The sequence below is a fragment of the Pseudoalteromonas sp. APAL1 genome (assembly GCF_021532475.1).
Taxonomy (GTDB): domain Bacteria; phylum Pseudomonadota; class Gammaproteobacteria; order Enterobacterales; family Alteromonadaceae; genus Pseudoalteromonas; species Pseudoalteromonas lipolytica_C.
Window position 1 is genome coordinate 55,785 of record NZ_JAKGAW010000004.1, and the last position, 57,671, is coordinate 113,455.

Annotated in this window: 46 protein-coding genes, 1 other RNA gene and 1 pseudogene (2 of these 48 cut by a window edge); 33 read left to right on the forward strand and 15 right to left on the reverse strand. The window is 39.6% G+C overall.

Features of this window, described 5'->3' with window-relative positions:
- The 4 genes from L1264_RS03385 to L1264_RS03400 form a co-directional block, all read left to right on the forward strand.
- Positions 1–590: the 3' portion of a cytochrome b gene (locus L1264_RS03385; protein ID WP_135923447.1), read on the forward strand. The gene continues 676 nt to the left of window position 1, outside the view; 590 of the gene's 1,266 nt are visible here — the last part of the coding sequence; its start codon lies off the left edge, out of view; the stop codon is at positions 588–590.
- Positions 587–1,324 carry a cytochrome c1 gene (locus L1264_RS03390; protein ID WP_135923448.1) on the forward strand — a complete coding sequence of 246 codons (738 nt, stop codon included), beginning with the start codon at positions 587–589 and terminating at the stop codon, positions 1,322–1,324. Before L1264_RS03385 ends, L1264_RS03390 begins: the two co-directional genes overlap by 4 nt.
- A 79-nt stretch (positions 1,325–1,403) precedes the next feature.
- Entirely contained in the window at positions 1,404–2,030 is a 627-nt protein-coding gene (gene sspA / locus L1264_RS03395) for a stringent starvation protein SspA (RefSeq protein ID WP_054554181.1), read from the forward strand.
- Positions 2,030–2,470 carry a ClpXP protease specificity-enhancing factor gene (locus L1264_RS03400; protein ID WP_135923449.1) on the forward strand — a complete coding sequence of 147 codons (441 nt, stop codon included), beginning with the start codon at positions 2,030–2,032 and terminating at the stop codon, positions 2,468–2,470. The genes sspA and L1264_RS03400 overlap by 1 nt, the downstream gene beginning before the upstream one ends.
- Before the next feature lie 63 nt (positions 2,471–2,533).
- Here the strand turns inward: L1264_RS03400 and dolP are convergent, their stop codons facing one another.
- From dolP to L1264_RS03420, 4 genes are read right to left on the reverse strand one after another with little or no spacing between them, the layout of a single operon-like run.
- A complete protein-coding gene (dolP, locus tag L1264_RS03405) occupies positions 2,534–3,100 on the reverse strand; it encodes a division/outer membrane stress-associated lipid-binding lipoprotein (RefSeq protein ID WP_135923450.1) in 567 nt (188 codons plus the stop codon).
- Positions 3,100–3,687, reverse strand: a complete 588-nt coding sequence (locus tag L1264_RS03410; protein ID WP_135923451.1) for an SIS domain-containing protein — start codon at positions 3,685–3,687, stop codon at positions 3,100–3,102. Before L1264_RS03410 ends, dolP begins: the two co-directional genes overlap by 1 nt.
- Before the next feature lie 30 nt (positions 3,688–3,717).
- Positions 3,718–4,089: a YraN family protein gene (locus L1264_RS03415; protein WP_135923452.1), complete on the reverse strand. Its 372-nt coding sequence runs from the start codon at positions 4,087–4,089 to the stop codon at positions 3,718–3,720.
- A gap of 26 nt (positions 4,090–4,115) precedes the next feature.
- A complete protein-coding gene (locus tag L1264_RS03420) occupies positions 4,116–5,993 on the reverse strand; it encodes a penicillin-binding protein activator (protein WP_199526664.1) in 1,878 nt (625 codons plus the stop codon).
- 61 nt (positions 5,994–6,054) lie between these two features.
- Between L1264_RS03420 and rsmI the strand changes: the two genes are divergently transcribed.
- From rsmI to L1264_RS03450, 6 genes are all read left to right on the forward strand, one after another.
- Positions 6,055–6,912 (forward strand): 16S rRNA (cytidine(1402)-2'-O)-methyltransferase, encoded by an 858-nt coding sequence (rsmI, locus tag L1264_RS03425; RefSeq protein WP_199526663.1) that lies wholly within the window; start codon positions 6,055–6,057, stop codon positions 6,910–6,912.
- A gap of 42 nt (positions 6,913–6,954) precedes the next feature.
- Positions 6,955–7,306, forward strand: an RNA gene (gene rnpB / locus L1264_RS03430) — RNase P RNA component class A.
- Between the two features lie 125 nt (positions 7,307–7,431).
- Positions 7,432–9,330, forward strand: a complete 1,899-nt coding sequence (locus L1264_RS03435) for a DUF3258 domain-containing protein (RefSeq protein ID WP_235403636.1) — start codon at positions 7,432–7,434, stop codon at positions 9,328–9,330.
- 118 nt (positions 9,331–9,448) lie between these two features.
- Positions 9,449–10,522 carry a hypothetical protein gene (locus L1264_RS03440; protein ID WP_235403637.1) on the forward strand — a complete coding sequence of 358 codons (1,074 nt, stop codon included), beginning with the start codon at positions 9,449–9,451 and terminating at the stop codon, positions 10,520–10,522.
- A gap of 7 nt (positions 10,523–10,529) precedes the next feature.
- Positions 10,530–10,934, forward strand: coding sequence for a hypothetical protein (locus L1264_RS03445; protein WP_235403638.1), 405 nt, complete (start codon positions 10,530–10,532; stop codon positions 10,932–10,934).
- Positions 10,931–11,602 carry a hypothetical protein gene (locus tag L1264_RS03450; RefSeq protein ID WP_235403639.1) on the forward strand — a complete coding sequence of 224 codons (672 nt, stop codon included), beginning with the start codon at positions 10,931–10,933 and terminating at the stop codon, positions 11,600–11,602. The genes L1264_RS03445 and L1264_RS03450 overlap by 4 nt, the downstream gene beginning before the upstream one ends.
- A 29-nt stretch (positions 11,603–11,631) precedes the next feature.
- Here the strand turns inward: L1264_RS03450 and L1264_RS03455 are convergent, their stop codons facing one another.
- Positions 11,632–12,735, reverse strand: coding sequence for a reverse transcriptase family protein (locus L1264_RS03455; protein ID WP_235403640.1), 1,104 nt, complete (start codon positions 12,733–12,735; stop codon positions 11,632–11,634).
- 139 nt (positions 12,736–12,874) lie between these two features.
- Complete coding sequence (locus tag L1264_RS03460) at positions 12,875–15,127, reverse strand: retron Eco8 family effector endonuclease (protein ID WP_235403641.1); 2,253 nt, start codon at positions 15,125–15,127, stop codon at positions 12,875–12,877.
- Positions 15,128–15,327: 200 nt separating this feature from the next.
- On the opposite strand from L1264_RS03460, the gene L1264_RS03465 reads away from it, so the two are divergent.
- Positions 15,328–16,221, forward strand: a complete 894-nt coding sequence (locus L1264_RS03465) for a tyrosine-type recombinase/integrase (RefSeq protein ID WP_235403642.1) — start codon at positions 15,328–15,330, stop codon at positions 16,219–16,221.
- A 10-nt stretch (positions 16,222–16,231) separates the two neighbouring features.
- Positions 16,232–18,226: an AAA family ATPase gene (locus L1264_RS03470; protein WP_235403644.1), complete on the forward strand. Its 1,995-nt coding sequence runs from the start codon at positions 16,232–16,234 to the stop codon at positions 18,224–18,226.
- On the opposite strand, the gene L1264_RS03475 is transcribed toward L1264_RS03470, so the two are convergent.
- Positions 18,223–18,795: a hypothetical protein gene (locus L1264_RS03475; protein ID WP_235403645.1), complete on the reverse strand. Its 573-nt coding sequence runs from the start codon at positions 18,793–18,795 to the stop codon at positions 18,223–18,225. The genes L1264_RS03470 and L1264_RS03475 overlap by 4 nt on opposite strands.
- A gap of 200 nt (positions 18,796–18,995) precedes the next feature.
- On the opposite strand from L1264_RS03475, the gene L1264_RS03480 reads away from it, so the two are divergent.
- Complete coding sequence (locus L1264_RS03480; protein WP_235403646.1) at positions 18,996–20,183, forward strand: hypothetical protein; 1,188 nt, start codon at positions 18,996–18,998, stop codon at positions 20,181–20,183.
- Between the two features lie 399 nt (positions 20,184–20,582).
- Here the strand turns inward: L1264_RS03480 and L1264_RS03485 are convergent, their stop codons facing one another.
- Entirely contained in the window at positions 20,583–22,229 is a 1,647-nt protein-coding gene (locus tag L1264_RS03485) for a histidine kinase (protein WP_199526662.1), read from the reverse strand.
- Positions 22,230–22,246: 17 nt separating this feature from the next.
- Positions 22,247–22,792 carry a hypothetical protein gene (locus L1264_RS03490; protein ID WP_135923456.1) on the reverse strand — a complete coding sequence of 182 codons (546 nt, stop codon included), beginning with the start codon at positions 22,790–22,792 and terminating at the stop codon, positions 22,247–22,249.
- A gap of 145 nt (positions 22,793–22,937) precedes the next feature.
- On the opposite strand from L1264_RS03490, the gene L1264_RS03495 reads away from it, so the two are divergent.
- From L1264_RS03495 to L1264_RS03525, 7 genes are all read left to right on the forward strand, one after another.
- Positions 22,938–23,576, forward strand: a complete 639-nt coding sequence (locus L1264_RS03495) for a response regulator transcription factor (protein WP_199526661.1) — start codon at positions 22,938–22,940, stop codon at positions 23,574–23,576.
- Positions 23,577–23,844: 268 nt separating this feature from the next.
- Positions 23,845–25,323 (forward strand): S41 family peptidase, encoded by a 1,479-nt coding sequence (locus L1264_RS03500; RefSeq protein ID WP_199526660.1) that lies wholly within the window; start codon positions 23,845–23,847, stop codon positions 25,321–25,323.
- A 4-nt stretch (positions 25,324–25,327) separates the two neighbouring features.
- Entirely contained in the window at positions 25,328–26,014 is a 687-nt protein-coding gene (locus tag L1264_RS03505; protein ID WP_199526659.1) for a response regulator transcription factor, read from the forward strand.
- Between the two features lie 14 nt (positions 26,015–26,028).
- On the forward strand, positions 26,029–27,327 hold the full coding sequence (locus L1264_RS03510) for a sensor histidine kinase (RefSeq protein ID WP_235403647.1): 1,299 nt from the start codon (positions 26,029–26,031) through the stop codon (positions 27,325–27,327).
- 79 nt (positions 27,328–27,406) lie between these two features.
- Entirely contained in the window at positions 27,407–28,546 is a 1,140-nt protein-coding gene (locus L1264_RS03515; RefSeq protein WP_199526657.1) for a type 1 glutamine amidotransferase domain-containing protein, read from the forward strand.
- A gap of 626 nt (positions 28,547–29,172) precedes the next feature.
- Entirely contained in the window at positions 29,173–31,293 is a 2,121-nt protein-coding gene (locus tag L1264_RS03520) for a HAMP domain-containing methyl-accepting chemotaxis protein (protein WP_199526656.1), read from the forward strand.
- A gap of 159 nt (positions 31,294–31,452) precedes the next feature.
- Positions 31,453–31,695, forward strand: coding sequence for a YdcH family protein (locus tag L1264_RS03525; protein WP_135923463.1), 243 nt, complete (start codon positions 31,453–31,455; stop codon positions 31,693–31,695).
- A gap of 63 nt (positions 31,696–31,758) precedes the next feature.
- On the opposite strand, the gene L1264_RS03530 is transcribed toward L1264_RS03525, so the two are convergent.
- From L1264_RS03530 to L1264_RS03540, 3 genes are all read right to left on the reverse strand, one after another.
- On the reverse strand, positions 31,759–33,150 hold the full coding sequence (locus tag L1264_RS03530) for a YfcC family protein (RefSeq protein WP_199526655.1): 1,392 nt from the start codon (positions 33,148–33,150) through the stop codon (positions 31,759–31,761).
- A 2-nt stretch (positions 33,151–33,152) separates the two neighbouring features.
- Positions 33,153–34,001, reverse strand: coding sequence for an N-formylglutamate amidohydrolase (locus tag L1264_RS03535; protein ID WP_199526654.1), 849 nt, complete (start codon positions 33,999–34,001; stop codon positions 33,153–33,155).
- A 62-nt stretch (positions 34,002–34,063) separates the two neighbouring features.
- Positions 34,064–36,775 carry a TonB-dependent receptor gene (locus L1264_RS03540; RefSeq protein WP_199526653.1) on the reverse strand — a complete coding sequence of 904 codons (2,712 nt, stop codon included), beginning with the start codon at positions 36,773–36,775 and terminating at the stop codon, positions 34,064–34,066.
- Between the two features lie 114 nt (positions 36,776–36,889).
- Between L1264_RS03540 and L1264_RS03545 the strand changes: the two genes are divergently transcribed.
- From L1264_RS03545 to L1264_RS03555, 3 genes are all read left to right on the forward strand, one after another.
- Positions 36,890–37,816: a LysR family transcriptional regulator gene (locus L1264_RS03545; RefSeq protein WP_199526652.1), complete on the forward strand. Its 927-nt coding sequence runs from the start codon at positions 36,890–36,892 to the stop codon at positions 37,814–37,816.
- Between the two features lie 124 nt (positions 37,817–37,940).
- Positions 37,941–40,169: a S46 family peptidase gene (locus L1264_RS03550; RefSeq protein WP_425343235.1), complete on the forward strand. Its 2,229-nt coding sequence runs from the start codon at positions 37,941–37,943 to the stop codon at positions 40,167–40,169.
- Between the two features lie 139 nt (positions 40,170–40,308).
- Entirely contained in the window at positions 40,309–42,987 is a 2,679-nt protein-coding gene (locus L1264_RS03555) for a M14 family metallopeptidase (RefSeq protein ID WP_199526651.1), read from the forward strand.
- Positions 42,988–43,136: 149 nt separating this feature from the next.
- On the opposite strand, the gene L1264_RS03560 is transcribed toward L1264_RS03555, so the two are convergent.
- Entirely contained in the window at positions 43,137–44,597 is a 1,461-nt protein-coding gene (locus L1264_RS03560; protein ID WP_199526650.1) for a Gfo/Idh/MocA family protein, read from the reverse strand.
- A gap of 277 nt (positions 44,598–44,874) precedes the next feature.
- Between L1264_RS03560 and L1264_RS03565 the strand changes: the two genes are divergently transcribed.
- From L1264_RS03565 to L1264_RS03590, 6 genes are read left to right on the forward strand one after another with little or no spacing between them, the layout of a single operon-like run.
- On the forward strand, positions 44,875–46,140 hold the full coding sequence (locus L1264_RS03565) for a D-tagatose-bisphosphate aldolase, class II, non-catalytic subunit (protein ID WP_199526649.1): 1,266 nt from the start codon (positions 44,875–44,877) through the stop codon (positions 46,138–46,140).
- A gap of 19 nt (positions 46,141–46,159) precedes the next feature.
- Positions 46,160–47,281, forward strand: coding sequence for an SIS domain-containing protein (locus tag L1264_RS03570; RefSeq protein WP_235403649.1), 1,122 nt, complete (start codon positions 46,160–46,162; stop codon positions 47,279–47,281).
- Between the two features lie 17 nt (positions 47,282–47,298).
- Complete coding sequence (locus L1264_RS03575) at positions 47,299–48,222, forward strand: ROK family protein (protein WP_235403650.1); 924 nt, start codon at positions 47,299–47,301, stop codon at positions 48,220–48,222.
- Positions 48,200–49,369 (forward strand): N-acetylglucosamine-6-phosphate deacetylase, encoded by a 1,170-nt coding sequence (gene nagA / locus L1264_RS03580; RefSeq protein WP_138556752.1) that lies wholly within the window; start codon positions 48,200–48,202, stop codon positions 49,367–49,369. The genes L1264_RS03575 and nagA overlap by 23 nt, the downstream gene beginning before the upstream one ends.
- 9 nt (positions 49,370–49,378) lie before the next feature.
- Positions 49,379–51,073 (forward strand): FAD-dependent oxidoreductase, encoded by a 1,695-nt coding sequence (locus L1264_RS03585; protein ID WP_199526648.1) that lies wholly within the window; start codon positions 49,379–49,381, stop codon positions 51,071–51,073.
- Complete coding sequence (locus L1264_RS03590; RefSeq protein ID WP_199526647.1) at positions 51,066–51,581, forward strand: hypothetical protein; 516 nt, start codon at positions 51,066–51,068, stop codon at positions 51,579–51,581. Before L1264_RS03585 ends, L1264_RS03590 begins: the two co-directional genes overlap by 8 nt.
- A gap of 20 nt (positions 51,582–51,601) precedes the next feature.
- On the opposite strand, the gene L1264_RS03595 is transcribed toward L1264_RS03590, so the two are convergent.
- Positions 51,602–52,933, reverse strand: a complete 1,332-nt coding sequence (locus tag L1264_RS03595) for a sugar MFS transporter (RefSeq protein ID WP_235403651.1) — start codon at positions 52,931–52,933, stop codon at positions 51,602–51,604.
- A gap of 156 nt (positions 52,934–53,089) precedes the next feature.
- Between L1264_RS03595 and agaR the strand changes: the two genes are divergently transcribed.
- From agaR to tatA, 4 genes and pseudogenes are all read left to right on the forward strand, one after another.
- Positions 53,090–53,854, forward strand: coding sequence for a transcriptional repressor AgaR (gene agaR / locus L1264_RS03600; protein WP_135923474.1), 765 nt, complete (start codon positions 53,090–53,092; stop codon positions 53,852–53,854).
- A 329-nt stretch (positions 53,855–54,183) separates the two neighbouring features.
- The gene (locus L1264_RS03605) at positions 54,184–54,975 is read left to right on the forward strand and encodes a TonB-dependent receptor plug domain-containing protein (RefSeq protein WP_235403653.1); all 792 of its coding nucleotides are present in this window, start codon (positions 54,184–54,186) and stop codon (positions 54,973–54,975) included.
- Between the two features lie 33 nt (positions 54,976–55,008).
- Complete coding sequence (locus L1264_RS03610) at positions 55,009–57,006, forward strand: TonB-dependent receptor (RefSeq protein ID WP_235403654.1); 1,998 nt, start codon at positions 55,009–55,011, stop codon at positions 57,004–57,006.
- 74 nt (positions 57,007–57,080) lie between these two features.
- Positions 57,081–57,230, forward strand: a pseudogene (gene tatA / locus L1264_RS03615) (twin-arginine translocase TatA/TatE family subunit); the annotation flags it as partial.
- A 19-nt stretch (positions 57,231–57,249) separates the two neighbouring features.
- On the opposite strand, the gene L1264_RS03620 reads toward tatA, so the two are convergent.
- On the reverse strand, positions 57,250–57,671 hold the final stretch of the coding sequence (locus L1264_RS03620; RefSeq protein ID WP_199526645.1) for a mechanosensitive ion channel family protein. The gene runs 652 nt beyond the window's last position; only the last 422 of its 1,074 coding nucleotides appear in the window; its start codon lies beyond the right edge, outside the window; the stop codon is at positions 57,250–57,252.

A 57,671-nucleotide genomic window follows, 5' to 3' on the forward strand; every position in this document is an offset into this window, starting at 1 on the left:
GCACTGTAGCTGAAGAAGACAAGCCTAAATTTAAATTCCACGAGTATTACACCAACAAGAAAGACATTGTTGATGCAATCCCGTTCCACCCTTACTACACAGTGAAAGATATTGTGGGTGTGGTTGGTTTCTTAATATTATTCTGTTGGGTTGTATTCTTTATGCCTGCGATGAATGGTTTCTTCTTAGAAGCGCCAAACTTCGAAGCAGCTAACCCACTGAAAACACCTGAGCACATTTTCCCTGTTTGGTACTTCACGCCATTCTATGCGATTCTGCGCGCTATCCCAGATAAACTAATCGGTGTTATCGCGATGGGTGCATCTATCGTAGTGCTTGCGTTACTACCTTGGATTGACCGTGGTTCGGTTCGTTCTATTCGTTATCGTTGTGGCTTACACAAGTTAAACATTGCTCAATTCGTGGTAACGTTCGTTATCTTAGGTTGGGTTGGTGCAACTCCACAAACTGATTTCAAAACGCTGTTATCACAAATCACGACTGTGACATACTTCATGTTCTTCGTATTGTTATTTGTTTACAGTAAGAATGAGAAAACTAAGCCATTACCAACGAGGTTGACGAAATGATGAAAAAGCTAATTATCGGTTTATTCGCATTGTTGCCATCGTTGACAATGGCAGCGGGTCCTTCGGTTCCTTTAATGGATGCCAACATTGACCTTAAAGACAATGCGTCTTTACAGCGCGGTGCTAAATTGTTCATGAACTACTGTCTTGGTTGTCACCAAATGCAGTATCAACGTTATGAGCGTACGTTCCGCGACATCGGTATTCCTACTGAGATTGGTCAAGAGCAACTGATTTTTGATGGCTCAAAAGTAGGTAGCCACATCAAAAACGCGATTGATAAAGATGACGCAGCTAAATGGTTTGGCGCAGCGCCACCAGATCTTACGCTTGTAGCGCGAGTTCGTGGTACTGACTGGATCTACACTTACCTGAAGTCATTCTACAAAGATGAATCTCGTCCGTTTGGCGTAAACAACGTTGTTTTCCCATCGGTAGGTATGCCGCACGTTCTTCAAGAACTACAAGGCTTACCAACACCAATCACTGAAGAAGTGGAAGAACACGGTCACACTGTGACTAAAGTTGTTGGCACTGAAACAGATGGTTCAGGTGAAATGAGTGTTGACGAGTATGACCAAGCTGCTCGTGATTTAACTAACTTCTTAGCTTACGTTGGCGAGCCGTCACGTTTAGAGTCAGAAGCGTTAGGTCTTAAGGTAATTGGTTTCTTAGTGATTCTATTTATCTTGGCATTCATGCTGAAGAAAGAATACTGGAGAGATGTTCACTAATTCTGGACGTTTTGAAAGGTAATTTTGTGATAGGGGCTTAAGCCCCTATTGCTGTTTTTGTAATATAATGGAGGTAGGCATGGCCGTAGCTGCCAATAAGCGCCCTGTAATGACCCTGTTTTCTGGTGCTAACTGTATGTATAGCCACCAAGTACGTATTGTACTTGCTGAAAAAGGTGTAAGTGTTGACATTCACCTGGCTGAAAAGGATAACCTGCCAGAGGCACTTCATGAAATTAACCCTTACGGTACAGTACCAACACTGATCGATCGTGAGCTTGGTTTATATCAGGCAAACATCATCATGGAATACCTTGATGAACGTTTTCCTCATCCTCCACTAATGCCAGTATATCCGGTTATGCGTGGCCGTAGTCGTCTGATGATGCACCGTATTGATACGGATTGGTATAGTCTAGCGAATAAGATCACTAGCGGTAGCAGCGAAGCAGCACAAGCACGCAAAGAGCTTACTGAAGCGTTACTTGCAATCGCACCTATCTTCTCTGAAGCTCCTTACTTTATGAGCGAAGAGTTCAGCTTAGTTGATTGTTACTTAGCGCCGTTATTATGGCGTTTACCTGAGCTTGGCATTGAACTTAATGGTGCTGGTGCTAAAGAGCTTAAAGAATACATGCTGCGTTTATTTGAGCGTGAATCATTCCAAGCTTCATTAACTGAAGCAGAGCGTGAGATCCGTTTATAATGACGCCTAATCGTCCTTATTTACTACGCGCTTTCTTTGATTGGATTGTTGATAATCAATGTACACCACACTTAGTGGTGAATGCTGATTTTCCTGCTGTACAAGTACCAACACAGTTTGTTCAAGACGGCCAGATCGTTTTAAACATCAGCCCATCAGCGGTCACGCAATTTGCTATGGATAACCAACAACTGAGCTTTAATGCTCGGTTTGGTGGTCAACCTATGCAAGTGTATGTACCTATGGGTGCTGTGCTCGCAATTTATGCACGTGAGAATGGTGAAGGGACTGTATTTACTGCAGAAGAATTCATCGAGGACGAAGACGATTTTGCTCCGGTATTAGAAAGTGTAGACACGCCTGACGATGTAACGCCAGATGATGAGCCACCAACTAAACCAGAGAAGAAAAAAGGTGCTCACTTACGAGTGATCAAATAGCCTTATTAAAATCGAAAAACCCGCTTATAAAGCGGGTTTTTTATTATCAACTTACAGTTCGTATTATAGATATTCAAACACTTTAATTACACGCTCAACACCTGATACGTTTCGTGCCACATCAACCGCTAAGTTGGCTTCTGTATCACTCACTAAGCCCATTAAGAACACCTCTCCATTCTCTGTTATGACTTTAATGTTGTTACTGCTGATATTCTCAGTGGTGAGTAATTGGGTTTTCACTTTTGAGGTTAACCATGAATCGTGTGTTTGTGTGCTCATACCAATATTAGAGCTGATGCGAATTTGGTTATGAATTTTACGAATACCATCAACGCCTTCAATTGCACGTTGTGCTTGCTCTTTCATTTCTTGGTTAGGCACTTGACCAATCATTAATACAATACCGTTAACGCTAATAACGTTCACGTTAGCAAATTTGTGTAAACGTTCAATTTCACTGATAGCGATTGAACTTTTAATTTCGATGTTGTTATCGTCAATTTGTGAGCCAATTGTGCGACGATCATTTGCTGCTGTGACTGCGCCTGCAGTGCCTGCAACAACTGCTGCAGCACACCCTTGTAGTAATAATACGGTACTAATTACAAGTAGAGACTGTTTTAACATTAATTTTCTTCCTGTGGGAATAAGGTTAAATCAATAAGCTCACTTAAACAGTGTAAGTTCACTAAATGTGATTCAACAATACGACTAGGGCGCTTTGATGGCACGCGAATTTCAACATCATTGGGGCCCAATAATCCAACTAATTCACCGCCGTCATCACCGACTAATACTATGACTTTCATATCGCGAGTAAGTGCCGCCTCAACCGCAGAAATAATGTGTTTTTCATTGCCATTAATCGCGATAGCTAAAAGCAGGTCACCTTGCTGGGCAAACGCACGAATTTGCCTTGCAAAGGTTTCGTGCTCATCTGTTTGGTTTGTCGAGCCTAAATTAACCTGTTCTTGAGCGAGCGCAACAGCTGGTAGGCATGGACGCTCAGTTTCATAAAAGTTAATTAATAGCCCAGCCATATGTTGAGCCAGCATGTGGCAGCTTGGCGTGCCGCAACAAAGCAATTTATTACCATTAATTAGACTTTGCGCAATGGTAAATGCGGCTGATTCGAGGGCGCTTGGCAGTACTTCACCTGCGGCAATTTGAACTTGAATATTTTCGGTAAAGATCTTTTTTATTGTTTCTTGCATAACCTACCAATTAAGCTGACGCCATAAGCGTTAGTAAACATTTTTAAACCAGTTGATTGCACTGTTAGTCTCGCCGGTAATGGCCAGATAATCTAATCGCATAGCCTGGTTTGATATTTTTTTCTCTGCAAGATAATGGGCAATTGTTCGCCTTAATCGTTGCTGCTTTTGTTTGCTGAGTGCAACGTTAGCACCCCCTCGAAGGGTGTTTTTTCTAAACTTCACTTCAACAAACACTAAAGTTTGTCCATCACGCATAATGAGATCAAGCTCACCATACTTACACAGATAGTTACGCTCAATAGCAACTAATCCATGCTGTATTAAATACTGTTCGGCCTGCTTTTCATAATACAGGCCTTTTTCGCGGCTATTTTGCCACAATTGCTTAAACCACGACATAGCTTCATCCTTGAGCATGCGTTAATTTAATCAGCTGAGTTATACCTCGATGCTGATTGCATAAATAAAGGAATAGGTTGTTCTGTTGGTAAATCAACAGCAATTATTTGCTTATTTTTGTATTGAGCCCAATCTAGGCTACGGGTTACATAGCCATTACTGGCAATGCTAAGGTCGCCGCTGATTCCTGTAAAGCGTTTGCCTTGTACCATACTAAGTTGTTTTACTTCACCCAGCATACTGGTTGCATCGAACGCCATAGCAAAAAGGCGCTGGTTGATGTCTGCATGTTCAGGCCACAAGCTATCATATTGTTGGCGCAAATTATGTTGTTGAATTTGACCTTCGAGCATCCAAGGAAGCTCAGTAAAATAAAGGCCATCTAAATCGCCTTTATCGGTTCTATCAATTTGTTTACTGTGACTTTTTGAGCTGGCGTAAAGCGGAATGCGGTCAGCAAAAGTACTTACGTTAACGTCTAAATAGGGTTTAATTAAACGTGTTTCGGTGGCATCACCTAAAATATAAATTACATCTATATCGCTACGAGAACGGGTTTCACTTTCAACTTCTTGCTTAAATAACGATTTAACAACATTAATGCGCTCTTTACTTTGGTCTACCTCAAGCAAGCCGGTAATTGTTTTAGGCATATCTGCTTTATCAGAGTAAAAGCCAATTTGCGGTTTTACTTCGCTGTAACGCTGCCATTGAGTGTTAAAGTATTCAACCAAGCGCTGACCATTATTATTATTAGGTGCAAGTAACATGGGCTTTTGGTAGCCCGCAGTTAAAAAGCGTTCTAAAGCTTGTTGAACTTCATGTTCAGGGTTAAGAGCAAAGAAAAAGTGCTGCTGTGAGATCCGTTCGCCATCAAAGCTGTTTAAGTGCATCACCGGGTAATCAACCAGCGTTTGTGCCGTATTCAATTTTTCAATATTACTTTTAAGCAATGGGCCAATAACAAAGTCAGCTTTAAACTCGCTTAACTTAAGTGCTATCTCTTCTGCCGGTAATGATTCATCAATAAATAGGGTTTCTGTTATTGCTCTGTTATCAAGTGCCGCAAGCACGCCTGCTTTTAAGGCGTCGCCCAAACGTTCATTGGCACCCGATTGCGGAATAAGTACCACTAAACGATTTACTTCTAATGGTTCGATTTGTACAAGCTCAGTGACCTTTTTTGGCAAAACTTCTGCCGCAGGGTGGCCAGGGTAACGGCGTAACCAGTTATTCATTGCTTGATGAAGTTCTACCGGTGCACCTAAATAAACTTGATGATAAAGCGCTAAGTTAACCCAACCTTGTTGTACAACAGAACCTCGGTTAAAGCGCTCAAGAGCATAGGATGAAAGCTGAGTAAGGCTTTGCCACAAATCTTTATTTAAATTAGCGACAGTAAAATTGTTTTCACTGCTTAATGTTGATGCTGCAAAGTAAAATGGCATAGCTAGTTTAGGCATACCTTGAGAAGCATATACCCGTGCTGTTAAGTATTTGTGCCATGCTTGATGCTCAGGCTGTGTTAACTGAGGCTCAAGCTGTTGTAGTTGTGCTAGCGCTAAGTCGCTCTTACCTTGTTGCTCTAGGGCAAGGGCGATATAAAGTTTGTTTTGAATTTGATCGACACTTGGCGTGCTTTCAAGTTCAAGGCAGATCTTTTCTAGCAGTTCCCAGCGCTCTTCGTTAATTGCAGCATCGCGAGCAGTATAAAGAAGTTGGATTTTATCGGCACCTTGGCGGAGCAGTGCCGTTTGATACATTGATTGTGCGTCGGTTAGTTGTGATAGTCCAAGCTCAGCTTGGCCTGACTGATTTTCTGCAGTATTTAGTTGTTTTTCGGTTGTGCTACAAGCCGATAACCCCGACAATACAATTAATAGACTAACAAGTTTAAGTCGCACAATGATTTCCCAATACGTTAACGCGATTTGCTTATATTACTGACTGACGCAGGAGACCTCAATGTTAAATGAGGACAATTCAGATAAAATCGGCACTCTTTACATTGTTGCCACGCCTATTGGTAACTTTGATGACATCAGCCAGCGTGCCATCCAAACCCTATCTGAGGTTGACTTAATAGCCGCTGAAGATACTCGTCACACAGGAAAGTTGTTAAGCCACTTTAATATCAAAGCAAAAACCTTTGCTTTACATGACCACAACGAGAAACAAAAAGCGCAACAAATTGTCGACTGGCTAGAGCAAGGAATGAATATTGCGCTGGTATCTGATGCCGGCACGCCACTGATTAGCGATCCAGGTTATGCGGTGGTCAATTTATGCCGTGAACAAGGCGCGCATGTTACGCCAGTACCGGGAGCATGTGCTGCAATTACCGCTGTATGTAGTTCTGGTTTACCGACAGACCGTTTTCAGTTTATTGGTTTTACACCTGCAAAGAGTAAAGCAAGGCAGAGCTTTTTTATCGAAGCGGTTAACTCAGGTATTACTAGCATCATGTATGAAAGTACCCACCGCATTATGGCGAGCCTTGATGATTTAGAAGCAGCGCTCGGTGCAGAGCAGCCAGTGGTATTTGCTAAAGAGCTTACCAAAACCTTCGAAACTTTTTTCAATGGCACGGTTGCCGAGTTAAAACAGTTTTTAACGGATGATCCAACTAAGCAGCGCGGTGAAATCGTATTGATGTTACCGGGCAAGGCAAAGCAAAGTGACGACATTCCAGAAGATGCGCGCCGCATGCTCGGTTTACTCGAAGCCGAAATGCCACTGAAAAAAGCCTGTGGTGTTGTGGCTGAGTATTTTGGTTTGAAGAAAAACGCACTTTATAAAGCAATTATTGACGAAAAAGACTAATTCTTTACTGCATAGACGTGCGCGCTCAGGTATACTGCGCGCCGAGTCAGCCGAGATAATCGCTGCCTGCAACGAAAATGCGCAGGGGGAGGAAAGTCCGGGCTCCACAGGGCAGGGTGCCAGCTAACGGCTGGGGGGCGCGAGCCTACGACAAGTGCAGCAGAGAGGAGACCGCCAACTTCGGTTGGTAAGGGTGAAAGGGTGCGGTAAGAGCGCACCGGGCCACTGGTAACAGTTGGTTGCAAGGTAAACTCCACCCGGAGCAAGACCAAATAGGGTTCCTTATGGCGTGGCCCACGTTGGAACCGGGTAGGTTGCTTGAGCCATAGAGCGATTTATGGCCTAGACGAATGATTATCCACGACAGAACCCGGCTTATTGGCTGACTCAAATTCAAGCGTAAGCATTTGAACTATCAGGTGCTTACGCTTGAACCACTAATTTCATGGCACAAAAAATTAAAACTGTGCCAAATAGTGTGCCATTTGATGCAATACGTTATCTAACCTAGGTAACGAAATGAGACACATAAAACTCCCTGAAAACCTCATCTTACGTAACGAACGTTTTTATTTTCGCTATGTCTTTCCTTGTAAGTTTATCGGCTCCGATATACGAATCTCACTCAAAACTAAAAACCTCCAATGCGCACTTCAGCGATTAGATTTAATATCCCCACATGTAAATAGACTCAAAGAACTTGCTAGTTCTCGTAACGATATAGATACTAAACAACTAGTATTTAAAGCAAAAAGTATTACGGACGATATGAAGCAAGCCCTAACCTTTAAACTTAGTAAAAAAATAATTGCAGAAGAACAGCAAGGTTATTCTTCTAAAGTCCATGCTATTAGTGGCTTTAAGACAAAAGGAATCCATAACCACTCACCTGAACATTTAAGAATTGCCGCAGAAATCATGTTAGCTATTGCTGATGGTAGTTCTGATGAATTACTAATCGATGCATTAAACAGTAATGACTTTGAAGTGTTAAATATTTTTGTTTTAGTAACTCAATATATGTCACTAAAAAACTCAGGCGTTAGTAACCAACAAATTTGTGCAAATACACAAGTACAAAAAAGTATTCGCCAGTTCGCGAAAATGGTTGATGTACTTTCTTTAGTTAGTATGCCTATTCCTGACGAGAGTGAACCAGATTTTGATTTCTTTGATGATTTTGAAGTTGATGATTTCAGTGCTGAAGATCAGGATGCTATTGAAGTGCTAAAAAAGCATGATGTTCAGTTTGACACAAATTCGCTTGAGTTTATTAAGTTTAAGAGTTTGTTGGAAAACTCACGGAATCTGCAAACGAAATTCTTAGCTTCATGCTTGTTAAAAGACCAAGAAAGCCAGCAAGTATTTGAATCATTGATTACGCCTAAATTCAGTGTAGGAAATAACACTAATCCAGTTCCAAAAAGTGAACCTTCAGGCCCGTTATTTTCCAAGGTGCACCAAGAGTTTTTAGAATTCAAAATTAAAGAAGGCTTGTCTGAGCGCCTACAAAATGAATATGCTCGTTTTTATGAGATTTGGTGCTTGCTTGTTGAAGACAAACCAATCGAGGCTTATAAAGCGAGTGATATAGGTCGCTTTATTGATCGCTGCTATCAATTACCCAAAAAAAACCTCGCACCTTATAACAAAATGAGCTTCAAAGAGTGCCTAGACTACGATGTACCACCAGAGGTCTGCATACAACCTAAAACAGTTCAAGGTTACTACAAATGGTTACAGGGCGTATTTTCCTATGCCAAAAGAGATACTGTTGAATATATCCAACACTCGCCTTGTACAATCAAACGCGAATTTAAACAACGTATACGTGGTGCTTTCAATAGTGAAGAGCTTAATAAGTTTGAAGCATTCGCTATGCAAACAAAAAGTATGTGGCAAAAGTGGTCGCTCTTATTAGCTATGTATACTGGTGCAAGACGAACAGAAATTTATCAACTAAGAAAGTCTGATATTCGAAGAGAAGGTGCTATTGATTATATTCTCGTAACTGATGAACATGAATCACAGCGCCTTAAAACTGAAAATGCCAAGCGTAGAATTCCAATCCATAAACGTTTAATTGAATTAGGCTTTCTTGATTATGTTGAGAATACAGACGAGCGGATCTTGTATGAGATCACGTCGGCGGAAAGTATAACCAGCTGGTTTGCACGCTTAATTACAAAGCTTGATATACCAAGTGTTAACGAACTAGATGAAATGCGTAGTTTTCACAGTTTTAGACATACGTTCATTAGTAACATACGAAATAATCACTCTTTTGATTTAGCGTTGCTACAACAGGTCGTTGGGCATGAACTTTCTAATGGCGGGATTACAGATAAGTACACTCATAAGAGTGCGAGCTTGATAAGATTGGCTGGTGTGGTTAATTCATTTGAAATCAATCAATAGTATTATTTGACTTGAGCTGGCTTCACAAATTAACGATAAAAATCTATTATTACTGTTTTATTAGCTAACTATAAAAATCAAGAGCAGCTCTAAAAGCTAAAGTTAAAAGGATTAAATATTGTCTTACTCATCGTCATTAGAAACAAAGTATTCTCAATTATGCGAATCAATTGGCTTTAACCATGTGAGAAACTTAGTCGGTAGATCTATAGGTATTACAGGGACTTCAAAAAAGAATCTATTAGAAAATTTTGTTTCTAATGAAAGTTCAGAGCTACATACAGCAATGGAGCATGTTCGCTTAGAGTCTGTTCTTGGTGGGGATCGTCAATTCACGATTTTCGAGCTAGATGATCATAATTCAAATTTATATCAAAAGTTTTTTGAAAACTTACTTCCCAATACGGCTCATCCTCTTTCTAAAGCTTACCCATTCCTTTTGAGTGATGAGGATTTATGTGGATTAGATGATAAGCTACATGTTCTAGATAAAATAGTGAAAAAGGTCGGTAATACCGAATACCAAGTTATTGTTTTTGGAACAGTTTTAAAGGTGCCAATAACTAAGAGAGCGGATACATTTTTAAATGAAGATGGTGATGCTTTAGCTGATTCTGGTGCTAAGTTCTACTATAAAATTGAGAAAGCTTATCAATTTTTACATACCGTCATTTTTGAACCAAACTCGAGAAGGTTAACAATCACTTGTGATAGAACAGCCGACAACATTAAGCAAACAAAAGCAAGAGATGAACTGTTTCGGTTAAAAATGCGTTTGACTGACTTAAGTTGTTGCGATCTTGGTAATCGAGTTAATTTATTTGATTTTATCAAACCGTTATATAATGCTGGCGATGGAAATGTAACTAAACTTGGTATAGTAACTACTGATAATAATCCTGTTAATTTAACATTAAATGTTGGTGAAAAGTGCCTTCGAGAAGATCGATACCATAAAAATGGTGAAGGTTTGATTTCTGGTTTCTATGCTGTTGGTAAGTCATGGGAGCGAATTATCCTAGAACTTAAAACAGAGAAGAGTACTATTGAAGCGAAAGCAAAATTGCATTTACATTTAAAGAGTAATTCTTCAGCGCTTCTTAGTGGAGGATTTTTGTTTGATGGATATATATCAAACTGTCCTAGGTTCTCAGATTTTTTATTTGTTTTAGATAAATCACTAAATCACTAAGCTAATCATGTTATCTGAAAAAGAACTTAAATATTACTTGTCCTTAAACTTTGATGATCAAAGAAATGAGCGCTTTGTTGTTGATATTTTTAAGTACCTTAATGAAGGGGAAGGTAAGCACTTAAATAATGTGACTGTTATTGGTTTAAGGCAATTACTTAACCTTAGTTCTAATGAAGATAGAAATATATGGGAAGCTATGATCACCTTATCTAAAGAAAGGTATGGTTCATTTTTAACTGTAGCTTATCATTTTATTCCAGACACTGAAGTTTTAGCTATTGTAGATGAAAGTGAAATAGCGGACAGTCTTAGAGCAGGTCTCTATGTTGATCCTGATGGAAACGAGCATCTAAACTTTTTGCCTAAAATGTTTCCAAATTTCAAAGTCAATAGGGGCTTTTCTAATTGAAACAGGGGCCTAGTCTAGAAGAACTTCTCACGCCTGCTGCAAAAGAAGATCTAAAAAGAAGAAATCCTTCTAGTTATGAGGAGTTCATTGATAACTTATATCAAGACCTGAGGTTTGCAATATCTACTTTAAAGTCAGGTCGTCAGCATCACCAGAGAAAAAGTGAAGATGAAATATCGGATCACCTTATATCTCAATTAAGCTCATCTTATAAAGTTCCTCTACCTAGAGATAATCAAGATGGTGGACACTGTGATTTGTCTTTTCAAATAGTTACTCCAAAGTATGAAATTTATAAATGGAAAGCTGAGGCAAAGCTATGGAAGGGAAAAAGTTGGGCTGAAGATGGAATGTCTCAACTAATAGACTCATATGCCCATGCTGATTTGAATAATGATCAAGGCTCTTTGTTATTGTATTGTGTAAAACCTAATCCATTAGACAAGCTTAAAGAGTGGAAAGATATGGTCAATAAAATGGATTGCTTTTTATCATTAGAAGAAACCAAAGATCCCTATGAGTTTACGTCTGTTCATATGAGTCCTTCTCAGATTGAATACTCTGTTAGACACTTTTTTATACACCTCCACCACCCTCCATATGATGCAATTAGAGCAAAGGCGTTGCACAAAGATAAGGCGTTAAGGAAAAAGCTGCCTTTTCATTAAATTTAAAGTAGCGTTAATACACATTAACGCTACTTTATTTCTAACGCTAATTTTTCTAGGCGTTTGACTAATTTTAAATACTTTAAAATTGACTTATCATCGATGCATTTATAGTCTTGATTGAATTTTATTAAAGAAATTAAATATGACCTGTAACCGAGGGTTTTATTATGTACTTGATCTTTGGCGTACTTATCAATGAATTCAGGTTTTGGCTTGTATTTGAATTTCTTTTTCTCGACGTTAATTTTGAAAACTTTCCTTAATATTTTTATATTTGAGCTTCCTTTATCAAATTCATATAGTAGCTTCTCTATAATCTTTATTTTTTTATTTGAAATTCGGATAGTTCCTAATCGTTTTTCATCCTCTGTTCCATCAATAGTATAGCCCTTTATGGATAATATTTTCTTTGCAGATAATAACTTTTTTTGATTTATTTTGAATCTTCCTAGCGAGAGTATGAAGCTGATTTCATTATAGAAAAAAGTTGAGTGAATAGTGTTGGAATGTTTAGGGGATGAAAAAAGTAAGTCATCAGCGTACCTGGTATATTCGATGTTATGCATTGAGCATAGGCTTTGGATCAAAATGTCAAATTTTCTAAAAATTATGTTTGAAATGATAGGTGATGTTTTATAGCCAATAGGTAATATTATTTTGTTTGAAAAAACTTCGTTCTTAGAGTTTTCAGACAATCTTAGTGTTACTAAGTTTATAAAGCTATCAACCAATAAGCTGCGTGATTTGGTATTCACGATTTGTTTTTCAAAATATGAGCTAAAACAGTCTTTTAAAATATCTTCAGAAATTGAATGAAAGAAGTTTTTGATGTCTATTCTTATAAAGTGATAATTCTTTCTATGGGGCTCTATAAAATTTAAATAGGATTGATTTGATCTAAATGCTTTCGCAGAATTATTGATAGGAATTTTATTAAGGAATCTGGTAGTCAGTACTTTAAGGCACTTATTTAAATCTGAATCTTCTTTAAGCTTATAAAAAAACTTTTTTCCAGATTGGATTTCAGTTACATCACCGAAATCTGTTTGAGGGACTCCCTGATTAATTAGTGTGGAGTAATCTCCAACAAGAAGCTCAGAAAAAAAAGTATCTTTATCTATTTTGTCCATAAGTTATTGTTTCCGCTTTGATACAAGAACATCTTTTCACTTTGTGGGCTAAAAGGCTGCCTAGTCGACAAGTAGCCTTGATTAACCATTAATGGGCTAGGAATGACAAGCAATCACTTACCTGTAGTAGCATAAGTCCCTACTCTATCGAAGCGGAAACTTTATTTATAATATCAGATAGTTCTGAAAATGTATTTTTAAAATCCATTTGTAGGCTAAGTTTTTTATTTTTAGTTGTATCATCTTTAAGGTAATCGATACTAAAATTTAAAAAACTAGTAACCCAACCACCCGTTTTGCCAATTTCATGTGGGAAAGTTAGCTTTAGTTCATCAGCTATTTGCTGAGTAGCATTAGTTAGTCTATCTGAGATTAGCTCGTAGTTTTTATTGTCTCGTCCTTCAAGTAGATTAGTTTTACCATTAAACACAAGTCTAAAAACTAGGATTAATTCATGTTCTTCTAATCCCAAGTTGTCTAATTTTGATATCAAGTCTCGAATATATTTTATTCTAACAATTTTGGCACTTCTATTATTTTTAATAGTTAAACGCCCTCTAAATAAGGGGGCTTTGAATATCGCATGGAAAACTTGTTTGATACTCATATAGATTCCGAGCTTAGGGTAAGTGCTTTCAATGGTTTTGTTTAAATCACCTTTTCCACCAACATTTTTACTATTTAAGTACTCGTTTATTAACCATTTGTAGAAAATTTCAATAGTTTTTTCATTTATTAAAGAACCTTCAATTGTTGTAGAAAAGAAATAAGTTTTTACAGTGTTTTGTGTACTTAAGTTCAGCTTTCTTATGAAATCTTGATATTTAAATATTTCATAATCAGTTTTATCTTCATTAATATCTTTTTCTTTATTGTCATGGCTTAATAAAAATTTAAGATTCTTTCTTTTTTTAAACTTTTCACTACCATACATAGAGAATCTATACTTTTTCTCTAGTTTATAAAGGTCAATAACCTCTCTTGTAAAAGTTAATTGATTTTTTGAAAAGTCATATTTAAGTATTTTATCAGCATCATAAGCAACTAAATATGGAATGGCCACATTTGCAGAGGAAGGGTTGATCGCATTTAGCATCACGCTATTTGTTTTGTATGTATCAACTTGTCTTAACGCAGGAAAAAGCTCCATAAGTTTGTGGTTACCAAAAAGTTCCAGCTCTGTTTCACCTTCTACAAATAGAATGAAGTTACTAAAAAAAAGTCGAGCTTCGTTGTCAGAAAATATATTAATGAATCTTTTGTCTTTAAAATGAGTGTTTAATTTAGTTGCTTTAGTTGATGAGGTTTTAGCTTTTGAAAAGTGGATTATTTGATGTTCGTCTTCACCTTCGAATAATTTAATCAATTGTTTTATTATGTTGGGTGAGTGGGTTGAAAGAATTATTCTCGGGTAGGGAGTTGAATACCTTTTGCTTTCTTTAATGTTGCTTGTTTTTTTATACGAAAAGTAAATGTTATGAAGTTTATAAATCAGTTCTTCATTTCTTTTTGGATGTAAGCCAATTTCTGGTTCGTCTATGAAAACTGTTGGTGTTATATATTCTCTACGAGTTAAAGATATGATTAAGCTTAGGAATAATTCAAGATATTTATGTGAGTTTGTGCCATCTGATTGCATCTCTAAACCCATTCCATCAATATTAAAGTTTTGCCCCTCTAAGCCAACTTTAACATAGTTAAGAACTTTTTCTTGGTAGCTGTAATCACTTCTTTCTGTAATTTCATCGATTTTTTCTATGTAATCTTTATATGAATTGCTTTTTGAAGAGATTTTTTTGTTAAAAAAGTCGACTACATCCTCTTTATTAATAGATTTTGTATTTAAAAACTTAACCTTACTAATTAATGACCAAAGTTTCTTCCAGTCGTAAAGCTCTATTCTTCGAGTGTCTATTGAAAAAAAAGGGTAAATCCTGCTTATTATTTTAAGAATTTCTTTGTTTTTAACTGACCAGTAAATTGACTCATCTTTTCTTATATACAATGTGATTTCAATTATTGGTGATTTGTTTTTGAATTCTTTTATATTTAAAGGAGGGAAAATAATAGAACCATTCGGCTCACCTAGAAATAAAGTATTGTAAACATGCTTTTGATAAATGCTTTTCTTTCTATTTGAGGTAACTACCTTTTTTAACCTAGTAAGATCAAACTCTAATGTAATAGAGCCAATAGGTGAGTAATTTGAATTTAAACTTGGAGGGACTGCTAGCTCCCCATCCATTTTTTTATAAAAATAATCAATTAATTTAAGTAGGTTTGATTTTCCTGAGTTGTTTTTACCAATGATACAATTTATATCCTTAAAATCATTAATAAAGAAGCTGTCAAATGAAAGTAGGTTTTTAATTTTAACAGACTTAAGACCCATTTTTATTCCTTTAAAATCTATTTTTACTTTATGTTAGATATAGCTGCATGTAGCTTGATTTTACTATATTTAATAGCTTTCGTCACTGAATAGAGTATCAATGTAAGGTTTTTTGTAGTCAATAACAGTCAAAAATAATACTGGTTTTAACTAGTTATTCATATATACCGAGCTTGAACTCATTTCAAAGGTATAGCTCAATGACTACATTAACCCCTACCGAGTGTTATTTAAGTAACCTTGTACCTTCAGGCCGTAGGTCTGTCAAATCAGTGCTTAATGCTGCGGTTAAGATTTTATCTGCTGATGCTGCTTTAGAAACATATCAAATACATGCTCTCGGCTACGAACAGCTTTCTTTCATAAGGCAAGTACTAGTTGAACAAGATAAATCAGCTCGCACTATTCATCTAACATTTCAAGCAATCAGAGCTGTGACTAAAACAGCACTATTAATGGGACAAGTTGATCAGCATGCCCTCGATAAATTTAGTGCTTTAAAGCTTCCTCACATTGAGCCAAGCGTAAAAGGTAAAGCACTGTCTATGTCAGAGCTAAAACATTGTCTGACTAAACAAAATTGCTCTGCTCATGAGGTTCGAAATATCGCATTAATAGCGACAATGTCGGGAGCTGGGTTGAGACGGTCTGAAATACATAAATTGAGACTATCAGACCTTTCATTGCAAGATGCTCAACTAGTAATTCAAAAAGGTAAAGGCAATAGAACCAGAACTCAATATTTACCTCTATGGGTTGTAAGCCACCTTTCTGAGTGGGTTTCATTACGAGGCAATAAATCTGGCTTTTTATTTTGTAAACAGATTAACAGCCAGTCCTTAATTCAAAAGCCGCTCTCAGTTGCCAGTATCTACGATATTGTGACAACCAGAGCAGTCCAGACATTAGGTAAAAATATAACACCCCATGATCTCAGAAGAACTTATATAACATCTCTATTAGATAATGGAGTTGATATTTCTACTGTGAGTAAGCTTGCTGGTCACAAGAGTATAACGACTACGCAGATCTACGATAAGCGTGGCGTTGAAAGCCTAAAAAAAGCTGTTAATACATTAAGCCATGATGTGTGAGGAATTTAATATGAAAATTGATACAAAAAGCCTCACTTGTCGTTATGTGCTTAAACTTATTGAACACGGCTTCTTTGATGAAGAAGTATTCGATATGTTTTCACCAAGAGAAATCCAGCAATTATCTTACACGACGAAGAAAAATGCACCCTTAGATATAGATGAACTACATGATTTACTGAGCGATCTTTCTTGCGTCGAAAATTACCCAAGGTTTGGCTTAAATTGTAGCTACTTCTTAAGGAGTATTGGCTTAAATAAAAAGATTAAGCGTCTGTTTGAGCTGACTATCATGAGTTCAATTAAGCCGAAATTCTTTGATTTTATTGAAGATTTCATAGTTAAGTCTTCATACAATTATCATGAAGTGTTGGCAGCTCTATGTGATTTAGATGAAGCCGATTTTCATGAGTGTATTGATGAATTAAACTCTCTTGGCTTAGGAAATAGCGATGACTTAGACTATGAGTTGCCTGCAATCCCATTAGGCTTAGCTAGTTACCTGCTTACAAGTGATAACTATGATTCAAAAAAAGCAATTAGCTTATTTTTAAATTCAATGGAGCCAGCTAGCTATAGACTATCTAACTTTGAACATATAGAAACCGAGCACTTAAAAAAGTTATTAAGTGGATGGAAAGCTTCTAATGGAACACCAGTGAATATTCTTTTGCATGGAGCAGTAGGCACCGGTAAAACAGAGTTGGCCAAAGCACTTTGTGAAAGCTTAAACCTTGTGCTTATGGGGGTAAGCTCCAGTTGCAGCACTAATGATAAAGCTAGACCAAAGTTTCTTGCTGATAAATCCAGCCCATCAACCCGTATTCAAAACCTTCTTATTGGCAGAAAGCTTATGGGCAATCGCAAAGATGGTGTTCTACTCATTGATGAATGTGAAGACTTATTTGAAGTTGATATCATGGGGTTTACTGAGTCTAAAGAGTTACTCAACTCATTAATAGATAACAGTAATTCAGCAACTATATGGATTACAAACCACGTTGATACGCTCCCCCTTAGCTGCATAAGACGCTACGACTATGTTTTAGAAGTGCCAGCAATGTCAGCAGATAAACGTACCAAGCACGTTTCTGAATCCTTTAGTCCTTTGAGTGTATCAAAAGATTTTTTAGCTAGAGCAATTTCAAATAAGCATTTGAGTCTTGCAAATATAAGCAAAGCTGCTCATGGTGCTAAATTATGTAATTACTCAAAAAATAAAGCAGAAGAGTTTATAAGCGCTTATTTTGATGGTGTGCTATCTGCATCAGGAATAGATACAAACGAGCTACGTTATAAGTCTGAGCTTAAATTTGAGCATGCCAATATAAACCTTAAGGGTTCATTTTCAACAATGAACGATATTGTAAATGCTATAGAAAGCCATCATGGCGCAAGAACTTTACTTTTTGGCCCAGCAGGAACTGGCAAAACTGCGTTCGTAAATCATGTATGTGAAGAAGCTGGGTTTGATCTAATTAGTGTTCAAGCCTCAGATATCTTGAGTAAGTGGGTTGGTGAAAGCGAGCAAAATATTAAAGAGTTATTTGTAAAAGCGACCGAGCAAGAAGCAGCCATTTTTATAGATGAAGCTGATAGTTTGTTTGCAAGTCGAGAGGGCGCTAAAAGCAACTGGGAAATTCAATCAGTTAACCAGCTTTTATGTAATCTTGAGATGTTTGAACTTCCATTTTTTGCTGCCACTAACTTCAAAGATAAGTTAGATAAAGCTTTGCTAAGGCGCTGTGATTTCAAGCTTGAACTGGATTACTTAACTGAGCAGCAAGTGAAGCAAATGCTTTTAAAACTAACAGGTGAAAAGTTACTCCCGCCTAGTAGCACAAAAATGCTTATAGAGTTAAATCGTTTAACACCTGGTGACTTTAGTGTGATCGCCAGAAAAATGCGTTTTAGCAAAAAATCACTCTCAATACCTGATGCATTAAACTATCTATTTGAAGAACAAAAGATGAAAGGCAGTGTATCTAGAAGGATTGGATTTTAGTTGTCTTTTCTTGACTCCTTATTTGAAGGGATCGTTTTCACAACGCTTACCTTTCCATTTTCTGACTTGTATAGTTCTACATAAGTCGGCTTATTACTTTTTTTTATTTTATTAATTAATATGTTGAATATTTCATCATGACTTTTTGAGTTTTCTTCATCTTTATTAAACTCTAGAAGTTCTATTAATGTATTATATCTTTCTCTATCTATTGTTATGGTTACTCTTTTTTTATTGAATTTTATTTTTCTTATCCTTGAAAGGAAGTTATTCCAAACTTTATCCTCGATTTTGTTTGTATATTTTGTACAGTTTTCCATTACCTTTATTAATGTTGATGCTTCTTTTTCTAGCTCTTTTTTTATTTCTTTAAATTCTTTTGAGTATTCTTTGGTGTGGATTATTTTGTTGGTTAGGTTGTTTATTGTTTCCTTTTTGTTTTTTCTTTGAGTTGATTTTTGCTCTATAAATGTAATTAGTTTTAATTTTAATTCTTCAGGTATTTCTTTTTTTAATAGCTCTTCAGCTGCTAAATACCACTCCCAAATTTCTATTTTTCTTCTGTTCAAAATTAAACTCTTTTTATTATTATAAATTACTGTTCCGGAACGATGATTTTCTTTTTCGTTCTGGAACGGTTTCTTTTATGTTAGTTCCGGAACGGTTGTGTGTCAAATTGAAGTAAAAAATAAATTTCTTTCGATGCATTTAAGCTTACTAATTTGAAACTGTAAACGAGTAGTCCACGAAATTTAATAGGACTGTTGGGATGAAAAAATCATTAAATTCAGAGTGTAATAACATCAGCATAGATGGACATGATCAATTACAGACTCACTCTCTAGCTTTAAAACTAGTAAATAAGGTAGTTAAAGATGATGTAGTAATTTGTATTAAATCTTTGCAAGATACGGAAATAGAAGAGCTTCCACTCGATTCTTTTATTTCTAAATACGGCTATTCATATTCAAATTTAGATCTTTTGGTTATGGGATTTGATAGCTATAAGTTACTTAAAAATGAAAATTCATTTAAAAGTTCAAAAGTATTACTGGTTGCAAAAAATGGTTTTAATGAATTAAGTAATGAAAAATGTAGATTAAAAGAAAGTGATGGTCACTTAGATAAATTTTCTTTAACTTTAGATGTTGAGAGAAATGTTCGTAAGAAATTTACCAAAATTGTTACTTCAAAAGGATTGTTGAAAAGGGTAAGTAAAAATAATGTTAGATGTCGTTATTATAGAAAGAGGCTTATAAATAAAGAGCAAAGTTTTAAAGTTCAGTATTCACCATTTAACAGAAAAAATAACTGTTTTAAATTTACTTGGAACCCGAGTGTCACAAGTGATAGTTTTGTTAATTCTATTTTTTATGAATTAAAAAAGGCTGTTGGGTCTAATTATTCTGAGGTTGTTGGTGAGTCTTTAATATCACGTGTTGATTTTGCTGTGGATAAAAGAGGGTGGGAAATTGCAGAATTAATTATTAATGTTAGTGGCTCTTCTAGATTTACTAGTTACTTTGATTGTTTTGGTAATGTAGAAACTAAAATTGTAGGAGGAAGCGACTTTAGATTTCAAGCCTATAATAAGTCATTAGAGCAATCAATTATTACTAATGATCCAATGACAAGATTTGAAGTTCAATTTAAGAGGCCAACACTAGATGAAGAAAGAGTTCAATTAAAAAATTTATGTACAACTGTTGATAAAATCAACAAGCTAAAAATTTATGATTTTTGTAAGAACTCTTATATTAGAACATCTGAAATGAATACTCTAAAAGAGTTTGGTGTAATAGGTTTAAGATCAACATTAGGTAATGATACTGATAAAAGAAGGCTTGCCAGAAATCTAGCTAAAATTGAAATTCAAGATTTTTGGGATGAGTTAGTTGCTAATGCACTGAAAGAGTTAAAGGAGCTTAAAAAGCTTCTAATGAAGCCTAGTGCCTAACTGGAATTGTGCCAAAAGGTGTGCCAAAGTGGCACTTAATGTAAAAGCAGCAACTCTTAACGTATTGTTTTATTTTGTAATTATGTTTTCAGCCTTGAAACTTATTGGCTGACTCACCAAATCATATTAAAGCCCGTAGTGAATCTACGGGCTTTTTGCTTTTTGGGCCGGAGAAAATCCACTCCGCGCATACAAAACAGCGGCTTACTGGCTGACTCACCAAATTAAAGAAAGCCCACAGTGAAAACTGTGGGCTTTTTGTTTTCTAAAAGAAAATCCACTCCGCGCATACAAAACAGCGGCTTATTGGCTGACTCACCAAATCATATTAAAGCCCGTAGTGAATCTACGGGCTTTTTGCTTTTTAGAGCTGATTGCTATTGTGGCCTAACCATTATGCTAAATAGTGAAATTTATCATTATTGTTAAACCACCACATTCACCATTTTTAAACTGAGTTTTACCTTTGAGTACTGAGACACGCTCGACGATCCCTAATACACCAAACCCGCCTTTAGAATTTGAGTTTTTATGTTCAGGCAGGCCTATGCCGTTATCACAAATAATTATCTCAAGTTCATTTTCTTGGTAAGTAATATCGATTGAAAACTCAGTGGCTAGAGAGTGTTTAACAGCATTGGTTGATGCCTCTTGGCAAATGCGAAAGATGGCGATTTTAAAATCATCATTTAAGCTATCTATCGGCCCATTTACTTTGCATTGATAAGCGATTCCAGCTTCATTCAGGTGCTCAGAGAATAACTCGCTTTTTAATGCTGCTTCTAAACCTAATTCGTCTAATAAGCGAGGTCTCAGCCAGTGCATTAACCTGTATACCGAGTCATACATATGGCTTGAAACGTTTTGGAGTCTTGTAATTGTCGATGCTAACTCGTTATGGTTGGCTGTTTTCTTTTCTAATATTGCAATATTTGTTTTTAAAGCTGTCAGGTTTTGACCTATATCATCATGTAATTCTTGTGAAAGCTGGCTTCGCTCAGATTCTTGAACATTAACAACTTTAGTCGCTAAGTTTTGAGTTAGCGTACTAAGTTCAATTAATTCTTTATTTTGCTCTAATAATGCGGATTTAGACTTATTTAATTCAGTAACAAATGCACTGAGCAAAAGAGCCAGAACGCTGTAACTTATTATGTAAAGTTGCGTAGTCAGGAGTAATTCGGTTTCATTCACACCATAGACGTTAATTAGTAGGGATATAACAGTGACACTTGCATAGCTCAGAGCCCCTAAGGCCCCGTATCGATAGCTAAACCATATCAACGGAAATATAGCGAGCATTCGCAAAAGATAGAGTGATTTAGGTTCAAACAGGTAAACCCCAATGAAAACAGTGAGGCAAAAACACAGCTGCACTAAAAGCGTACTAACCTCTTTAGTTATGAGTTTATTTAATTGCTGGTAAATTGTTTTAGCATGAAACGCGAAAAGCAACATGATAAGTGTTGTTATGATACCGCCAAGTTGATGGGCTAACATCATTTCAAAACGATCTTCATCAGCAATAAGCCGGTACTTATTTTGGCTATCACTCGGTAAGATAATGAGCATTGATCGTATAAAGCGATATGAAATTGCAATAAATAATACTGTAACAGCACTTTTAACAGTTTGAATATCTAATCGAACTTTGAAAAGCTTTGCCAGCACAAGAGGAGTAAGAATCAAAAACTCTCGGCATGCAGAGCTAACAAGTCTATAGGGGATATCATCAAGAGGAACATCATAAAAATACCAAACATAACTGATTTGCCCTAATGTAAAGCCTACTGTCAGTGCAGGCCAATATCGTAGAGGAAAAAACAGATAACAAACTACTCTGAAGCCAACCGGAAAGTACCAACTAACAAAGTCCTCGTACACAACATAGTTAAAGGAAAATAAATAAAGACTATTTTCGATAACTGGTGCTATTAAAACTATTAAGCACGAAAACAGTACAAACTTTACTATGTCACTGCGCTGTGTGCTCTTCAACTTGAGGGCTAGCGGAACAAAGTAACTTTTGTTGAAAACTCTATCCATGAGTAAGCATAACCTTTTTATAATATGTAAACTTGCGTCGTATCAAACTGTTGTTTGGCGCTAGGGTTACACAAAGTATAACGTTGTGTAACTTGAATTTCAGCTTTATTTCCAATAAGTTGTAATAAATGCCCTTTTGCAATATCTGACATATTACGCTTATGCTTTACAATTACTTCACGACCTAAAGCTCCTTGCAAGCGTGGTTTCGGGAAAGCTGTTTTGGTTACCGGCTTGATATGCTCGCACTGAGTAAAATAATCTAAACATTGCTGTTTTGCTTTATTGATGGTCTCATCGTTGCTTTTGATTATGTCTACATTTTTAATGAAATGAACAAACGCGGCATTTCGTGAAGTAAAGTTAGCCGTAACATTAGCTAAGGCTTTTGATTCTGGCCATTTACGCATGACTACATATTTATTTTTACCTGTTTTGACTAGGTTAGTAGACCCTTTTGTCATTTTACTTGTCCACTCAATACGATAATTTGACTCACCAATGTAATGTAGTAATACGGTGATGTTGTGAAAGTGGCTTGTTTCCCCTGCGATCTTTTTCATGGCTATTTCCTTGTCATTTTGGGTAAGCTTACAAGGAGATAAACAATAAAATTATTTCCACTTTTCTTAGGCTTATAAGAATTTTTCTTACCTGAGTGCGTTTTTACCGCGTTATAATGGGGATTAATCAATACATGGAGTTGTTATGAAATTTGCACTTATTGACGATCATCAAATGGTAAGAGAGGGTTTTAGGGCTCTAATTGAAGAGGAAGATCCTGATTGGCAAGTTAGTTTTGAAGCAAGTAGCTACAATGAGTGTCTACAAAACTTAGGTGATATTGATATAGATTGCTGCGTTATTGATATTTCGCTGCCAGATAGAAATGGGTTAGAAGTAGCTGAGTTAATAGGCGAGAAGCTACCAAATGCTAGGCGTATAATTTTGAGTATGTACGAGGAAAAATCTTACATTCAAAGAGCGTTAGACATAGGTGTTGATGCTTATCTATCGAAACGAGATGCAGCTGAAGAGTTAATAACAGCAATACATTCTATCTTTAAAAACCAACTATTTTTAAGCCCTTCAATTAACACGCATTTCTTAAAAACCCAAAAAACTGACAGTGTATTAAAAAAATTAACGCCAAGAGAATTAGAAGTTTTTAAGCTACTTGCACAGGGCTTTAATGCGAAACAAGTTTCACAACTGATTGATATAATGCCTAAAACGGCTCATGTTCACCGTGCCAGTATTATGAGTAAACTGAACTTAACTTCGCAAATTCAAATTACTAAACTAGCTCTTGAAAAAGGGGTAATTCTTATTGATGAAATAGGCTAGTTTTAAGACGCTATTAAATCTCAAAAACCATACTGTTTTTAACTAGTTAGTCATATATACCAAGCTTAAACTCATTCCAAAGCGATGGAGCAATGACACATTAGCCTTACAGTTGAGCTCGAAGGACTGTCATATCAGTGCTAAGAGCTGCACTTGCCAGAGTCTTCCTAAATAAAATCTTCTGCTGAACAATCCGCTTAAATACTACGACAAAGTCTTCACACTAAATTTGATAACTTGATTGTATATCTATAAAACAGGTTATTTCATGAAGACGTTAATATTATTTATTTTGACATTAATTTTTCTTAGTGGCTGTAAACAAAGTCATTTAGATATTTTCCCTGAGCTCTCAGATGAGCGGTTGCTGTTGCAAGAGCTTTCGGTCGCACAAATGAAGGCTGATATAGATGCTTTGTTAGAGGGGGTTATCCAGCGCCATCCTTACATAGAGGAATATGCAAACCTAGCTGTGCTAAGAGCCAAAGCTGAACAGCTTAAAGCAAGCCTAAACAAGCCACTTAATCGCGTGGAGTTTTATCGAGTGGTCGGTAGCTTAACGTCCTATTTTCAAGATGGACATTCATTTCTCATATGGCCTTATCAAGAATTAAATAAGCTGCGTGAAGCAGGGCATAATACGTTTCCACTTGCTGTAAGTGTTAATGAGAAAGGCAAGCTGCAGCTCAAACACGCGTATAGCTTAGGTGAACAGCGTATTCCTATCCTGTCAGAAATAATCTCAATTAATGGTGTAAATGCAGACCTTCTTTTATCACAGTTGGCGCTCTATGCTGGTGGCGAAACCGCTTTATTGCGTGAGCACGCTGTGGCGATGAGGTTTGGAATCGCTTTATGGGCGCGCTACGGTTGGTTAGATAACTTTGAGGTTCAAGTTTCCACTCCTGAGGGGATTAAAGCCTTTCATTTTGAATCTCAAAAAAAGTGGCCTAAAGTAGATGAAAAAGCACAAGGCTTTGTTGCCAGTTACTCAGATAAAGCACATTATTATAAGCAGTTGTCTAATGATGTTGGGTTTATTTATTTAGGCCATTTCGATATCGAGCCACGTGAGTTTGAGCGCTTTATTGATCAAACATTTAGTAAGATTAAACAGCAAAACGTGAAGCAACTGATTATCGATATTCGCGATAATCCCGGGGGCAATACAGATACTGTTACTTATTTATCACGGTATTTAGCTGACAAACCTTTTAGGTTAATTTCAAAGCTTAAAGAAAAGTTAAATGAAGAGAATAGAGGTTGGTTCAACAACAAAGGAGAAGTTGGTGATATTGTGGTAACTGATTGGGATAATTGGGAATCACCAATAAATAAAGCGCAGCGCTTTGATGGCGACACCTTTTTATTAATTGGGCCTGTGACTTATTCAGCATCAATAGTGCTAGCCACCACTTTAAAAGACAATGGATTTGCAACTTTGGTAGGTGAGACAACCGGCGGGTATGCTAATCAGTCTGCTCAAGGGAATCTGTTTAACTTACCTAACTCAGAGTTACGTGCTTATGTAACAACAAGAATGCTAGTTAGACCCAATGGCGAATTGGCACGTCGTGGTGTTACACCACATTACAGTTTAAGCGACTACAATTTAAATGCCTGCAAACATGTGCAAGCAGATAATGCCTATGCATTTACTAACGCTAATCAACAAGATAAAGCACTTAGATTAATCGGCTTGCTACTAAGCGGAGAGCTTCAACAATGCGAACAAGAAGTTGAGTAACACGATGACACATCGCACTAGTTCAGTATTAGTCGTAGAAGATACACATGATATCGCTATTCAGCTTTGTGACTTTTTAGAGCAAAAAGGTTTTTTGGTTGATTATGCCGCAACAGGAAAGCATGCGATTAGGCTTGCAGCAGAACATAATTATGATGTGATTGTGCTAGATTTAATGTTGCCAGATATGGATGGTATACAGGTTTGCAAAGAAATTAAGCAAACCTGCGATACTCTAGTGCCTATTTTGATGTTAACTGCTCGAGACAGTATAGAGCATAAAATTGAAGGGTTCGGGTCGGGAGCTGATGACTACTTAACAAAGCCTTATGTTCTTGAAGAAGTTTTTTTACATTGCCTCGCTCTTACCCGTCGCAATAAGCTTCATCAAACAAAAGTGATGGAAATAGGTGGGTTAAAAATAAATATCAGTACCAAAGAGGTTGAACGTCAGGGGCAGGAAATCAAACTATCAAGTAAAGACTTTGAAATATTATGTCTTATTGCTGAAGCCTATCCTAATGCGGTTAGTAAACGCCATATCGTTGAAAAAGTGTGGGGTTCTGATGCACCAGAAACGGATGCGGTTAGAAGCCATATGTATACCTTAAGAAACGCCATAGATAAGCCATTTGATACCCCGATAATAAAGACGGTCCATGGTATTGGCTTCAGACTTATCGCTAAATAACCAAAAGAAATGCAATGAAGCACAAAGCAAACACTCATATTTCTAATGCAATTACTAAACTGGTGTTTGCGATCACGCTGACATTAACACTTCTTTACAGCATCTTCGTACTAGGTTACTCCTGGGTGATTGAAGATAATATCTTCAATCGTCTTGTCGCGCAGCAGGCCAGTAGCATTAAGCACAATTATCACATGACTGGAAAAATCGATGTATCAGATAAACAAATATATCAATTGTTTAAAGGTTGGCAGCAAGTACCCACAGAGATAAGAGAAATAGTGAAGAGTGAGCCAAATCGTGTTGAGTATCGTCTTGCTGATGGAAAAACTTACCACCTGACACGATTTTATTTAGGTGACAATGAGTATGTGCTGCTTGCTGATGTAGCAAGGTTTGAAGTAAGCCGAGATTATTTTAAAGGCGTGCTTGTGTGGTTGGTTGGGTTTAGTGTTATTGCTTGTTGTTTGGTTGCCTTGCTAGGCTGGAGAATGGGACGGAAAATAGCAAAGCCGCTCGAATTGTTAGCGTACACAGTGAAAAAATTAGAAAAAGGAGGTGAAGCAGCGTTTCAGCAGTCTATTAAGCATATGCCAAATAATGAAGTTGGCCAGTTGGCTGATGCGATTGAACATAGCTTTAAGCAACTTAATGATGCACTCGCCAGAGAGCGCGACTTTACTAAAGATATAAGTCATGAAATTAGGACACCAATCAGTGTGTTGCAAAATGCCCTTAGTCTAGGCTCTGATAGTGCCACACTAGCAGAGCAGCAAAGCGATGAAATATACTTTTCTGAGCAGGCTGTAAAACAAATGCGCAGTGCAACCCAAAAGCTAACCCAAACAACAGATGTGTTGTTAGCGCTTGCACGAAATGAATCTTCTATCGCGCAATCAGTGTCACTCAACCGGCTTATCGAAGACTGTGTACTGAATCATTTTGCATTGAACCATTCGCAAAAGGGTCTATCGCTTGAGCTTGAAATTGATATGCCTAATGACGAGGTGATTATTGCCAACCGTAATTTGCTTGAAATCTTAGTGAACAATTTGCTGTCGAATGTCGTTGATCATGCAAGTGAAAAAGATGTTCAACTGCGCATTAGCAAATCAAGTATTCGAATGACCAATTACTTTGCACACCCCTTACCGCTAAACCTTACATCAAGTGGTAGTAAAGCCGCTAATAGTACAGGTATTGGCCAAGGTTTAAGTTTGATTGAGCGTATTTGCACGGCATGCGGATGGACTATGCATGTTGAAATAGACACTGAGCAGCAACGTTTTTCGGTAGTTATCAATCTTAAATAGTAAAAAATAAATCAACTTTCTTCACAAAAGCGCGACACACCAGAACGTAAAATTTATCTCATCAACTAGGAGATATATTATGAAAAACGTTCTGATAATCATAGCTTGCAGCATCATCATGCTTACGAGTGTGTTGTTACCTTCTCAGTCAAAAGCAGCCACATCAGTTGAGGTGCAAAAGCCAAGTAAAAAAATAGCGATGTTAATTTCTGGCCACGGACATAGTGACCCTGCTTTATCTTACGACCTAGAGGAGTTGGTGCAAAGTTATCTTATTTTTCACCGCAATAATGTCGAAATAGACATTGTTTCACCCAAGGGCGGTGCAGTTTTGGTCAAAAATAATAAGGATAAGCTTACTCATGTTAGCGAGTTCAAAACCAAAACGTCAGGACTTGAAAAGTTAGCTAATACCTTATCTGCAGAGCGTGCAAGTGATAATGACTACGATGCGCTGTTTATTGTTGGTGGGGATGGCGCTGTATTTGACTTGCCTTTCGATGTAAATACTCAACGCTGGATCACCAAGTTCGCTAAGACTAATACGCCGATTGCCGCTGTATGCCATGGTCCAGCTGCGCTCGTAAATATACAACTGGATGATGGTCGGTATTTTGTTGCTGATAAATACGTAAATAGCTTTACATATTTAGAAGATCACGCCTTTAAAAAAGAGAACATAGATAAGTACCCAATGATCGTTCAAACCGAGCTTGAAGCGCGTGGTGCTCACTTTATTGCAAATAGCCCTATGCTGCCTTTTGTATCGCGTGACGGTAATTTGATCACCGCGCAAAACCCAACCTCAGTGGCGAAAGCGGCGGAAGCGCTTTTAATTACCATCGGTATCACCCCCGTTGCTCGTGAAGCGTTTAAAGATGAAGCGACCATGGAGTTAATCGCAATGGCGCGTAGCATGGGGGGGTCGCAATTAGATATCGCGATGAGTAAAAACCCCGCTCGCTACGACACCATGTATTTAGCACTGTATGGATTATATGGGTATAAGTTGGCACAAACGGCTCAAGATAAAGCACTTGAACTACAGTTAATGGAAAAGATTGCCGAGTATTTTAAACATCCACAGTATGCAACTCACATGATCAGTACCTATCTAGAAATAGGGAATAAGCAGCAAGCAAAACGACACTTTAACATTGCTAAACAACAGTTTACTGACTTTGAGTTACCTGTAAGTTTAGCCGATAAGTTAGACTGATAGCACAAAGACTCAAAGTTATGAGTATAAAAATCGAGTAAATAATATAAAACTTCTCGAATGAACGAAGCCAAAATCAGTCTACGGCTAGGTTGAGTAGAGATCTCTTAAACCTGCTTGAGTATTCAAAAGAGCGTTATTAATGTTAAGAATAGGCTTAAAGGCCTATTCTGCCTTACATACGGCTACGATAGTCGAGCTGGCAAACACAAACATACTGGCAAAAATCCTTTTGTATTCAGTATTCTTTATGAGAAATATGACTATTTAAGTAGAGCAAACTCTGATTTCTATCTCACTATTGCGTTTAAAAACAGCATAATCTATCACCCACTGAATTAAGTTAATGCTTTGTTACATATTTTCGATTTTGTACTAAGCTTAATCTCACAACTTAATTTAGTATTTTATTCTTAATATGATGGCAATTTATTAGTGGCTGCACAGTTCTTATTACTGTAGGTGCATGCTGCAACAGTGTTTAAGTCTGTAAAAAACTACCTAATGCCCACCTGTGAAGTGTTGGTTCTGTCTGAAGATTATTGACTGAGTAATATGTCGCTATTACGGCGCGAACGATAGAAATATGTATTTACCTGTAAGGTCTTAATATAGGGGTTAAGATTATGATTCAGTCCATGCTAGGAACCATAAAAGGTAGGCTAAGCGCAGGGTTATCATTGATGTGTATGCTGATCGTGTTATCAGGAATACTCTCTTTGTATTACGTTAATCAGCTTGAAAATCAGCTTAATCAACTCAGTGATGAAGTTGTGCCAGTGATGGAAACTACGGATGATTTGATTGCAAATTTGTGGGAGTCCGCAAAAGTCGCTAACGAGATCTTAGCAAGTGAAGAAATCCCCGAATTAAAAGCCCGAACCGCTGAAATTAAAGAGCTAGCAAAGCTATTTGATGACACAGAGCAAGAGCTACTCACTTTAATTAGTAAACCTGAGCAAGTAGCGTTAATAAAAAAAGCGTCTACCGAGCAAGATGAGTTTTTATCTCATGCGCTAAAAATGTCTGAACAGAAGCTAATTGAACTTGAAAAAGAAATCATCTCTGAGAAATTACTCGATGAGTTTGATAGTTCAGGTGCAAAGCTGATCAGTATGCTCGATGAATTTGCAGTTGAAAATGAAGAAGAAATGCAAAAAGCTGAAGATGAAGGCGATGCGCTTGTCGCTCGAGGCGGCTCTGCGAGTGCCGTGAATGATGTGCTTGGTTCTTTATTTGAAAGTGACTACCCAGTTGTTGAAGCCGCTTTAAAGTTACAGCGTTTGGTTATTGAAATGCAGGATACCTCGGGTGAGTATTTAGCTGAGGAAGACCCAGCTAACCTTCCTAATATTCAAAAAGAATTTGAAGCCCTAGCTAAACAAGCTGATGAATATTTTACTGTGCTTACTAATTTAGCTGAGTCAGACGAAGATAAGGAAGATGCAAAAGTACTGATCGCTTCATTTAATAATTGGGTAACTAGCGCAAATAATGAAGATGCTTTATTTGATTCTTATCGAGATCAGTTATCAGCAGAAGCGCTTGCCGATCAATTAACAGAAGAATTAGAAGTTGATGTTGATAATGCCGATGCTTATTTTGAAGAGATAGCCGAAGAGGCTGATACTTTTTCAGACAACGCAGATGAAAAAGCGGCAGAAGTTCTTAATCAAGCTTTTTTTGGCATTCTGTCTTTAACAGCCATTGCTATTGTCATCGGTGCTCTTGTCTTGATCGTTTCTTATAAAACGGTATTAGCACCAATAGACACTCTATTAAATAGTATGGAGAGTATCGCTGAAGGGGAAGGAGATTTAACTCAGCGAGTTGACGCATCATCGCAAGATGAACTCGGGCAGTTAGCTAGAGCATTTAATCAGTTTGTTTATAAGGTGCAAGTTCTGGTACAAGAAATTTCGACTGCTACCAACGAAATTGTTGATTCAACAGATAGGCAAAGAGATATAAGTATCCGTTCAAAAGAGGCGATATTACAACAAGGTACAGAGACTGATTCAGTTGCTACGGCAATGAATGAAATTACAGTGACTGCGCAAGAAGTTGCGCGTAGTGCAGCAAATGCGGCGCAGTCAACCGATGAAGCAAGTAATGAAACGAAAGCGGCTAAAAGTGTGGTACAGCAATCTATTTCTTCTGTTCAACAGCTAGCCAGTGAAGTAGAGAAGTCTTCTCAAGTAATTGGGGCGTTAGCCACTGATGTGGTTGAAATTAGTAAAGTACTCGATGTAATAGGCGGCATTGCGGAGCAAACAAATTTACTTGCGCTAAATGCGGCAATTGAGGCTGCTCGAGCAGGAGAGCAAGGCCGGGGATTTGCCGTTGTAGCAGATGAGGTTCGCTCGCTTGCAGCGCGAACACAGCAAAGCACAGCAGAAATAAACGCGATGATTGAGCGTTTACAAAAAGGCTCTCAAGGAGCAGTAGACGCAATGAAACAAAGCAAAGAATTTGGTAACTCCTCAGTAGCAAGTTCACAAGAAGCTGGTCAGTCGCTTGATGTTGTTTTTTCGTCAATGGATACGATTAACGATATGAATACGCAAATTGCGACAGCTGCTGAAGAGCAAACCACAACCATGGAAGATATCAATAGAAACATCAATTCTATTGTGCAAATTTCCCAGCAAACAATGGAAGCATCTGAAGAAAGTATGGAAGTGAGTCAAAGTCTCGCTCGATTAGGAGAGCAATTAAGAAGCTTGGTTAATCAATTTAAGTATTAGCGAAGTTAATACGAGAAATCAGCCTTGCTCAAGGTAAATGTTTAGGCCGTTTTTCTGAATTGATTGCATTATTGATCTTGAACAAGGTTGCTGCATTGACTCTATTTTAGGCCGTGATACAGTGAAGTTGAACCTTATTTTTAGTCAAAGGAGTTGCCCATGCTAGGTGAAAAACACTCGTTGTTAAATGAGTTTCCAGAGTTTAATGAATTAATCCACAGTCTTGTGAAAACTGACGCTCATTTTAAAAAAACGATGCAGCGTTACGATGATATGGATAAAGAAATCCGTGAGCTTGAATTGCAAAACTCACCCATTGAAGATGCTGACATGCATGAAAAGAAGCATCAACGTGCCGTGCTAAAAGATGAGCTTTATGACTTTTTAAAAGCAAATGCTTAATAAATCATATTAATAATGATACCCCTTGCACTCAGACTCTCAGCAAGGGGTATTTCTTGATGTTTAAAACCCTATAAATACTGAAACCTGCAAAAGCACCACAGCCAGAACAATATATGTAAGCCACAACGGAAAAATAAATTTAGCCCACTCACCCCAACCAACGCGAGCTGTTGCTAGGTAGGCTAGCAGTGTGCCCGAAGTGGGTGTGAGAATATTCGTGATGCCATTACCAAATAAAAACGCCACTATTGTGGTTTGCTCAGAGACTCCCGCTAAACTACCCACAGGGCCTAAAATAGGCATACTAACTGCAGCTTGGCCTGACGTTGAGGGGATCAAAAAGTCCAACAACAATTGTGATACAAACATACCTGTAGCAGCAACATACGCATTGCCTTCGCCAATAAATGACATTAAAAAGTGCACAATGGAATCAAGTATCATACCTTGCTTTAAAACAACAGCAACCGCAGTTGCTACGCCAATCAGTATGCTTGCAAGCAGTACTTTTTTCATGCCATCAACAAATGCTTGAGCCGCTTGGTTTGCCGTTAATTCAGACATGGCGGCAAGCACCATACTAAGGGCAATATAATAAGCACTTAAGGCATGATGTTTCCAATGCCAATGGGTTGATGCATAAACTAATAATGCAATGCCCCCAGCTAGTGTGAGAAGCATAGAAACGTGGCGTGTTGATAATTTTTCGGCATGAAAATGCACTTGCTCGTTATTAAAGCCATGGCGCTTAATCATCAAGAGTACAAAGCTAATACCAACTGCTAAAAAAGCCAGGTAAAAGAAAAATCGCACACTTGCACCACTAAATATTTGTAAGCCAAGCAGTGGTTGCGCAATTGTGAGTGGTAAAGGGTTAGTTACTGATGATAAATAACCAGCTTTCACGGCAACACAGACAATAGCAAAACCAATGATATTCGGTAGCCCTAAGCGATTGGCCATGCCAACCATTAAAGGAATAATCAAAAGGTATTCAGACGCTAAGCCCAAAAAGGTGCTACCTGCTGAAAAGGCGATCATAAGAATAATCACCAGAACATAAATATTGCCTTGCACTAAGCTTAATAGCCGCTCAAGGCCTGCATCTACCGTGCCTGCTTTGGTCAATATACCAAACATACCGCCAATAATAAGCACCATAAATATTAAGCCAGCGCCTTGCTCTAACCCAGTAGGGATCGCTAAAAATGTTCCTATGAGGCTCACTGGCTCAGCTTTTATTTGATCAGCCTGTTGGTAGTTAAATAAATTGCTAAAAGAGCTATCTTTCCCAATTACTTGGTAGCTATTAGGAACAACGATATTACCATCTCTTTGATACGAACCTGAATCAACGAAATAGGTAAGTAGCATGGCTAGGAACAAAATACTTAGTAGTATGATGATCGGATTCATACCCTTTTTACTATTATTCGGTGGGGGCATATTCATTGTTACCTTCCTATCTGCATCGACACATAACTCGCTAATTGTTGAGCTACATAGGCAGTATCACTCTTAAAATGTTGATAATTATCGTTCATTTCAAATCGTTGTTCATGCATGTATAAAGCGCGATTAACCTCTATTTGCACAGAGTGGCGGTTAGCAGCTATATCAGCATAATGACTAACTAAGTAACCACCTTTATAAGGCTTGTTTTTAACTACTTTATAACCTTTATCGGCAAAGGCTTTAGCAATAACGTCTACAAACTCCCCGCTTGCTGAGGTGCCATCGAGATCACCTAGAATAATATCAGGACGACTCATCCCTGCATCTATATTCATCCCATTTCCAATCGACTTCATCGAATGACAGTCAACATGCCAAACACCGTTAAACTGACTATGCAAGGAATCCAACAGTGTCTGTAGTTGTTGATGATAGGGCGTGTAATAGTGCTGAATACGGTGTAATACTTCTGCTTGTGTTAGCTTGCGGTCATACATCGGCTTATTGGGTAACGCAAAACGGCGAATTAAGCCCATACCACGCTCACTGTACTTTGTTGGCTGACAAATTTCCCAAGGCTTATCTAGTAGCTCGGGATCAATATCAGTTGGTGCGCGGTTGGGATCAATATACATACGCGAGAAGTGTGCATGTAATAAGTACCCACCTTGCTCTACAACGGGTTGCCAAATATCATCGATAAATGCATCCCAACCGGTTTTTATAAATTCAACAGGCACTAGTGTATTAAAATCCGCAGGACAATGAATACCGCTGTGTGGTGAATCAAATACTAAAGGTAAGGCTGCTGTTTGGCTTGGGATTAATAAACTGAAAGCCGGCTCCATAGATTCTTCTCCTAACTACTTCATAAAGTTGCCTGCCACTTTGGCAGGCATCGCGACTTTCATTACAGTGAGTAAGTCAGCTGTAAATACATATAACGCCCCGTTGGGTTATAAGTGTTTTGATCAAAGTTAATGTTTAAATTAGTCAATGAGGCTGGTGGCTGTTTATCGGCTAAATTATTAATCCCTAATTTCACCGCTAAGTTATTTTCAAACTGATAGCCAGCAGAAATATTGTGATAGGTGACAGAGCCAATATCGCGTGGTTCACCAGATACTTGCTCGGTCGTCGAACCGAAATAACGCAAGTTATAGTTGGCTGACCATGCATCATGTTTCCAAGTGCTAGAAAAGGTGCTGCGCCACTCAGGATAAGATTCCCTTGAAGCAGCTGTACTTGCTAAATCTTCACGTTCAACAGAGCCATCAGACAAGGTCGTGTATTCGGTTAATTCATTTAGTTTAGAAACATTGGCGTTAAACGACCAATCACCATAATCTGTTTGGAAGCTGTAGTAAGTTACAAAGTCGACTCCAGAAACGCGGGTTGCGTTTAGGTTTACTGGGCCGTCTAAAATATCAAGGATTTCACCACTGCTGTCACGGGTAATGGTGTCGCAGTTTTTATTTTGGTAGGCACATAAATCAAGGTTGTTTTGTGCACCAAACTCACTAATGGTGTCGTTTATTTTTATTTCGTACCAATCTAAGCTAAAGCTAAGGTTTTCGATTAAATTAGATTCGTAAACCAAACCAACGGTTTTATTTATAGAGGTTTCAGGCACTAACTGACGGTTGCCGCCCGTGGTTACTTGAACGTTAGTAAACTGTTGAGTATAGCCACTGGGTACACCACTACAGCCGGGTAAGCTGGCATCTGTTGAACACGGGTCCGATACAGCACTGTAAGTCAAACGCTCACCTTCAAACAGCTCTAAAATAGATGGTGCTCTAAAGCCTTCAGCCCAGTTTGCGCGTAGTGTCAGTTGCTCAAATGGGGTGTACAGTAAGCCCACTTTGCTATTGGTTGTTGAGCCAAAGGTGCTGTAATCAGAGTAACGTGCCGCTAAACTCAGTTCTAGGTAGTCTGCAAGTGGTAGATCTGCGAGTAATGGGATACTAAATTCAGCGTAGGCTTCTTTTAAATCGTACTCACCAATTGTCCCTTCACGTGGCGAAGAGGTGGTTGTTCTGTAGGTATTAATACGAGGAGCGGCGTTGATAGTGCTATCTGGCGTGTCTTTACCTTTTTCTTTTCGGTATTCAATACCAAAGGCTGCACCAATATAACCCGCTGGTAGCTCGTAAAGGGCGCCGGTAATGTTGGCCGTAAAGTCGACTTGGCTTGCTTCGTTTTTGTCGTAACCGGTAAAGTTTACGTAATCGACCATCTCATCGGTCAGTGGGTTAAAAATATTTACTGGCACACAACCCACTGCAATATCAGACACATCACCAGCAATTCCGCTGGTATCGCAGGCACGTAAACCTAGCGCTAGTTTGTCTAAATCCATTTGATTATTAGAGGTGAATTCGCCTTTATTTTTCGCCCAAGATACAAATGTATCCCAGCTCCAATCATCAAATACTTCGCCTTCAAGTCCCATTGCAAAGCGTGTCGTTTCGACCTTTTGGTCATTAACGCGATAGCCATTATTCATAAAAAACGAGCTGTGCTTAAAATCTTTGCCTGAGAATTCAACGCCAAATGGATTAACACGCGGATCATCTGCGATTGTAAAACCGCGGCTGCCACGAATAGATGAAAGAGCAGGCGAAAATTGCTGATCTGACTCACGTAAGTTATAAAGTGCTTCAGCTTTAAAATTCACAGAGCCAAACGGCATGACAAGCTGCGTATATAAAGATGAGCGCTCACTCGGACCCGTGACATAGTTATTGTAATAGCGGTTAAAGGTGTCATCGCTGTTGACTGCTCGCCAGCTATCTATACTACTGCCATCACTATTTGGATCGCGGGTGATGCCTGCCGATGGAATTGTAAAATCAACAACATCGGCTAAGTTATCTTCAGCAAAATAACCTTCAGGTGTCGATGCCGTTAAGCCATTAAGTGGCACTGCAGTTAACTTACGGTCTTGGGTATAAATTGGTTTTTGATCAACATAGCTTGCGGCAAACATCAGGTTGGCTTCGCCAATATTAGTGCCTGACAACAAATCAAGGCTAAAGGTTTCTTTATCACCTTCAGATGTTTCACCGTAGCTGGTTTTGACCTCTAGGCCTTCGTAATCGTTATAGGTATATAAGTTCACAACCCCAGCAATCGCATCCGCGCCATAAATCGCAGTTGCGCCGTCTTGCAATACTTCTACACGTTTAACAATGTTTTGAGGAATGGTATTCATGTCAACAAAATCACGGAAACCACGGGTACCAGCGCCATTCACCCAGCGATGGCCATTCACTAACACTAATGAGCGATTAGCCCCTAAGTTTCTTAGATTTAAGCTTGATGCGCCGTGACTTGTTCCGGCCGACCCATTGCCATTTAGGCTTGAGCCTACCGAAGGAAGCTCTTGTAATGCCTCTCCGAGTGATAATGAGCCATTTGCCTGCAGGGCTTCTAAATCAATGTTTTGTACTGGGCTCGCTGTTGCTTCTTGGCGTTTAATACGAGAGCCAGTAACCGCAATTACTTCGACGTTTTTTTCTGCTGATGTTTCTTCTGCGAGTACGTATTGTGATGTGCTCATACAAGCCGTAGCAACAGCAAGCGATATCATTGATTGCTTAAATCTTGAATATTCCATTTGTTACACTCCGAGAGGTTATAGTTATTTTGTTGTTGTCAGCTAAGCACTTTACTCGCTCCTAAAAGCTATGCAATATTATGAAATATCATCATTAAGCTATAACAAATTGTTATGAATGTATCGACGCAAAACACCCAAAAAATAACCTTAAATAGTATGGAAGCCTTTGATGCAGTTATGAAAACTGGCTCAGCAACGGGGGCTGCAAAGCAGCTCGGACTCACGCAACCCGGAGTTAGCCGTTTGATTGCTCAGCTTGAAAATAACGTTGGCTTTTCATTGTTTTACAGAGAAAAAGCGCGATTATTTCCGACCGATGAAGCGATTGCATTACATAAACAAATCGAAATTTCGTTAGCCAGTGTGTATCGTGTTGAGCAACTTGCTAAGAACATTCATCAATCACATGTTGGTGAGCTTAATGTCGTTGCCCCGAGTAGCTTTGTAGCAGGCCCGTTAGCAGAGGCGGTGGCGTCATTTGTTAAATTACATCCGAATGTAAAAATTAGTTTAGATAGTCATAGCCCAGCCAGAGCATGTGAGCTTGTCGCAAATAAAGCCTTCGATTGTGGCTTTATACAGTTTCCTGAAAATCACGAAGGGTTATGGTGTGAACCCATTGTCACCAGCCATTTAGTGTGTGCGGTATCAAGCAGTCATCCATTTGCAAATGCAAAACAGCTTACAGCGCAAGATTTGCGTGATGAAAGCTTGGTGTTATTAGGCCGAGGCCGTCATTCTCGCAAGCAAATAGAGCATGCTTTTTTACAAAACAATATCCGCATTAATGTACGTGTTGAAACGCATACCGTGACAACAGCCTGCACCTTGGTAAAACATAATGTGGGTATATCGATAGTGAATGAGTTGCTTGCTAAGCAGTACCAAGATGATGCACTTAAATTAGTACCATTTATACCAAAAATAGACTTAACCTATGGGTTCATTACGTCGGCATCAACCCCCATGAATCGGTTAACCAACGCGTTTTACAATCATTGCAAAGCTCATTTCGATGAATTCGCGGCTACTAACTAAGCTGTTGTTAATCGCAATATCCCTTTACTCAATCAAGGTTATGGTAGTCTTAGCGCGATTTTTTCAGGTAACAATGGAATAGTGCTTTGCACTGACTAGGATTAACATGATTAAAAAAAATATGATTACAACTTCATTAGCACTTATGGGTGTTGTCGCTGTCGGTAGCGCGCACGCTGATGAAGGGCAGTGGCAACCGCATCAATTAAAACAATTACAAAGCGAGTTTGACCGCGTTGGTATCGAATTACCAGCTTCACAAGTGGCAGATCTTAACCAATATCCACTCAATGCAGTGGTTGGTTTAGGCTATTGCTCTGCGTCATTTGTGTCACCAAAAGGCTTAGCGGTAACTAATCATCACTGTGCTTATGGCGCGATTCAAAATAACAGCACACCAGAAAACAACTTAATTGAAAAAGGCTTTTTAGCAGCTGATTTATCAAAAGAGCTACCAGCAGGCCCGCAAGAGCGTTTGTATGTAACCGAACAAGTGGATGATGTCACTGAGCGCGTATTGGGTAACTTACCCGCAGATCTACATGGCAAAGACCGTTATGAGGCGATTCAAGCAAACCGCAAAGCCTTGATCAGTGAGTGTGAGTCAGATCCTAACTACCGTTGTACGGTACGTGATTTCCACCATGGCTTAGAGTACTTCATGATCAAGCAACTCATGATCAAAGATGTGCGCTTAGTGTATGCCCCGGCAGAAGCGCTGGGTAACTTTGGTGGTGACATCGATAACTTTGAATACCCACGTCATACGGCCGATTTTACCTTTGTACGTGGTTATGTTGGTAAAGATGGAAAACCTGCTGATTACAGCGAAGATAACGTACCTTATGAGCCAAAATCTTTCTTAAAAGTGAATACCAGCGGCGTAAGCTTAGGTGATGGCGTGCTGGTGGCAGGTTATCCGGGGCGTACTAGCCGCTATAAGCTTGCAGACGAAGTAAACTATTCAGCGAGTTGGTATTACCCAACATTGCTTAATACTTACAACATGACCCTTGATGTGATTGCCAAGCAAAGCAAAGGCGATGAGCAAGCACAAGTAAAATACGCCTCTCGTGTAAAAAGCACTAACAACCGTTTAAAGAAACTGGAAGGCTTACAAGATGGCTTTAAAGTAACGGATATTCCGGGTATTAAAGCCGCACAAGAGCAAGAGTACCTAGCTTGGTTTGCACAAAGTGCTGAACGTAAAGCTTACGCAGATTCATATCATGCATTGAAAGCATTGTTAGTTGAAGCACATGCTCAGCAACAAAGTCACTTTTACTTTGATTATGCAAAACGCGCAGACTTACTAAGCACGGCGATTCGTTTATACCGCTTAGCAAAAGAGAGCGAAAAGCCTAATGCAGAGCGCGAAATGGGTTACCAAGAGCGCGACCTTCCTATGCTTAAAGCCCGTTTAGAGCGCTTGCAAAAGCAATTTACGCCTGAGGTCGATAAAGCCTTATGGTTAAGCTACTTAGGTAACTATTTAGCGCAAGATAAAGCAGCCCAAGTTGCGGCATTAAACGACGGCTTAGGCATCACAGATACCACTACCCAAGCCGAGCTTGAAGCGATTATTGCGTCTTTCTATGCTAAAACTGAGCTTACAGATGTAGCAGTACGCGTTAACTGGATTGGTAAATCTGTCGCAGAGTTTGAAGCATCAAACGACCCATTCATAAAGCTTGCTGTTGCCCTATACGATACCAACATGGCACAAGAAGCTGATGAAAAAGAAATGGCCGGTCGTTTAGCTGAAATTCGTCCGCAATATATGCAAGCAGTTATCGCCTTCAACAACGCTAAAGGTAAGCCTGTTTACCCAGATGCAAATGGCACTTTACGCGTAAGCTATGCACAAGTTGATGGTTACCCAGCAGCAGATGCTGTGTATAAAACACCTTTTACATCACTACGTGGTTTAGTAGCTAAACACACAGGTGAAAAACCATTTGTTGTTACAGATAAAGTACTTGAAGCATATAAAAAGCAAGCGTTTGGTGCGTACTACCGCGGTGACTTAGGTTTACCAGGTGTCAGCTGTAGTTTATTCAGCTTTGGTTGTGAGCCACAAGCGGCTAAACCACTTGAAGTAAACTCAGTTCCTGTAAACTTTTTAAGTAGCGCTGATACCACTGGGGGTAACTCAGGTTCGCCAGTAATGAATGGTAAAGGTGAATTAGTGGGCCTTAATTTTGACTCGACTTATGAATCAATCACCAAAGATTGGTACTTTAACGCCAAGATCACCCGTGCAATTCACGTTGATATTCGATACATGCTTTGGTTAATGGAAGAAGTTGATAACGCAGGTTACCTACTAGATGAAATGACCTTAGTTAAATAACTAAGCTATGTGAATAATAACCGCAGCAATCGCTGCGGTTTTTTTATGTCTCTATTTTATGCCAGTCTAACGTTTTTAATTTGTTTATTTTCAATACTTTTGTAATGTACAAAGCAGATACTTTTACTTGGGAAAAATAATGAGCGCCAAACAAATAATAAACGCCATTTCAGTCAGTGTTGTGGCAATAACGGCAAGCTTTAATGCCAGTGCAACGAATACCGAAGCAATGTGGCCGGGCACCGCTTACAATCAGCAAATTCCAACATTTAAACAAGTGCTTGGGTACGATGTAGGTGAGCGCATTACCAATTACAGCGATATGCGTCGTTATCTTAGCGCCCTAGAACAAGCTGCGCCTGATCGTATTAAAGTGTTTAAGTACGCAAACAGCTGGGAAGGTCGTGAACTGGTTTATGCAGTGGTTGGCACTGCGGATCATATTCGCTCATTAGAAACCCTCGCCAATAACACCCAAGCCTTGGCTGATCCGCGTATTACCTCTGAAAAAGAAGCTAAGTCGCTAATTAAAAATTTACCGACGTCTGTGTGGCTTCAGTATGCCGTGCACGGTAATGAAATTAGCTCAACCGATGCTGCATTATTTACTGCATATCACTTACTCGCAGCCCCGAATGATACCGTTAACAGCAAAATTTTAGATAACACAGTGGTGTTTATCGACCCATTACAAAACCCTGATGGCCGTGAGCGCTTTGTTACTCGTTATTATGCAACTGTGGGTCTTGAGCACAGCGCAGACAGGTTAAGTGCAGAGCATAATGAGCCATGGCCAAGAGGCCGAACAAACCATTATTTGTTTGATATGAACCGTGATTGGTTAGCGCTTACTCAGCCTGAAAGTAAAGGCAGAGTGGCTGCAATCAATAAATATAAACCGCAAGTGGTGGTTGATATTCATGAAATGGGCGGCGACCAATCTTACTACTTTGCACCGGCTGCTCAGCCATTTAATCCGCATATGACGAAAACTCAAATCGCTAACATTGATGCGATTGGGCAAAATCACGCGAAGTATTTTGATGAGTTTGGCTTTGATTATTTTACCCGTGAAATTTTTGATGCCTTTTACCCAGGCTACGGTGATAGCTGGCCTGTTTTTTATGGTGCGTCTGCATCAACTTACGAAGTAGGCTCAGCTCGTGGTCATGTATTTGAGAAAAATACCGGCGAGCTACTCACTTATTTTAATACTGTAAAACGTCAGTTTGTGGCCTCAATTTCGACTGCCGAAGGAGCTGCTAATCAACGTGAAAAACTACTAGGTGATTTTTATCAATATCAAATTGATGCGATTGACAGTGGTAAGAAAAGCAAAGAGCGTGTTTATATCTTACCTAAGCAAAGTAATCGTGAAGGCGCTCATAGACTCGCAACCTTAATGGCTGAGCATGGTGTTGAAGTTAAGCAAGCAACCGAAGACTTCAAAGCCTGTGGCGTTAAGTACGAAGCGGGTAGCTATTTTATTGATACCGCGCAGCCGCGTGGGGTATTTGTGCGTACCACCTTTACCGACCAAGTAGATATGGCAGAGGCATTTGTAAAAGAGCAAGAAAGACGCCGAGCTCGTAATCTGGATGATGAAATTTACGATGTAACAGGTTGGTCACTGCCAATGATGTTTAATGTTGATAGCGATAGCTGTGGTCGTGCTGTTAGCGCAGATAGTAAAGCGGTTAAGGCCGACGACACATTGCTTGGCAAAGTGAATAACCCAGAAGCCTCAGTAGCTTATATTGTTGCTTGGGGTGATACGGCCGCAGCACGCTTTTTAACCTCAGCACTGCAAGCTGGCATTAAACTGAAAAGTGCTGACCAAGCATTTGTATTAGGTGATAAAACTAACTACCCAGCGGGTAGCTTAGTAATCGAAAAGCGCCTAAACGATAAAGACCTACTCAGCAAAATTAGCCAAATTGCTGAGCAAACAGGTGCAATAGTAAATGGTGTTGACTCAAGCTGGGTGATCGAAGGCCCAAGCTTTGGTAGTAACAAAACAGTGCCAATGGTCGCACCAAAAGTGGCGATTGCATGGGATGCACCGACCAGTGAGCTAAGCGCCGGTAACACCCGTTTTGTTATTGAAAGACAGCTTGGTTACCCCGTCACAGCGGTTCGTACGCCAATGCTTGCATGGGCTGATTTAAGTGATTACCAAGTGCTTATTTTACCAGAAGGTAATTACGAGCAAGCACTCGGTAAATCGGGCGCGGCTAATTTAAAAAGCTGGGTTGATGCAGGCGGCGTGTTGATTGCCCTCGGTAATGCTAACCGCTTTACCACCAACGCTGATTACGGTTTATTGGATGTTAAGCGCGAGCAAGCTTACCGAGAAGATAAAGCCGACAGCAGCGATGATAAAAGCAGCAAAGTGGCAGGGCAGTTATTCACTTCTCGCGATGATTTAAAAGCAGCGAGCATTGAGCCACATACATCGCCAGACTATGTAGCCGGTGTACTTGCGAATGTTGAAGTAGACCAAGAGCATTGGTTAACCGCTGGGGTCGATAAAAGCTTAGTTGCAGTGGCTTACGGTAATGACATTTACACGCCTATAAAACTGAACTCAGGTAAAAACTTAGCCTGGTTTACAGGTAAAGATGATGTGCTAGCAAGTGGTTATCTGTGGCAGCAAAATAAAGCACAGCTTGCGTATAAGCCATTGCTTGTTCACCAACCGCAAGGCAAAGGCATGGTGATTGGTTTTACACAATCACCAACTTATCGTGCTTACCTTGAAGGTATGAATGTAATGTTAGCTAACACGATTTTCCGCGCTGCAGCACATGCTCAGTAAGGTTAAAGTTTAAACGAAGAGCCCGCCGATGTTGCGGGTTTTTTTGTGGGCAAAGTTTTAAAGAGTAATGCTCTAAAGGGAGTGAGCAATAAAATAAAAAAGCCCGCAGGGCAAAGTGCGGGCTTTTGAGTTATCCAAAAAAGAAAGTGTTAAGACACAATCCCTAATGGCTTACCTGTTTGCCAAGCGCCACGGGTAAAGTCTGGAATCGTTTTGCTGTTACTTCTATCTGCAACCGATGCCATGCTTTGCGGGAAGATGGATGACCATGCTGCGGCATCGTATACATCTTGATCGAGTGGCTCATTATTGCGTAAGCAGTAGATCATGCGCCATAGCATAATGAAGTCCATACCGCCGTGGCCGCCGTTCTTAACCGCTTCTTCACCCATGCGTCTCCACAGAGGATGATCAAATTCGGCACGCCATTTTTCCATATCTTGATCCCAGCTATGGAAGTTTTGCATATATGGCTTACGGCCTTGCGAACCCGCTTTTTCCCATGCAGCTAACTCAGCTTCATATTGTTTTTGATACACTTTTGCAATCGCTGGTGGTACATCTTCAAGGGCAATACGATTCGGGAAACCAGCAAAAGTACCATTAGTCCCTTGAATTAGATTATGACGGCTGTAAGGGCGAGGGCTGGTGGTATCGTGCTGTACCATAATGCTACGACCTTTCACTGTTTTAATAATACTGGTGTTCATATCGCCAGCAACAAACTTAAGCGAACGTCGTTCGTGGCCTGCTGGAAATTCACGTTCAGCATAGGCTGCGCGGCCAAGTGCTGGTGAACTCACTGATGTCACAAAGTCAAAACGGTCACCACGGTTGATGTTCATATACTGGGCAACCGGGCCTAAACCATGGGTTGGGTATAAGTTACCGTTTACTTTGGTATGCCAATAAGTACGCCATGAGCCGGTGCTACGGTCAATCTCTTTCATTTGCCAGCGTAGATCATGAATATAAGCCGCTTCACCATGCAGTAATTCACCAAATATACCTTTGCGAACCATGTTTAAAACCATTAACTCATCGCGACCATAGTTAACGTTTTCCATCATCATGCAGTTCTTTTGTGTGCGCTCTGCGGTATTAACTAACTGCCAGCACTCTTCCATGGTGGTTGCTGCAGGTACTTCTACAAAGGCATGTTTACCGCTTTCCATGGTTTCAACACTCATCGGTGTATGCCATTGCCACGGTGTTGAAATGATCACAATATCAATATCTTGTCGAGCCAGCATGTCTAAATAAGCTTTATCAGAACCAGTATAAGCCGTTGGTTTAGGCAAGCCTTTTTCAACAACATAGTTAACTGACTTATCTAACATCACCTGATCGGTGTCACAAATAGCTTTAATTTCAACACCGTCTATATGGCAAAGGTGTTTAACATGGCCGCTACCACGTTGACCAACACCAATAAAACCAACACGTACTACATCCATCGCTGGCACAGCTAAGCCCATTACGCTTTTACCTTGTGCGGCCAGCGTTGGTTGTTGATTGTCACCTTGTTGGCTTTTCGCACAGCCAGTCACGACTGTCGCAGCAGTGATTGCTGCGGCAGATTTTAAGAAACTACGTCTATCAATTGTCATAACGATACCTAATTCACTGAGATTATTTTTTAATATGGGTTTCAGTTCTTTCTGTTATATCTCAACTTAAAGCTAATTACAATGAATTAGGTTTCACAAACTTTCGATTTTAATCTTTTTAGCGAATTCATCAGGGTTTTATTGATTTTTAGCCATCCATAATGTTTGTTTTGTTTCTTTCGTTGTCTTTCGTTTTGTTGCGAAGTGTTTCGTTGTGTGATACCGTAATTTCAAATCACGTATTTAACATTAGTGCAAGCTGCTTGGAGAAAACACCATGAATGCATTGAAAACAATTATTAACAATAACCGAGCAGGTCAAGCGCAGGGGATTTATTCTGTGTGCTGTGCGCACCCGCTCGTAATTGAAGCTGCGATGCTGCAAGCAATAAAAGATGATTCTGAGTTATTGATTGAAGCAACTGCGAATCAGGTTAATCAATTTGGTGGCTACACGGGCATGCAGCCAAAAGACTTTGTTGAATTTGTTCATGAAATTGCAGACAAAGTAGGACTAGATAAACACCGTATTATTTTGGGTGGTGACCATCTAGGGCCTGTTTGCTGGGTTAATGAGCCTGCAGAACAAGCAATGCAAAAAGCCGTTGATTTAGTTAAAGCTTACGCAAGTGCGGGTTTTAAGAAGATTCATCTTGATGCCAGTATGCCATGTAGCGATGATGAAGTGTGTTTAGCCGATGCTGAAATCGCTAAGCGTGCAGCACTAATGTGCCAAGCAGCTGAGTCTGTATGCCAAGAGCAAGATATTTTATATGTGGTGGGAACTGAAGTTCCTCCACCCGGTGGTGCAAAAGAAGATCTTGAAGTGATCGAAGTAACGCATGTTGAGGGTGTACAACAAACGATAAAGTTACATCAAGATGCTTTTCATGAATTAAATATTGCTGATGTTTGGTCTCGCGTAATTGCGGTTGTTGTTCAACCGGGTGTTGAATTTGATAATCATCAGGTTTTTGATTACCAACGAAGTGAAGCACAACAGCTTAAAGAGTTTATCACCCGTGTTGATAATCTTGTTTATGAAGCTCACTCGACAGATTATCAACCAGATCATTGTTACCACGAGTTGGTTCAAGATCATTTTGCTATTTTGAAAGTAGGGCCACAGCTAACCTACGCATTACGTGAAGGGTTATTCGCATTATCGTACATTGAAGATCAACTTATTGAACCGTCGCGCCGTTCTAATATTCGCGCAGTTTGCGAGCGAGTTATGCTCGAAAAGCCAGGTTATTGGAATAAGTTTTATCCGACTGACGAGCCAGAAGCGGCAATTTATCGTGCATATAGCTATAGTGATCGTATTCGTTATTACTGGCCTGAAGATGAAATTAAGTACGCTGTAGAAACCTTATTTGCGAACCTAGAAGCGCAGATCATTCCACAAACGTTACTCAGTCAATTTATGCCAATGCAATATAAAGCATTAATCAAAAGAGAAATTACCTCGTTACCGCGAGAGTTAGTGATCAATAAAATAATGGAAGTAACGAATACTTATTCGCTTGCTTGTAATCAATAAGTTATGTGAGAGAGAATGAATGATGACGCAATTTTTATCATTAGATGTAGCCGATCTTAAGCAACAAAATGCTTATTGGACAGCAAAAGAAATAAGCCAGCAACCAGAATCATGGTGTAATACAGCTGCTATTGTTGAAAACCACCGTACAGAAATTAAAAACTTTTTAGCCCCGATCCTTGCACTGAAGAAACTGCAAATTGTATTAACAGGTGCAGGAACATCGGCGTATGTGGGTGAAGCGCTTGCTCCTCACTTAACTGCAAAAACAGACCTTGATGTACGTGCAATAAGTACCACTGATATTGTTTCTAATCCTTTGGGTTATTTGCAAAAAACCACGCCTACTTTGTTGGTATCTTATGCGCGCTCGGGTAACAGCCCTGAAAGTGTCGCTGCGGTTGATTTGGCCGATGAAGTGCTTGATCAATGTTATCACTTAGTGATTACCTGTAATGAACAAGGAGAGCTGGCAAAACGAGCTAATAATCAAGAGAATAGTTTTTGCCTATTAATGCCTAAAGAAACGCTTGATGAAAGTTTTGCAATGACTAGCAGCTTCTCTTCAATGCTAATTTCTACCTTGTGTATTTTTACACCCGATGTGAATCAATTGGCGCATTTAGCAACACAAACTGAGCAGCTTATTGAAACGCAATTGCAGAGTATAAAAGCATTTGCAGATTCAGATATGGAACGACTGGTTATTTTAGGGGCTGGCTCGTTATTAGGCTATGCAAAAGAAGCTGCATTGAAATGTTTAGAGCTAACTAATGGCGACTTAATCAGCTATTTTGAAACACCACTTGGCTTTCGTCATGGCCCTAAAACAATTATTAATGACAAAACAGCCGTGTTGTTAATGTCATCAAGTGATAAGTACAGCAGCCTTTATGATACGGACCTATACAATGAGCTAGTCAATGACCAGCAATGTTCAGCGGTAAAAAAATTAACGGTCGATAGTGAACTGGTCGAGCTAGATGATGTTTGGCAAGGCTTGTATTATATTGTCTATTGTCAGATTTTTGCATTTTTCAAATCAATTTCACTCGGTTTAACACCTGACAACCCTTGTCCTACGGGCGAAGTTAACCGTGTTGTAAAAGGGGTAACTATTTACCCATTAACTTCTCGCTAAGCGACGTTGGGTAGAATATGGCTGTTTATGGACTCGATATTGGCGGAACGAAGATAGAAACCGCTATTTTTAATGATATTTTAGAGCAACAGCAGAGTTGGCGAATTTCGACGCCAACTCAAAATTATCAGGAGTTTTTAGAAGCAATTCATCAGCAAGTGTTAAAGGCTGATCAACTCAGTGGTTGCAAAGGGGCAGTTGGCATTGGTATGCCAGGAATCGTAAATGATGATGGTAAAGTTTTATCGGCAAACGTGCCTTGTGCATCTGGTCGAGTTATTGCTAATGACTTGCAAGCATTATTACAACGACCTGTCGCCATACTGAATGACACTCGCTGTTTTGCTTTATCTGAAGCCAATGGCGGAGCCGGCGAAGGGTATAGCCGTGTTTTTGGTGCTATTGTTGGCACTGGCGCTGCAGGTGGCATGTGTATTAATGGCGAGCTGTTCAATCAAGGGTTAGGTATGTCGGGTGAATATGGTCATTTACCACTTTCTGCCTATCTACAACAAAAATACCAACTGCCGGTTTTAAAATGTGGCTGTGGTTTGAATGGCTGTGTTGAGAGTTATATCGCAGGGCCGGGTGTGCAGACGCTTTATAAGCATATTACTCAAGCTCCTAAGTCAGCGATTGAGTGGGCTAACGATATTAAGCATGGCGATGAGCAAGCACTGGCCGTGCTCGGGTGTTATTTAGATATTCTTGGCGAGACCTTTGCGGCCGTCAGTAAAAGTCTTCATCCCGAAGTTATAGTATTAGGGGGTGGCTTATCTTTAATTGATGCTATCGTTGAAAAACTCCCTGATGCGATTCAGTCGCACCTGTTTTCTGGTTTTACAGTTCCAGAGGTAAAACGGGCAAAATTTGGTGATTCTAGCGGCGTAAGAGGCGCTGCAATAATAGGAAGTGTTCATGCTATTTCCTCAACATCTTGATTGTTATTACTTAAAAGCTGCTAAGGTGATCACCGCCGAGGCAGTGTTAAATCATCATGCTGTGCTTGTAAAACACGGTAAAATTATGGCTATTACTGAAGATTGCGAGCCAGGTATTGAGATTATTGATTTAGGGGATCAGAGTATATTTCCGGGCTTTATCGATTTGCATATTCATGGTCGGGAAGGCTGCGATATTATGGACGGCACCCCAGAATCTCTAGAGACCATTTCTCGCTCTTTAGCTAAGCACGGTGTTACCGGTTTTGTCGGCACAACAGTGACCGCAGATTGGGACGTATCAATACAAGCTTATAAAAATATGGCGAGTGCCTACCAAAAAGGCCTGACTGGTGCACAGCTACTTGGTGCTTATAACGAAGGATTATTCTTCGCTGAAGCGCATAAGGGAGCACACAATGAGTCATTCTTTTTAGAGCTTACAAAGCAGCGTTTTGATGAGATTTATGCAGCCTGCGATGGCTGTTTAACCTCTTTTGCATTGGCGCCAGAGTTACTTGAATCGCCCGACATGATCCGCTATATCACCGACAAGGGAGTGCGGGTAATGCTAGGCCATACTGATGCCAGTTTTGATCAAACGACACAAGCATTAGAGCATGGTGCATGTGGCGGGGTACATATTTTTAATGGTATGCGCGGTATTCATCATCGTGATCCCGGTTGTACCGGCGCACTGTTGATGGACAACGATGCAATGGTTGAGCTTATTCCGGATGGAATTCATTTGCATCCGAGCATAATGAACATGGTTTATCGTTTAAAAGGGGCAGATAAAATAGCTCTTATTACAGACTGTGTCAGCGCGGGTGGCTTACAAGATGGTCGTTATCGATTAGGTGAGCTTCCTATTTTGGTTGAGCAAGGTGTTGCGCGAACCGAAAGTGGCTCTTTAGCAGGCAGTACATTAACGATGGAAGTGGGCGTTGAACGTTTCTATAACTTAACCGACGCAAGCTTAGTTGAAGCGACTAATATGGCCAGTTTAGTCCCGGCTGAATTTTTAAATAAAGCCGACTCTATCGGAAGTATTGCTGTAGGAAAAGTGGCAAATTTTGCTGTGCTCGACAACAGCTTTACTGTTCGTGCAACCATCTGTGCTGGTAAGCAAATATACGAGAACTAACATACACGAATGCAGGCAAAAGTGTTTGATGCCATTGTTATTGGCAGTGGTATTACTGGCGGCTGGGCTGCTAAAGAACTGACCGAAAAAGGCCTTAACGTGCTGTTACTTGAGCGCGGCAGGCAGGTTGTGCATGGAAGCGATTATACAACGGCTTTTAAAGAAGACTGGCAACTGCCATTTCGTGACAGACCCAGCCTGCTAGAAAAGCGGAATCAAGCTAAACAAGCGCGCACTGGCTATGCTACTAAGCAATCAATAAAACATTGGTTTGTAAATGATTTGCAGCATCCTTACCGAGAAACGCAGCGCTTTGATTGGATCAGAGGCTATCATTTAGGCGGCCGTTCATTAACTTGGGGACGTCAGTGTTTACGCCTCAGCGATCTTGATTTTGCTGCTAACAAACAAGATGGCCACGGCATTGATTGGCCTGTTCGCTATCAAGATATTGCGCCTTGGTACGATAAAGTCGAAGCTTACATCGGGGTTATTGGTGAAGCACTCAATTTACCGCAATTACCCGATGGCCACTTTTTACCGCCTTTCCAACTCAATGCCGTAGAGCAGCATCTAAAACGCAGTTTACTAAATCATTATAAAAACCGTCATGTAACGATAGGGCGTGTCGCCCATTTAACACAGGCAAAACCTGAGCAAGGTCGTGCCCCATGCACCAAGCGCAACCGCTGTATGCGAGGTTGCCCAACCGGTAGTTATTTTAGTAGTTTAGCCTCGACCTTGCCTGCTGCAATGCGTACAGGGCGACTGACCATTCAGACTCACTCCATTGCCAAAGAGATTATTTACAACCCAGAAACTAGGCAAGCCACAGGTGTGAAAGTGATTGATGCTGAATCTAAAAAAGAGCGTATCGAACGGGCTAATATTATTTTTTGCTGTGCATCAACTGTGGCAACAACAGCCTTGTTATTAAATTCAACTTCTGCACGTTTTCCTAATGGCTTAGGGAATGATAGTGGAGAGCTTGGTCATAACCTAATGGATCATCATTTTCGGGTTGGCGCCACGGGTGAGCCGAAAGGCTTTGCTGATGATTATAATGATGGCGATAGACCCGTTGGCTTTCATATCCCACGTTTTCGAAACCTTGATGATAAAGAGCAACATAACTTTATTCGTGGCTATGGTTATCAAGGGTACGCGACACGTAAAGACTGGCGACGCGGTTTTAAAGAGCTCAGTTTTGGCAAGGCCTTTCGTGAAGAGCTTGCCAAACCAGGGCCTTGGCAAGTTGCTTTGATAGGTTTTGGGGAATGTCTGCCTTATCATCACAATAAAATGAGCTTAGACCCTGTATTAAAAGATGAGTGGGGGCTGCCATTAGTTAATTTTGATTGTCAGTTTGGTGAAAACGAGCTGCGTATGCGAGAAGATATGAAAGCACAGGCAGTTGAGATGCTAACAAAGGCTGGTTACCAGAACGTGCAACCCTATGATAAGGGATCTGCACCGGGACAAGCGATCCATGAAATGGGCACTGCCCGTATGGGGCAAGATGCTAAAAGCTCTGTTCTTAATCGCTATAACCAAATTCATAGTGTGCGTAATGTCTATGTTACTGATGGCTCATTTATGTGCTCATCAGCTTATCAAAACCCCTCTCTAACCTATATGGCATTTACTGCTAGAGCGGCGGATCATGCCGTTAAGCATTATCACAATGGAGTGTTTAATGGCTGATCTACAGAGGCGACAGGCTATTAAATATTTATCGGCATTATTAGGTGTTGCTATTACGCCAGTGGCCGCTACTCAGTTGTTTGATAACATGGATGACAGCCATTTTGAAGTGCTAAAAGAAGCGGCGCATCGGGATGTCGTCAGGCAGATGCAAGCGGTTATTTTAGAGTTAGACCCCGCCGAACAGCTATATTTTGATTTAGTGGCTTTTACAGATTTGATGTTGGCTAACACCGTCACAGCTACTGAACGGATGCAGTGTTTACAAGGCGCTGAATTAATTGCGCAGGGTAATTCCTGTGCACCACAGCTGGCTAACAAATTAAAACGCTTGTTCACTATCAGTGAACAGCAGTATCAGCAAGTAATTGAGCTGCAAGGGGTACCGATTTCACAGGTAACTCCAGCTAAGCATGACGAATACTTAATGTATAAGTGTATCTTCACCGTACGCGAGTTTTTATTATTAGGGTATTTTGCATCAGAGAAAATAGCAGGCTCTGCTTAGTGACATCGCCTGCGAACGATTTATTTACGCCAACTTGTTAGCTTGTGACCAATCAATGCGTAATAAAGAATAAATCCATAGCAAGGTAATAATAATAAGTATGCTTGCTGAGCATTCCCTGTAAATTCTGCAAACACACCATATACAAGCGGCAGTAATGCTCCACCAGAAATCCCCATGATTAACAGTGCGGCACCCGTTTGGGTTTTACTCCCCAAGTTTGCCAGCGCCATAGGCCAAATAGTGGGCCAAACCAGCGCATTTGATAAGCCAAGCAGGGCTACAAATAATACCGTATCAGGGAAACTGTTATCAGCGAGCCAAAATAGTAAAATATTGGAGAGTGCTGTTTGTTGTGTGTCTACAAAAATAATACCGAGTGAAAATACGCAGCCACTCAATGCTGAGAATAGCAGGGCTTGTTGCTGAGTAAAAAAGCGCGGAATAAGCAAAATCCCTAATACATAGCCTAGCACCATAAAACCCATGGTGTAAGAGGTGAGTTCAGCAAACTGTAGAATGCCTTGCTCCTTACCATATAGACCTATGGTATCACCGGCGATAACTTCAGCACCGATATAAAAAAATAAAGCAATCACACCTAAAATTAAGTTTGGAAATTGCAAAATAGATTGCTCTTCGCTGCTACTAATTGCTTGAGGTTGTTCAATATCAGGTAATGGAGCAAACATAATTAACGCAGCTAAAATTGCCAGTGAAATCGCCATAGCCATGTAAGGGCTAATTAAGCGGTTTGCTAATTCTTGTAATTGAAGTTGTTTTTGAAGGTCACTGAGTTGTGCCAAGACTTCAGGGCTAAAGTTGGCAATATCACTGAACACGATGGCAGAGAAAAGTAATGGAGCAACTACACCTGCACTTTTGTTCAAAATACCCATGATACTAATGCGCACCGCCGCTGTATCTTTTGACCCCAGCAACACAATATACGGGTTAGCAGCTGTTTGTAGTAAGGTCAGACCGCTCCCTAATGTAAACAAGGCGACTAAAAATAACCAATAGGCTTGTGTTTGTGCTGCTGGTATAAATAATAAGGCGCCCAAAGCCATGATAGCCAAGCCAAATGACATACCATGCTTATAGCTGAATGCCTGTAAAATTTTCGCACTGGGTAATGCCATTACCGTATAGGCAATATAAAATACCAGTGTGACCATATAGGCTTCGATGTGATTGAGATCACAGACCATTTGCAAAAATGGGATCAAAGAGCCATTAAGCCAAGTAATAAAGCCGAATAAAAAGAACAGTCCGCCAATAATCACCATTGGAAGAAGCTGGCTGCGAGCGATATATTGTTGCTGAGCTATGAGTGAACTTTTTGTTGTCATTTTTTTCACCAAGGTGGTTTTTTTATTCACTATAAAACAAAGTTCGTAAGTTTTGAAAGTTTTATTTTATTTCGAAACTAATTTTAGCTTTACAACCGTAAAGTGTGTAGTATTGATGTATTACTTTGAAAGCAGTTTTAAACCAACAGGGCAGTTATGCTAACCACAATCGAAAGAAGACAAAAAATCGTCCTTATGACTGAAGAAAAGGGCAAAGTTAGTGTGAAAGATCTGGCTAAAACCTTTGATATTTCAGAGGTTAGTATACGCCATGATCTTAATGAACTAGGTAAGCGCGGCTTAGTCGTGCGTTCGCGTGGTGGGGCAATCGCTTGCGATAAGCTTGCCAAAGAGCTTTCGGTAAAAGATAAACATAACGAAAACTACGCAATTAAAGTTCAGCTGGCGAAAGCTGTTGCAAATTTAGTTGAAGATGGCGATTCATTAATTATTGACTCAGGTACTACCACTGAAGAAGTTGCCAAAGCACTCACAAGCAAAAAAGCGCTAACGGTGATGACTAATGGATTGAATATTGCGCACGTATTAGCCGATATCGACGATGCAAATGTATTTATGCTCGGTGGCCAATTACGCAAGAAATCCTTGTCTTTCTACTCCAATGAGGTTGAGCAAGCACTAAGTAAATATAACTTCAAAAAGGTTATTTTAGGTGTTGATGGCATCGATTCTGAAGCGGGGATCACCACTCATTACGAGCCTGAGGCAATGTTAAATAGAACCATGTGTACTCGCGCAGACAAAGTCATTGCAGTGACTGATTCGAGTAAATTTGGTAAACGTGCCTTGTATAATGTCCTGCCGCTTAAATCAATAGATGTTCTGGTTACTGACAAAAATATGCCAACTGAATTTGTTGAATCTTTAACAAACCTAGGCATAGAAGTGATCATCGTTTAATACAAAAACAATAGAATACTGTAAACATATTTCTAAAAGGCAACCTTAGGTTGCCTTTTTTGTTGCCTAGTTAATACGATTTTCTTGTTCCTTTCAAAATAATTAAAAAAAATCCTTCCTGTAGCTTTCGAAATTAAACGTACGCCATTAAAGGCTTTTGAAGCGATTGATGACTATTTTAACGCTTTTTTCGTAACTATCGAAAGTTTCACTAGGTAATTATTTGTTGATAGGTTGTTTCATTTTGTTATAAATTAAGTGTGAGGCCTTACTTAAGTACTATTTTTTATAGTCAACAAATCAGAATATTAAAAAAACAGGAAATCACCATGGCAACAACAGCTAGAAAAACATACCTGAGCGTATTGATAAGCTCGATACTGGCTTCGTCAGTCAGTTTCGCAGCCTCTGCACAACAGCAAGAGAATAATAACAATAACCAAGTCGAAGAGGATGTTGAGGTTATTGAGGTTACAGGGATACGTAGCAGCATTAAAGAATCAAACTTTCGTAAAAGAGAAGCAACAACGGTTGTTGATGTTGTAGTTGCGGACGACATTGGTAAGTTTCCCGATGAAAACTTAGCTGAAGCATTACAGCGTATTCCGGGTATCACCATTACCCGTAATGGCGGTGAGGGGCAAAATATTTTAGTACGTGGTTTAGGTGGTGGCTACAACATTACCACGTTGAATGGCCGTAAACTGGCGTCTGAAAATTCAGGCCGCGACTTTAACTTTGATACCATTGCCTCAGAATTAGTCGGAGCACTGCAAGTTTATAAATCACCAGAAGCACGCTTAATTGAAGGGGGGATTGGTGCGGTTGTTGATATCGAAACTCGCAAACCACTTGATCAAGACGGTTTCACGTTAAGTGCTTCAGCAAAGGGGATTTATGAATCGCGCACGGGAGATGTACACCCGCATGCTTCATTCATCATAGGTGACAACTTTAATGATGATACCTTTGGTGTGCTTTTCTCTGGGGCCTATTCAAAGAAAACCTTACGTGCAGACACATACTCTGCAAGCGGCTTCTTTGATGAAGAAGAGGGCTGGGGAGCAGACAGTGCCGGTGTGCCAGTCGATATGAATGGCAACGGAGAAATTGACGGGTAAAGCGAAATATTTGCCTCAAAAATTCCGAGTTACATGTATTTTGCCAACGCGCAAGATGTGCGTGAACGCGTCGGTGCGACGTTAGCAATGCAATGGCGCCCAACAGATACCCTAGATATTAACTTTGATGCCTTATATTCGCGTTACAACACCGATGGTCACCGTTATCAAATCGGTTTTGTTAACTACGACGAAAGCTGGACGCCAGGCACGCCCGTTTTTACCGATGCACAATTTGATGACTCAGGCCGAGTGGTATCAATGACGCAAACCGGTAATACTATGGTGGAGTTATTAAACTTAACCAATCCTCGAAAAACAGATACGTATCAGTTTGCCCTTAATGCCAAATGGTATCCAATGGATGGCCTAACACTGGCTGTGGATGTTGCGCATTCAAAAGCGAAAAATGAAAATGGTGGTGATAATCGCTTTATTGTTGCCCGTGGTTTTATTGACTCGATTGGCATTGATTACACCACTGGTAATATGCTGCCAGATGTTACTTTATCGCCGGGCTTAACAGCGGATCAATCATACGGTGCGCACTATAGCCGTAATACAGGTACCGGGGTTGAAGACACTATCAATGACTTTAAGTTTACCGGTACATTTTTGCCTGAAAGTGATTTAGTTACCCGTATCGATTTTGGCTTAACATACCTTGAGCAAACCAAGAGCCAACTGGAATATGCTTCAAAAAATGCCAGCCAATTTAGTAATGGTGGCCAATACTTAGATCGTGACGGTTATGAATTTGATGACAGCACGGTAGTAAATGTAGGTGACTTTAACCTGTTTGAAATCCCAAGTGACGTGTTTGTTGAGGCGAATTTCGATAACTTCTTAGAAGGTGAAAGTAGCATTACACCTGAGCCATGGCCAAGTTTCGATTACGATAAGTTACTTGCTTATTATCGTTCAATTAATGCTGAAGCTACAGACAAGAGCATTGTTGCCTCGCTTAATTCATCGGGTACTTATGAGGTAACAGAAGAAGTTCTTACCGCGTATGCGCAAGTGACGCTTGAAAGCACTCTTGCAAAAATGCCGTATATGCTAAATGTTGGTATTCGTGGTTCACAAACAGAAGTGAGCTCTAAAGGGTCGGTGTATGATTTATCGTTAATTGACTTACAAGAAGATGGTAAACCACTTGAAAATGGTTGGCGCGAAACCGTTCAGCAATCATTTGAAGGGGATTACAGCAATATTTTACCAAGCATGAACTTTAAGCTTAGCATTACTGATGATTTGATTTACCGCTTCTCTGCGGCACAAGTTATTAGTCGTCCATCATTAGCCTATTTGCGTCCATGGCTTGCGCCAAACTTTGATACTTATCGTGAAGGCTTACCACAACTTTCTATGGGTGATTCATCATTAACACCAGAAGAAGCTAATCAAGCAGACATGACCTTAGAATGGTACTTTGAAGACAGCAGCTCGTTAAGTGGTGGGGTGTTTGTAAAAGACCTGAAATCATTTATCGATTATGTAGAAAGCCCAGTTGAAATCGAAGGCGTGCGTTATTTTGCCTCTTACCCGGGTAAGAGTGAGTATGGTGCCACTATTAAAGGCGCTGAGTTTGCTTATCAGCAATCGCTCGAAAATTTTCTACCTGAGCCCTTTAATGGTTTAGGTTTTCAGCTTAACTATACCTATGTAGACAGTAGCTACGATGAGCCAGAGCTAAAAGAGTCAGGCTTGCCATTTAGAGGTATGTCGAAAAACTCATATAACGCGGTGGTTTACTATGAGCAATATGGTTTCCAAGCGCGTTTAGCCTATAACTGGCGTAGTAAATTCTTGTCGGATCCAGATGCGTGGGGTGGCCCTTATTGGATCTCTGATTATGGTCAGTTAGATGCCAGCATGAGCTATAACATCAGTGATCAATTCACTGTGTTTGCTGAAGCAACTAACTTAACGAATGAGCGTTATTGGGGTTACACCAAACGCACTGACCAAGTGAGTTACCTTGAGCGCTTTGGTACTCAGGTCGCATTAGGTATACGTGCTAGCTTTTAATCTTTGTATTCCCAGTTGTTAGTGTTGTTCAAGCGCCTGCAAAGGCGCTTTTATTTTTAAAAAGTGAGGTTGTTATGGCAGGAATTAGTGTTTGGCAATTAGTCATTATTGCCGCAATTGTGGTGCTGTTATTTGGCACAAAAAAGCTCTCTCGAATAGGTGGTGATTTAGGGACGTCAGTTAAAGGGTTTAAACGCGCTATGCACGATAAACCCAATGATGAAACCTAGTTAGCAATAAATTTTAGATAATATTACTGCCTTGTTCGGGGTCGCGAGATTGATCAGCTTGTTCGCGTATATCATCGGCATCGCTGCTGACATCATCTAAGCTATGATCGGTGAGTGTTTTTGATGTTTGGGGAGGCGTGCTCGAATTACTATTTATTTGCTCTGTTTCAGTATTTAAAATGATTCGCTCGCGGGCATCATCAGGCATACTGACTTGCTCTGATAAGTAGGTATTGACCAACTCTCGCATCAATTGAGATGCCACTTTAACTGTGCTGTGCTCATTGCTATTTACCCAAAAATAAATAGTTAGATTTAGTGTTGCTGAGCCTAATGAATCAATTAACACTTGGCTTGGCGGATCACTAATAACAGCCGGGTTTTGCTTAACCACTTTCATTGCTAATTGCTGGGCATAGCGAATGTCATTATCGT

Coding starts and splice junctions, on each gene's coding strand:
- L1264_RS03390 (WP_135923448.1), top strand. CDS start 587: ATGATGAAAAAGCTAATTATCGGTTTATTCGCATTGTTGCCATCGTTG.
- sspA (WP_054554181.1), top strand. CDS start 1,404: ATGGCCGTAGCTGCCAATAAGCGCCCTGTAATGACCCTGTTTTCTGGT.
- L1264_RS03400 (WP_135923449.1), top strand. CDS start 2,030: ATGACGCCTAATCGTCCTTATTTACTACGCGCTTTCTTTGATTGGATT.
- dolP (WP_135923450.1), bottom strand. CDS start 3,100: ATGTTAAAACAGTCTCTACTTGTAATTAGTACCGTATTATTACTACAA.
- L1264_RS03410 (WP_135923451.1), bottom strand. CDS start 3,687: ATGCAAGAAACAATAAAAAAGATCTTTACCGAAAATATTCAAGTTCAA.
- L1264_RS03415 (WP_135923452.1), bottom strand. CDS start 4,089: ATGTCGTGGTTTAAGCAATTGTGGCAAAATAGCCGCGAAAAAGGCCTG.
- rsmI (WP_199526663.1), top strand. CDS start 6,055: ATGTTAAATGAGGACAATTCAGATAAAATCGGCACTCTTTACATTGTT.
- L1264_RS03435 (WP_235403636.1), top strand. CDS start 7,432: ATGAGACACATAAAACTCCCTGAAAACCTCATCTTACGTAACGAACGT.
- L1264_RS03445 (WP_235403638.1), top strand. CDS start 10,530: ATGTTATCTGAAAAAGAACTTAAATATTACTTGTCCTTAAACTTTGAT.
- L1264_RS03455 (WP_235403640.1), bottom strand. CDS start 12,735: ATGGACAAAATAGATAAAGATACTTTTTTTTCTGAGCTTCTTGTTGGA.
- L1264_RS03460 (WP_235403641.1), bottom strand. CDS start 15,127: ATGGGTCTTAAGTCTGTTAAAATTAAAAACCTACTTTCATTTGACAGC.
- L1264_RS03465 (WP_235403642.1), top strand. CDS start 15,328: ATGACTACATTAACCCCTACCGAGTGTTATTTAAGTAACCTTGTACCT.
- L1264_RS03470 (WP_235403644.1), top strand. CDS start 16,232: ATGAAAATTGATACAAAAAGCCTCACTTGTCGTTATGTGCTTAAACTT.
- L1264_RS03480 (WP_235403646.1), top strand. CDS start 18,996: ATGAAAAAATCATTAAATTCAGAGTGTAATAACATCAGCATAGATGGA.
- L1264_RS03485 (WP_199526662.1), bottom strand. CDS start 22,229: ATGGATAGAGTTTTCAACAAAAGTTACTTTGTTCCGCTAGCCCTCAAG.
- L1264_RS03490 (WP_135923456.1), bottom strand. CDS start 22,792: ATGAAAAAGATCGCAGGGGAAACAAGCCACTTTCACAACATCACCGTA.
- L1264_RS03495 (WP_199526661.1), top strand. CDS start 22,938: ATGAAATTTGCACTTATTGACGATCATCAAATGGTAAGAGAGGGTTTT.
- L1264_RS03500 (WP_199526660.1), top strand. CDS start 23,845: ATGAAGACGTTAATATTATTTATTTTGACATTAATTTTTCTTAGTGGC.
- L1264_RS03505 (WP_199526659.1), top strand. CDS start 25,328: ATGACACATCGCACTAGTTCAGTATTAGTCGTAGAAGATACACATGAT.
- L1264_RS03510 (WP_235403647.1), top strand. CDS start 26,029: ATGAAGCACAAAGCAAACACTCATATTTCTAATGCAATTACTAAACTG.
- L1264_RS03515 (WP_199526657.1), top strand. CDS start 27,407: ATGAAAAACGTTCTGATAATCATAGCTTGCAGCATCATCATGCTTACG.
- L1264_RS03520 (WP_199526656.1), top strand. CDS start 29,173: ATGATTCAGTCCATGCTAGGAACCATAAAAGGTAGGCTAAGCGCAGGG.
- L1264_RS03525 (WP_135923463.1), top strand. CDS start 31,453: ATGCTAGGTGAAAAACACTCGTTGTTAAATGAGTTTCCAGAGTTTAAT.
- L1264_RS03530 (WP_199526655.1), bottom strand. CDS start 33,150: ATGAATATGCCCCCACCGAATAATAGTAAAAAGGGTATGAATCCGATC.
- L1264_RS03535 (WP_199526654.1), bottom strand. CDS start 34,001: ATGGAGCCGGCTTTCAGTTTATTAATCCCAAGCCAAACAGCAGCCTTA.
- L1264_RS03540 (WP_199526653.1), bottom strand. CDS start 36,775: ATGGAATATTCAAGATTTAAGCAATCAATGATATCGCTTGCTGTTGCT.
- L1264_RS03545 (WP_199526652.1), top strand. CDS start 36,890: ATGAATGTATCGACGCAAAACACCCAAAAAATAACCTTAAATAGTATG.
- L1264_RS03555 (WP_199526651.1), top strand. CDS start 40,309: ATGAGCGCCAAACAAATAATAAACGCCATTTCAGTCAGTGTTGTGGCA.
- L1264_RS03560 (WP_199526650.1), bottom strand. CDS start 44,597: ATGACAATTGATAGACGTAGTTTCTTAAAATCTGCCGCAGCAATCACT.
- L1264_RS03565 (WP_199526649.1), top strand. CDS start 44,875: ATGAATGCATTGAAAACAATTATTAACAATAACCGAGCAGGTCAAGCG.
- L1264_RS03570 (WP_235403649.1), top strand. CDS start 46,160: ATGATGACGCAATTTTTATCATTAGATGTAGCCGATCTTAAGCAACAA.
- L1264_RS03575 (WP_235403650.1), top strand. CDS start 47,299: ATGGCTGTTTATGGACTCGATATTGGCGGAACGAAGATAGAAACCGCT.
- nagA (WP_138556752.1), top strand. CDS start 48,200: ATGCTATTTCCTCAACATCTTGATTGTTATTACTTAAAAGCTGCTAAG.
- L1264_RS03585 (WP_199526648.1), top strand. CDS start 49,379: ATGCAGGCAAAAGTGTTTGATGCCATTGTTATTGGCAGTGGTATTACT.
- L1264_RS03590 (WP_199526647.1), top strand. CDS start 51,066: ATGGCTGATCTACAGAGGCGACAGGCTATTAAATATTTATCGGCATTA.
- L1264_RS03595 (WP_235403651.1), bottom strand. CDS start 52,933: ATGACAACAAAAAGTTCACTCATAGCTCAGCAACAATATATCGCTCGC.
- agaR (WP_135923474.1), top strand. CDS start 53,090: ATGCTAACCACAATCGAAAGAAGACAAAAAATCGTCCTTATGACTGAA.
- L1264_RS03605 (WP_235403653.1), top strand. CDS start 54,184: ATGGCAACAACAGCTAGAAAAACATACCTGAGCGTATTGATAAGCTCG.
- L1264_RS03610 (WP_235403654.1), top strand. CDS start 55,009: ATGTATTTTGCCAACGCGCAAGATGTGCGTGAACGCGTCGGTGCGACG.